This is a genomic window from Microvirga ossetica (assembly GCF_002741015.1).
GTDB classification, from domain to species: Bacteria; Pseudomonadota; Alphaproteobacteria; order Rhizobiales; family Beijerinckiaceae; genus Microvirga; species Microvirga ossetica.
The window spans coordinates 455,209-510,669 of record NZ_CP016619.1 but is presented as its reverse complement, the minus strand read 5'-3'; the positions used below and the strand labels follow the sequence as shown (position 1 = coordinate 510,669).

The 55,461-nt window shown below is 59.9% G+C and carries 57 protein-coding genes and 3 pseudogenes (2 of these 60 cut by a window edge); 32 read left to right on the top strand and 28 right to left on the bottom strand.

Translation table 11 applies throughout. The features are described from left to right. The 5 genes and pseudogenes from BB934_RS40570 to BB934_RS40550 form a co-directional block, all read left to right on the top strand. Positions 1 to 146, top strand: the 3' portion of a protein-coding gene (locus BB934_RS40570; RefSeq protein ID WP_099515281.1) for an ABC transporter ATP-binding protein. It extends 883 nt beyond the left edge of the window; the window shows 146 of its 1,029 coding nt (coding positions 884–1,029); the start codon falls outside the window, past its left edge; the stop codon is at positions 144 to 146. Next, a complete protein-coding gene (locus BB934_RS40565) occupies positions 146 to 1,615 on the top strand; it encodes an ABC transporter substrate-binding protein (protein WP_099515280.1) in 1,470 nt (489 codons plus the stop codon). Before BB934_RS40570 ends, BB934_RS40565 begins: the two co-directional genes overlap by 1 nt. After that, positions 1,612 to 3,057 carry an amidohydrolase family protein gene (locus BB934_RS40560; RefSeq protein ID WP_099515279.1) on the top strand — a complete coding sequence of 482 codons (1,446 nt, stop codon included), beginning with the start codon at positions 1,612 to 1,614 and terminating at the stop codon, positions 3,055 to 3,057. The genes BB934_RS40565 and BB934_RS40560 overlap by 4 nt, the downstream gene beginning before the upstream one ends. 11 nt (positions 3,058 to 3,068) lie before the next feature. Next, positions 3,069 to 3,998: a dihydrodipicolinate synthase family protein gene (locus tag BB934_RS40555; RefSeq protein ID WP_099515278.1), complete on the top strand. Its 930-nt coding sequence runs from the start codon at positions 3,069 to 3,071 to the stop codon at positions 3,996 to 3,998. Between the two features lie 32 nt (positions 3,999 to 4,030). Continuing rightward, positions 4,031 to 4,779 (top strand): annotated as a pseudogene (locus BB934_RS40550) (SDR family oxidoreductase). 518 nt (positions 4,780 to 5,297) lie between these two features. On the opposite strand, the pseudogene BB934_RS40545 reads toward BB934_RS40550, so the two are convergent. Further along, a pseudogene (locus tag BB934_RS40545) lies at positions 5,298 to 6,047 on the bottom strand (LysR substrate-binding domain-containing protein); the annotation flags it as partial. Positions 6,048 to 6,108: 61 nt separating this feature from the next. Between BB934_RS40545 and BB934_RS40540 the strand changes: the two are divergent. Continuing rightward, positions 6,109 to 6,807: an IS6 family transposase gene (locus BB934_RS40540; protein ID WP_099514513.1), complete on the top strand. Its 699-nt coding sequence runs from the start codon at positions 6,109 to 6,111 to the stop codon at positions 6,805 to 6,807. A gap of 29 nt (positions 6,808 to 6,836) precedes the next feature. On the opposite strand, the gene BB934_RS40535 is transcribed toward BB934_RS40540, so the two are convergent. From BB934_RS40535 to BB934_RS40520, 4 genes are all read right to left on the bottom strand, one after another. After that, positions 6,837 to 7,046, bottom strand: a complete 210-nt coding sequence (locus tag BB934_RS40535) for a hypothetical protein (protein ID WP_099515277.1) — start codon at positions 7,044 to 7,046, stop codon at positions 6,837 to 6,839. 89 nt (positions 7,047 to 7,135) lie between these two features. Then, positions 7,136 to 7,582: a CBS domain-containing protein gene (locus tag BB934_RS40530; RefSeq protein ID WP_099515276.1), complete on the bottom strand. Its 447-nt coding sequence runs from the start codon at positions 7,580 to 7,582 to the stop codon at positions 7,136 to 7,138. 404 nt (positions 7,583 to 7,986) lie between these two features. Next, positions 7,987 to 8,163 carry a hypothetical protein gene (locus tag BB934_RS40525; protein WP_175608901.1) on the bottom strand — a complete coding sequence of 59 codons (177 nt, stop codon included), beginning with the start codon at positions 8,161 to 8,163 and terminating at the stop codon, positions 7,987 to 7,989. 248 nt (positions 8,164 to 8,411) lie between these two features. Then, complete coding sequence (locus BB934_RS40520; protein ID WP_157934634.1) at positions 8,412 to 9,398, bottom strand: ABC transporter substrate-binding protein; 987 nt, start codon at positions 9,396 to 9,398, stop codon at positions 8,412 to 8,414. A gap of 1,072 nt (positions 9,399 to 10,470) precedes the next feature. On the opposite strand from BB934_RS40520, the gene BB934_RS40510 reads away from it, so the two are divergent. Next, positions 10,471 to 11,925 (top strand): IS4 family transposase, encoded by a 1,455-nt coding sequence (locus BB934_RS40510; protein ID WP_099508970.1) that lies wholly within the window; start codon positions 10,471 to 10,473, stop codon positions 11,923 to 11,925. A 20-nt stretch (positions 11,926 to 11,945) separates the two neighbouring features. Here the strand turns inward: BB934_RS40510 and BB934_RS40505 are convergent, their stop codons facing one another. Beyond that, positions 11,946 to 12,977, bottom strand: coding sequence for an IS110 family RNA-guided transposase (locus tag BB934_RS40505; protein ID WP_099515274.1), 1,032 nt, complete (start codon positions 12,975 to 12,977; stop codon positions 11,946 to 11,948). 619 nt (positions 12,978 to 13,596) lie between these two features. Here BB934_RS40505 and BB934_RS40495 point away from each other — a divergent pair. Beyond that, on the top strand, positions 13,597 to 14,862 hold the full coding sequence (locus tag BB934_RS40495) for a polyhydroxyalkanoate depolymerase (RefSeq protein WP_099508342.1): 1,266 nt from the start codon (positions 13,597 to 13,599) through the stop codon (positions 14,860 to 14,862). 766 nt (positions 14,863 to 15,628) lie between these two features. Here the strand turns inward: BB934_RS40495 and BB934_RS40490 are convergent. The 3 genes from BB934_RS40490 to BB934_RS40475 all read right to left on the bottom strand — a co-directional run bounded on the left by BB934_RS40490 (position 15,629) and on the right by BB934_RS40475 (position 17,965). Further along, a complete protein-coding gene (locus BB934_RS40490; protein ID WP_099515273.1) occupies positions 15,629 to 15,913 on the bottom strand; it encodes a hypothetical protein in 285 nt (94 codons plus the stop codon). Positions 15,914 to 16,018: 105 nt separating this feature from the next. Next, entirely contained in the window at positions 16,019 to 16,807 is a 789-nt protein-coding gene (locus BB934_RS40485; RefSeq protein ID WP_099515272.1) for a Crp/Fnr family transcriptional regulator, read from the bottom strand. 705 nt (positions 16,808 to 17,512) lie between these two features. Then, positions 17,513 to 17,965: a YybH family protein gene (locus tag BB934_RS40475; protein ID WP_099515270.1), complete on the bottom strand. Its 453-nt coding sequence runs from the start codon at positions 17,963 to 17,965 to the stop codon at positions 17,513 to 17,515. A 155-nt stretch (positions 17,966 to 18,120) separates the two neighbouring features. Between BB934_RS40475 and BB934_RS40470 the strand changes: the two genes are divergently transcribed. From BB934_RS40470 to BB934_RS40445, 5 genes are all read left to right on the top strand, one after another. Further along, positions 18,121 to 18,828 (top strand): sigma-70 family RNA polymerase sigma factor, encoded by a 708-nt coding sequence (locus tag BB934_RS40470; RefSeq protein ID WP_099515269.1) that lies wholly within the window; start codon positions 18,121 to 18,123, stop codon positions 18,826 to 18,828. Positions 18,829 to 18,863: 35 nt separating this feature from the next. Next, a complete protein-coding gene (locus tag BB934_RS40465) occupies positions 18,864 to 19,166 on the top strand; it encodes an SWIB/MDM2 domain-containing protein (protein ID WP_099515268.1) in 303 nt (100 codons plus the stop codon). 568 nt (positions 19,167 to 19,734) lie between these two features. Continuing rightward, complete coding sequence (locus BB934_RS40455; RefSeq protein ID WP_099515266.1) at positions 19,735 to 19,992, top strand: hypothetical protein; 258 nt, start codon at positions 19,735 to 19,737, stop codon at positions 19,990 to 19,992. A gap of 326 nt (positions 19,993 to 20,318) precedes the next feature. Continuing rightward, complete coding sequence (locus tag BB934_RS40450; protein WP_099515265.1) at positions 20,319 to 21,128, top strand: alpha/beta hydrolase; 810 nt, start codon at positions 20,319 to 20,321, stop codon at positions 21,126 to 21,128. 150 nt (positions 21,129 to 21,278) lie between these two features. Beyond that, positions 21,279 to 23,060, top strand: a complete 1,782-nt coding sequence (locus BB934_RS40445) for a Rieske (2Fe-2S) protein (RefSeq protein WP_099515264.1) — start codon at positions 21,279 to 21,281, stop codon at positions 23,058 to 23,060. A 58-nt stretch (positions 23,061 to 23,118) separates the two neighbouring features. Here BB934_RS40445 and BB934_RS40440 read toward each other — a convergent pair whose 3' ends face one another. Further along, positions 23,119 to 23,817 (bottom strand): IS6 family transposase, encoded by a 699-nt coding sequence (locus BB934_RS40440; protein ID WP_099515263.1) that lies wholly within the window; start codon positions 23,815 to 23,817, stop codon positions 23,119 to 23,121. Between the two features lie 30 nt (positions 23,818 to 23,847). Further along, positions 23,848 to 24,054 (bottom strand): helix-turn-helix domain-containing protein, encoded by a 207-nt coding sequence (locus BB934_RS40435; protein ID WP_418294835.1) that lies wholly within the window; start codon positions 24,052 to 24,054, stop codon positions 23,848 to 23,850. 434 nt (positions 24,055 to 24,488) lie between these two features. Between BB934_RS40435 and BB934_RS40430 the strand changes: the two genes are divergently transcribed. Beyond that, positions 24,489 to 25,508, top strand: a complete 1,020-nt coding sequence (locus BB934_RS40430) for a LacI family DNA-binding transcriptional regulator (RefSeq protein ID WP_099515262.1) — start codon at positions 24,489 to 24,491, stop codon at positions 25,506 to 25,508. 10 nt (positions 25,509 to 25,518) lie between these two features. Here the strand turns inward: BB934_RS40430 and BB934_RS40425 are convergent, their stop codons facing one another. From BB934_RS40425 to BB934_RS40415, 3 genes are all read right to left on the bottom strand, one after another. Then, positions 25,519 to 26,325 carry a carbohydrate ABC transporter permease gene (locus tag BB934_RS40425; RefSeq protein WP_157934633.1) on the bottom strand — a complete coding sequence of 269 codons (807 nt, stop codon included), beginning with the start codon at positions 26,323 to 26,325 and terminating at the stop codon, positions 25,519 to 25,521. 62 nt (positions 26,326 to 26,387) lie between these two features. Continuing rightward, a complete protein-coding gene (locus BB934_RS40420; RefSeq protein ID WP_099515260.1) occupies positions 26,388 to 27,320 on the bottom strand; it encodes a carbohydrate ABC transporter permease in 933 nt (310 codons plus the stop codon). Positions 27,321 to 27,416: 96 nt separating this feature from the next. After that, positions 27,417 to 28,715, bottom strand: a complete 1,299-nt coding sequence (locus BB934_RS40415; RefSeq protein WP_157934632.1) for an ABC transporter substrate-binding protein — start codon at positions 28,713 to 28,715, stop codon at positions 27,417 to 27,419. 275 nt (positions 28,716 to 28,990) lie between these two features. On the opposite strand from BB934_RS40415, the gene BB934_RS40410 reads away from it, so the two are divergent. From BB934_RS40410 to BB934_RS40395, 4 genes are all read left to right on the top strand, one after another. Further along, the gene (locus BB934_RS40410; protein WP_099515258.1) at positions 28,991 to 29,998 is read left to right on the top strand and encodes a hypothetical protein; all 1,008 of its coding nucleotides are present in this window, start codon (positions 28,991 to 28,993) and stop codon (positions 29,996 to 29,998) included. A 13-nt stretch (positions 29,999 to 30,011) separates the two neighbouring features. Then, positions 30,012 to 31,073 (top strand): hypothetical protein, encoded by a 1,062-nt coding sequence (locus tag BB934_RS48020; protein ID WP_157934631.1) that lies wholly within the window; start codon positions 30,012 to 30,014, stop codon positions 31,071 to 31,073. 26 nt (positions 31,074 to 31,099) lie between these two features. Next, complete coding sequence (locus BB934_RS40400; RefSeq protein ID WP_099512750.1) at positions 31,100 to 32,155, top strand: ABC transporter ATP-binding protein; 1,056 nt, start codon at positions 31,100 to 31,102, stop codon at positions 32,153 to 32,155. A 150-nt stretch (positions 32,156 to 32,305) separates the two neighbouring features. Next, a complete protein-coding gene (locus BB934_RS40395; RefSeq protein WP_099515256.1) occupies positions 32,306 to 33,319 on the top strand; it encodes a hydroxyacid dehydrogenase in 1,014 nt (337 codons plus the stop codon). Between the two features lie 259 nt (positions 33,320 to 33,578). Here the strand turns inward: BB934_RS40395 and BB934_RS40390 are convergent, their stop codons facing one another. Beyond that, on the bottom strand, positions 33,579 to 33,926 hold the full coding sequence (locus BB934_RS40390; RefSeq protein ID WP_099515255.1) for a hypothetical protein: 348 nt from the start codon (positions 33,924 to 33,926) through the stop codon (positions 33,579 to 33,581). Between the two features lie 45 nt (positions 33,927 to 33,971). Here BB934_RS40390 and BB934_RS48015 point away from each other — a divergent pair, with 45 nt between their 5' ends. The 6 genes from BB934_RS48015 (at position 33,972) to BB934_RS40360 (ending at position 38,792) form a co-directional block, all read left to right on the top strand. After that, on the top strand, positions 33,972 to 34,742 hold the full coding sequence (locus tag BB934_RS48015) for a hypothetical protein (protein ID WP_157934630.1): 771 nt from the start codon (positions 33,972 to 33,974) through the stop codon (positions 34,740 to 34,742). A gap of 613 nt (positions 34,743 to 35,355) precedes the next feature. Then, positions 35,356 to 36,125 (top strand): IS5 family transposase gene (locus BB934_RS40380; protein WP_099515253.1). Its coding sequence is split into 2 segments (ribosomal slippage): positions 35,356 to 35,677 and positions 35,677 to 36,125, totalling 771 coding nucleotides; the frame shifts between segments, so codons are not numbered across the junction. 474 nt (positions 36,126 to 36,599) lie between these two features. After that, the gene (locus BB934_RS40375; protein WP_099515252.1) at positions 36,600 to 36,809 is read left to right on the top strand and encodes a cold-shock protein; all 210 of its coding nucleotides are present in this window, start codon (positions 36,600 to 36,602) and stop codon (positions 36,807 to 36,809) included. Positions 36,810 to 37,059: 250 nt separating this feature from the next. Further along, positions 37,060 to 37,539, top strand: a complete 480-nt coding sequence (locus BB934_RS49875) for a hypothetical protein (RefSeq protein WP_237050774.1) — start codon at positions 37,060 to 37,062, stop codon at positions 37,537 to 37,539. A gap of 47 nt (positions 37,540 to 37,586) precedes the next feature. After that, positions 37,587 to 38,405, top strand: a complete 819-nt coding sequence (locus BB934_RS40365) for a transglutaminase-like domain-containing protein (RefSeq protein ID WP_099515251.1) — start codon at positions 37,587 to 37,589, stop codon at positions 38,403 to 38,405. 183 nt (positions 38,406 to 38,588) lie between these two features. Beyond that, a complete protein-coding gene (locus tag BB934_RS40360; protein WP_099515250.1) occupies positions 38,589 to 38,792 on the top strand; it encodes a hypothetical protein in 204 nt (67 codons plus the stop codon). Between the two features lie 336 nt (positions 38,793 to 39,128). Here BB934_RS40360 and BB934_RS40355 read toward each other — a convergent pair whose 3' ends face one another. Next, a complete protein-coding gene (locus BB934_RS40355; RefSeq protein ID WP_237050773.1) occupies positions 39,129 to 40,127 on the bottom strand; it encodes a PQQ-dependent sugar dehydrogenase in 999 nt (332 codons plus the stop codon). Positions 40,128 to 40,456: 329 nt separating this feature from the next. Here BB934_RS40355 and BB934_RS40350 point away from each other — a divergent pair, with 329 nt between their 5' ends. Further along, the gene (locus BB934_RS40350) at positions 40,457 to 41,278 is read left to right on the top strand and encodes an SHOCT domain-containing protein (RefSeq protein WP_099515654.1); all 822 of its coding nucleotides are present in this window, start codon (positions 40,457 to 40,459) and stop codon (positions 41,276 to 41,278) included. Positions 41,279 to 41,507: 229 nt separating this feature from the next. Here BB934_RS40350 and BB934_RS40345 read toward each other — a convergent pair whose 3' ends face one another. Beyond that, entirely contained in the window at positions 41,508 to 41,756 is a 249-nt protein-coding gene (locus BB934_RS40345; protein ID WP_099515249.1) for a ParB N-terminal domain-containing protein, read from the bottom strand. 156 nt (positions 41,757 to 41,912) lie between these two features. On the opposite strand from BB934_RS40345, the gene BB934_RS40340 reads away from it, so the two are divergent. After that, entirely contained in the window at positions 41,913 to 42,116 is a 204-nt protein-coding gene (locus BB934_RS40340) for a hypothetical protein (protein WP_099515248.1), read from the top strand. 127 nt (positions 42,117 to 42,243) lie between these two features. On the opposite strand, the gene BB934_RS40335 is transcribed toward BB934_RS40340, so the two are convergent. Further along, on the bottom strand, positions 42,244 to 42,513 hold the full coding sequence (locus tag BB934_RS40335; RefSeq protein WP_099515247.1) for a DUF6894 family protein: 270 nt from the start codon (positions 42,511 to 42,513) through the stop codon (positions 42,244 to 42,246). A gap of 423 nt (positions 42,514 to 42,936) precedes the next feature. Here BB934_RS40335 and BB934_RS51325 point away from each other — a divergent pair, with 423 nt between their 5' ends. Further along, positions 42,937 to 43,227 (top strand): hypothetical protein, encoded by a 291-nt coding sequence (locus BB934_RS51325; protein ID WP_418294840.1) that lies wholly within the window; start codon positions 42,937 to 42,939, stop codon positions 43,225 to 43,227. A 153-nt stretch (positions 43,228 to 43,380) separates the two neighbouring features. Here the strand turns inward: BB934_RS51325 and BB934_RS40325 are convergent, their stop codons facing one another. Continuing rightward, positions 43,381 to 44,676: an ISNCY family transposase gene (locus BB934_RS40325; RefSeq protein WP_099515245.1), complete on the bottom strand. Its 1,296-nt coding sequence runs from the start codon at positions 44,674 to 44,676 to the stop codon at positions 43,381 to 43,383. 329 nt (positions 44,677 to 45,005) lie between these two features. Here BB934_RS40325 and BB934_RS40320 point away from each other — a divergent pair, with 329 nt between their 5' ends. Continuing rightward, on the top strand, positions 45,006 to 45,671 hold the full coding sequence (locus BB934_RS40320) for a ParA family protein (RefSeq protein WP_099515244.1): 666 nt from the start codon (positions 45,006 to 45,008) through the stop codon (positions 45,669 to 45,671). A 306-nt stretch (positions 45,672 to 45,977) separates the two neighbouring features. Here BB934_RS40320 and BB934_RS40315 read toward each other — a convergent pair whose 3' ends face one another. Both BB934_RS40315 and BB934_RS48005 read right to left on the bottom strand, forming a co-directional pair. Beyond that, a complete protein-coding gene (locus BB934_RS40315; protein WP_099515243.1) occupies positions 45,978 to 46,415 on the bottom strand; it encodes a hypothetical protein in 438 nt (145 codons plus the stop codon). A gap of 74 nt (positions 46,416 to 46,489) precedes the next feature. Next, positions 46,490 to 46,693: a hypothetical protein gene (locus BB934_RS48005; protein ID WP_157934628.1), complete on the bottom strand. Its 204-nt coding sequence runs from the start codon at positions 46,691 to 46,693 to the stop codon at positions 46,490 to 46,492. A gap of 288 nt (positions 46,694 to 46,981) precedes the next feature. Here BB934_RS48005 and BB934_RS40305 point away from each other — a divergent pair, with 288 nt between their 5' ends. Next, positions 46,982 to 47,176 carry a DUF1127 domain-containing protein gene (locus tag BB934_RS40305; protein ID WP_099515241.1) on the top strand — a complete coding sequence of 65 codons (195 nt, stop codon included), beginning with the start codon at positions 46,982 to 46,984 and terminating at the stop codon, positions 47,174 to 47,176. A 106-nt stretch (positions 47,177 to 47,282) separates the two neighbouring features. Here BB934_RS40305 and BB934_RS40300 read toward each other — a convergent pair whose 3' ends face one another. From BB934_RS40300 to BB934_RS40285, 4 genes are all read right to left on the bottom strand, one after another. After that, positions 47,283 to 48,068 (bottom strand): Crp/Fnr family transcriptional regulator, encoded by a 786-nt coding sequence (locus tag BB934_RS40300; protein ID WP_099515240.1) that lies wholly within the window; start codon positions 48,066 to 48,068, stop codon positions 47,283 to 47,285. Between the two features lie 134 nt (positions 48,069 to 48,202). Continuing rightward, on the bottom strand, positions 48,203 to 48,370 hold the full coding sequence (locus BB934_RS40295; protein WP_237050772.1) for a WGR domain-containing protein: 168 nt from the start codon (positions 48,368 to 48,370) through the stop codon (positions 48,203 to 48,205). 101 nt (positions 48,371 to 48,471) lie between these two features. Next, positions 48,472 to 49,161 carry a CYTH domain-containing protein gene (locus BB934_RS40290; protein ID WP_099515239.1) on the bottom strand — a complete coding sequence of 230 codons (690 nt, stop codon included), beginning with the start codon at positions 49,159 to 49,161 and terminating at the stop codon, positions 48,472 to 48,474. A 694-nt stretch (positions 49,162 to 49,855) separates the two neighbouring features. Further along, entirely contained in the window at positions 49,856 to 50,197 is a 342-nt protein-coding gene (locus BB934_RS40285) for a hypothetical protein (RefSeq protein WP_099515238.1), read from the bottom strand. A 111-nt stretch (positions 50,198 to 50,308) separates the two neighbouring features. Between BB934_RS40285 and BB934_RS40280 the strand changes: the two genes are divergently transcribed. After that, entirely contained in the window at positions 50,309 to 50,578 is a 270-nt protein-coding gene (locus BB934_RS40280) for a hypothetical protein (RefSeq protein ID WP_099515237.1), read from the top strand. 143 nt (positions 50,579 to 50,721) lie between these two features. Beyond that, a complete protein-coding gene (locus BB934_RS40275; RefSeq protein ID WP_173909565.1) occupies positions 50,722 to 50,994 on the top strand; it encodes an SWIB/MDM2 domain-containing protein in 273 nt (90 codons plus the stop codon). A 202-nt stretch (positions 50,995 to 51,196) separates the two neighbouring features. Here BB934_RS40275 and BB934_RS40270 read toward each other — a convergent pair whose 3' ends face one another. The 3 genes from BB934_RS40270 to BB934_RS40260 form a co-directional block, all read right to left on the bottom strand. Then, the gene (locus tag BB934_RS40270; protein ID WP_099515235.1) at positions 51,197 to 51,586 is read right to left on the bottom strand and encodes a cupin domain-containing protein; all 390 of its coding nucleotides are present in this window, start codon (positions 51,584 to 51,586) and stop codon (positions 51,197 to 51,199) included. Between the two features lie 192 nt (positions 51,587 to 51,778). Next, a complete protein-coding gene (locus BB934_RS40265) occupies positions 51,779 to 52,225 on the bottom strand; it encodes a hypothetical protein (protein ID WP_157934627.1) in 447 nt (148 codons plus the stop codon). Between the two features lie 116 nt (positions 52,226 to 52,341). Beyond that, the gene (locus tag BB934_RS40260; protein WP_099515233.1) at positions 52,342 to 55,212 is read right to left on the bottom strand and encodes a DEAD/DEAH box helicase; all 2,871 of its coding nucleotides are present in this window, start codon (positions 55,210 to 55,212) and stop codon (positions 52,342 to 52,344) included. A 207-nt stretch (positions 55,213 to 55,419) separates the two neighbouring features. Here BB934_RS40260 and BB934_RS40255 point away from each other — a divergent pair. Continuing rightward, a pseudogene (locus BB934_RS40255) lies at positions 55,420 to 55,461 on the top strand (SOS response-associated peptidase) (it continues 612 nt past the right edge of the window).

Here is a 55,461-nt window from a genome sequence, read left to right as displayed (position 1 = left end):
TCCCTCATGGCTGCTGTTTCCGCACGCGCTGCCCGCTTGCTTTCGACCGCTGCGCTGCCGAGCGCCCTGCCCTCCAGATGCAGCCAGACGGCAGCTCCGTCGCCTGTCACCTCCACGATCAGATATCCGCAGCTCGGAGCGCATAATGCCCCCCACCGTCACGATACTCCAGCCGCGCCTTCGGCTGGACGATCCACATGACTGCACTGACGCGAACGACGTTCTCGCCGTCTTCGACGCGATTTTCGACGGATTGGTTCGCTATGGCCGTATTGGCGGCTTCGTATCCGGGTTGGCGAATGAGTGGCAAGTCAGTGCCGATGCTCGGCACTGGACTTTCACGCTGCGCGAGGGGCTGACCTTTCACGATGGCAGCCCCTGCGATGCGCAAGCCGTTTGTCTATCCCTGCGCCGCATGGCCCGTCCGGACAAGGGTCATACCCTTGGCGCCCCCGGCGTCTGGCACCAGTACCTCGGCGATGCCGTCATCGAGGCGACCGACCGGTTGACGGTCCAGATCCACCTGTCGAAGCCGATTGCCGACCTGCTCGATATTCTGGTCTACGGATATGTGGTCTCTCCATCGGCGCTCGACCGTTACGAATCCGGCGACACCACACTGCCGGTCGGAACTGGGCCCTATCGCGTGACCGATGTGGTCGAGGGCCAGGAAATCCGGTTGCAGCGCTTTGACGGCTGGCATGGCGTTGCGCCAGCCAATGACTCGATTTGCTTTAAGCTGGAGCCGGATGCCGCAAAGCGCCTTGCCTTGCTGCAATCGGGCAAAGCCCAGGTCGCAAACAGTCTGGACTTTCGAGCCTCCAAGGCTCTGGAGGATGATGGCGGCTTCACGCGGATTGTGTCGCTGGTCCCGGTGGCAATCATTTATCTCTTCAACGCGGCGCGTGGCCCCCTCGCCGACCCCCGCATCCGGAAGGCTCTAAATCTTGCTGTCGACCGGCAGACCCTGATCGCCAACGTCGTCCATGGCGCAGCCCAACCGCTGACGGGCTTCGTGAGCCCTGTTCACTTCGGAAGCATGCTACCGACCGACGCCGGCCCGGATCTTGAGACAGCGCGGCGCCTCATCGTAGAGGCCGGCTACGCGGACGGCCTCGTGATTGAGGTCGATTGCCCGACACGGCTGCCCGATGAAGCCGCGGCTCTAACGGCGGCGGTCGCAGAGCAGCTATCCGCCATCGGCGTATCGCTGAACGTACATCTCCACGAGGATCGCGAGGCTTATGCCCACAGAGTGCGGCTGAGTAAGGTACGCGACATGTGCGTCTTCGACTCAAGCCCGTTGAGCACCTTCCGGGTGCTGGCCGAAAAGATCGATGCCCGCGTGGAGGGCTCCTGGTGGCTCGGTTTTCACAACGGCGAAGTCGAAACGTTGCTCGATGAAGCTCGGCGGACCACCGACGTCGCGGCGCGGGAGGACATCTACCGTCAGGCTTACCAAAAACTTCAGGCCGATCCGGCCTGGTTCTATCTCTACAATCCTCTGCGGGTAACAGGACTGTCTGGATCACGTCCTAACTGGCGGATGCGCTCGGATGGTGTGCTCGACGTTACCGCCCTGCCCGCCTTTGGCCTTCGGGAGTCGCAGTTATGATCCAAGTTGATTTGATTGTTACCGGCGGTACGGTAGTCTCGATGGACGCGGCCCGTCGGATCATCGACCGGGGTACCGTGGTGATCTCCGGCGACCGGATAGTCGCGGTGGGCGACGCTGAAGAAATCGCTGCTCGCTACACCGCGCCTAAAACCATCGATGCATCCGGCAAGGTCGTTATGCCGGGTCTCATCGACGTCCATGCCCATGCTGGCCACGGGCTGATCAAGACCATGGGCATGGAGCAGGCCGGTCATTGGGAAGAGATCTGCAACGCTGCCTACACGACAGGCTCAACCCCAGAATTTTGGTATGCGGAAGCAAGGCTCGCGGCATTGGAGCGCCTGCATTTCGGTGTGACGACCGGCGTGTCGCTACTCGGTGGCGGCGACACCATCATGCGCACGGACGATACAGCCTATGGCCGTGCTCATTGTGAAGGCGTGACGGATATAGGAACACGGTCCGTCGTAGCCGTGGGGCCGACCCGTCCGCCGCATCCCCGCACCTACGGAACCTGGCGCGAGGGACGTCGTTCCGACCGGCCTGTGGGCTTTGAAGATCAGTTCGCGGTCAGCCGCGCCCTGCTTCGTGAGTGGCACGGCGCCGGCCGCATTCGCATTGCTCTTCTCTCTCCCGTGCTCCGCAACGAGCATGAAGAGAAAATGTGCAAGGAGGATTATGCGCTGGCCATCGATCAAACCCAGATCGTACGCGAACTCTCCCGCGAGGCAGGTGTCGTGTTCACCCAGGACGGGCACTGGCGCGGCTCGGTGACACGGGCCCATGCAATGGGCATTCTAGGGCCGGACGCGCTGCTCTCGCATGCCATCGACATCACGCCGGAAGAGGTACGGATCGTTGCTGATACGGGCACGCGTATCGCCCATAATCCAAGCGCCATCGCGTCCATCATGGGGCGCTGCCCTGCGGTCGAGCTGATCGAAGCCGGCGCGGTTGTCGCCATCGGCTCCGACGCCACAGCGCCGGACCGCTCAGGCGACATGTTCCGTCACATGCAGCAATGCATGCACTATCACCGCACGCATTTCCGAGATCCGAAGGTCCTGCCACCGGGCAAGGCATTGGAGATGGTGACCATCGATGCCGCGACCGCTCTGGGTCTCGAGGCTGAGATCGGATCGCTCGAAGCAGGAAAGAAAGCGGATGTCGTCCTGGTCGATATGGCCCGGCCGCATCTTGCGCCCTTCCATATGCCGGCGTTCCATCTGGTCTATTTCGCCAACGGCAACGATGTCGACACTGTCATCATCGACGGCGAGGTGCTTCTGGAAGGCGGCCAGCCGCCGCGCACCAACACCCGTGCCGTGATCGATGAGGCCAATCGTGAGGCCGAAGCGCTGGTAGAGCGTATGGGACTCCGGCCAATGATCGGCCAGCCGGATGGGTTTTTTGGCCAGAGCCGTTATCCGACACCATGAAGGAGGCAGGAATGCCCAGACTGACCGAGGACGCCAAGGGCGTCTATGTGATCGCCCTCACGCCGTTCACCGAGAATGGCGCGCTCGATCTCGAGAGCACGGACCGCATGGTCGATTTCTATCTCGAGCGCGGCGCAACCGGCCTGACCGTGCTCGGCATGATGGGCGAGGCGCAGAAGCTCACCATCGAGGAATCCCAGACCTATGTTCGGCGCATCCTGAAGCGGGTGAACGACCGCGTTCCCGTCGTCGCAGGCGTGTCATCGCCGGGCTTCGCCCAGATGAAGGCCCTGACCGAGATGGTGATGGACGATGGCGCCTCTGGCGTCATGATCGCGCCGCCATCCTCTCTGCGCAACGATCAGCCCATACTCAACTATTACAAACAGGCTGCCGAGTTCATCGGCAAGACACCCTTCGTCCTGCAGGATTTTCCGCTGGCAACGAGCGTCACCATCCCAGTTTCGGTCATCCAGGCCGTCATCGAGCAGATCCCCACATGCGTTTGCCTCAAGCATGAAGACTGGCCTGGGCTTGCGAAGATCACGGCGCTCCGCGCAATGGCCGCGAAGTCTGGCAGTCGGCGCATCTCCATTCTGTGCGGCAACGGCGGCATGTTCCTGCCCGAGGAAATAGGCCGCGGTGCGGATGGCGCCATGACGGGCTTTGCCTATCCTGAGATGATGCGTGACGTCGTACAGCATTACAATGCGGGCGATCCTGAAAGGGCCCAAGACCTGTTCGACGCCTATCTACCGCTCGCTCGCTATGAACAGCAGCCGGGCCTTGGCCTGTCGATCCGCAAATACATCATGGCCAAGCGCGGAGCGATTGCCTCACCCGCTTTACGCAAACCCAGTGGCGTGCTGTCTCGCAACGACATCGCAGAGATCGAACGCTTAATTGCACGCCAGACCAAGCGTTTGGAGGAGCTAAGCTGATTGACCTCGGATTGCAGAACAGAAAAGCGTTGGTGCTCAGAGCAAGCCGTGGGCTCGGTGCGGCCGTTGCTCGGGCACTCGCGCTTGAAGGTGTCGAGGTTCATGCCGCTGCCCGCAACCGGGATGCGATTGTCGAATGGGCCGCAACCTTGCCGCAATCGGCAGGGCGGGTCATTCCGCACGCGATCGACATGTCGGAAATCGGCAGCGTCGACACGGCCATAGCAGCGCTCCTGGAAACGGGAGGCGTCGACATTCTCGTCAACAACACGGGAGCCCGGCACCGGCACCCGCACTCGAAGCCAGGCGCAGCGATTGGCTTCGCCAGTTCGAGACAATAGCTGCCAACATCTTTCATCTGACCGGCGCCCTGCTGCCGCCGATGCAGCTGCGAGGCTCGGGCCGGGTGATCTCCATTGCTTCATCAGGCGTCGAGCAACCGATCCCGCGCCTAGCCCTATCCAACGGTATCCGCTCGGCACTCATCGGATGGTCAAAGACGCTTGCGACGGAAGTCGCCAAGAACGGCGTCACGGTCAACGTGGTTCTGCCGGGACGGATTCATACCAAGCGTTCCGATGACCTCGATGCGAGCGCCGCTCAACGAGCCGGTCGCGATGTCTCCGAGATTGTCGCGGAATCTGCTGCGTCGATCACCATGGGCCGCTACGGCCGCCCGGAGGAATTTGCCGACGCAGTCGTCTTCCTGGCATCCGCACGCGCATCCTATGTGACTGGGACGAAACTTCGCGTCGATGGTGGTGCCACTAGGTCGATTTGAACGGCTCCACCAAGCGGCATAATCCGAAGTGTCCGGACAGTCGGTGCCTCAAAACCCGCCCGGTGGAGTTGCCGCATAGGCTGGGAGTTCGCGCCAAGACGTTTCCACTTCCCTTCTCACCCATATTTGCGTCGAGAGGTCGGGAAGCGTCGAGACAAACGAGGCCCGCTTTCGGTCAGAGGTGATCCATAAGGGTGACCCTTTGAACGGCAATTTATCGTCACATTGCAGAAGTCAGCTCTACTTCCGCGTCGTGCCACAAGCGGCCCTTCCGGATCGTAGACGGATGATGGCTTCCCTACGGCCGGGAGTTGGCCTTGCACGTTTGGGAGCATCCGCACGGCGGGGAACCATCGTGGACATGTGTCACGTCTCACCGACACATCACGCCGACACGTGCCGGGTCAGTATGACCAACCCTGTTGGAATGTACTAACTGGCAGGGTTATGCGCGGTCCTCGCAGACCATCCGGCTCCAACGGGCTGAAAGAGCCGTGCATTTCGATTTGGCTCCTGCGCTAGGTCGCGTCCTTCCACGTGCCCAGGAGCATCTCGAGAAAACGCTCGGCAGCGGGCGCCAGGCGGCCGCCACGCCGGCGCACCACACCGATCGTGCGTGACACTTCCGGGTTCCGGATCGGTCGCGTGACGATGATGGGATGATCTCCCTGGGGTGTTGCGAGCTTCGGCAGGACCGAGATGCCGAGCCCAGCCTCCACGAGACCCAGGGATGTCGACAGGTGGGTCACCTCATAGGACCAACTCAGGCTTACACCGGCTCGCACGAGTGCTGCATCCAGCATGATGCGGTTGCCGCTGGTCCGGCTCACGGCCACAAGCGGCTGGCCCTCGAGATCCGACCACGCGACAACGTCCCGTTGGGCCAGCGGGTGGTCCCGTCGGCAAGCCAGGACAAAGGGATCCTCGATCAGGGGCTCGAACGACAGCTCCGGATCAGACGAGCCGAGAAGGTTGATGCCGAACTCGACCTCGCCACGTGCCACGCTCTCCAAGCCCTCGTTCGCGGACAGGTCCAGGATCCTGAAGCGGATGTTCGGGTACTGCTCGTTGAACCGTGCGATGACAGACGGCAGGAAGTAAAACGCCGCCGTCGGCACACAAGCGAGCGAGATCAAACCCCGCCGTTGTCTGCCGACATCCCGCATCGCGAACAGCGACGAGTCGAACTCGTCGAGCATCCGTCGGACAAGCGGTAGGAACTCCCGTCCGACGGTCGTCAAGGCCACGCGCCGGGTCGTGCGCTCCAGCGGCACTGTTGCATTAACCTTGGCGGTATAGCGAGGAGCGGTTCATCAAGGATCCGCTCCCGTGTCTCTGTTCAAGCGCCGTCGCTTCCCGGTTGAGATCATCCTGCTGTGCGTACGCTGGTACTGCAAGTACGGGATCAGCTATCGTGATCTGGCTGAAATGATGTCCGAGCGCGGTGTCAGCGTCAGTCCAAGCACGATCTTTCGTTGGGTCCAACGCTATGCCCCGGAGATCGAGAAGCGGGTGCGACCATACCAGGGACATCGTTCAGGCTCATGGCGGGTGGATGAGACCTATGTAAGAGTGGGCGGACGCTGGCGGTACTTGTTTCGAGCGGTCGATAAACATGGTCGGCTGATTGCCTCCATGCTGTCCGGCCGGCGTGATACCGGAGCGGCTTATCGCTTCCTGCGCAAAGCCCAGCGGGCGGTGAGCGACTATCCTCCTTCATCCATCACGACCGACAAACTGGCGTCGTATCCCAAGGCAATCCTGCGCCTGCAGGACGAAGGGCTTCTGCCGAACGATGTGGTACACCGCACCTCGAAATATCTGAATAACATCCTTGAAGCGGATCATGGCGCGCTCAAGCGCGTGATCCGTCCGACGCGCGGCTTCCAGAGCATGAAAACCGCCGGCGCAACGTTGAAAGGTTTTGAGGTGATGCGGATGGTCCGCCGAGGTCACTGCATGCTGAGGCATGCGGGCGTGACAGGCGAAGTTCGTCTGGTGAACCAGTTGTTCGGTCTCGCCGCATGAGGAAGGCGCACCGGTAGGCTCATGATGACTTATTGCAGTTTATGCAACAGAGCCAACCCGGCCAGGGCGTTCAGAAGGCCTGGAGAAGGCAAGCTGGCGAAGAGCCGGATGGGCGCAGGATCGGAGGTGGCCACCAACATCATCTGACCCGGGCACCCGAGCTTCACGAACAGGCTTTCAAACTCGTCCTGGACCTCGGTCCATTCGGCCGGGACGATGATCCTGCGCGCCCAGATCATCGGGCGCCTCCCGATCCAGCCGTCTCGGCTGAAGAGAACTCAATTGGGACGGGGAATCATCACAGGCGGTCCCCTCCCCACATTCCGATTTAGATCCGTGATCCGCCAGTCTGGCTGTGCTGGCCACCCGGCTGCGAGATACCGGCCATTGCGGCGCCGACCTTGGCCGCTTTGTCAGCCATCGCCAGGTCGCCGAGCGAGACGATGCCGACCAGGCGCTTGTCGCGGTTGAGCACCGGCAGGCGCCGCACCTTGATGCTGGCCATGTTGCGCTCGACCTTGGCGGTATCGTCGTCTTCAAAGCAGTACAGGACCTCGTCCGTCATCGCCTCGCGGATGGATGTGTCCGGGCCCCTGCCCTGGGCCACCGCCCGAATGGCGATGTCGCGGTCGGTGATCATGCCGACCAGACGATCGCCCTCGCGCACCGGCAGGATACCGGCATCCAGCTCGGCCATCATTCGGGCTGCATCCCGGAGGGTTTGGGTTGGCTCGATCAAGCGCACATCCTGTGTCATGACTTCACTGACTTTCATGGGTTCCTCCTTTAAGGCGCCCCATCAGTTGCGTGTTTGTCATCTCTCGCCTCTCCTCGAGCGAGACCTTGCGTGGCCCGCGTTGAGCCACGCGCAGGCGCTACGGCCTTCGTCTTTCAAGATATCACAGATGGGCCGAACGGTGGGAAAGTGCGGTAGGATTTTGGGGCGAAGGAGTCCTGGTTCACGGTCGTGATCGAAACAACCCTTCCGCTTCCAGCGGCGACGGCCCCGCATCATCCACTCCGGACCACATGATGGACGGAGCTGGGTCAATTGCGGGCAGGATCATGGTGGAGTTCCCCGTCCCCGCCATCAGCTCGGTGCCGGGACCGGACGGCGGTTCGTTCATCCCGCCATCAGGAGAGAGCGACCACTCTGGATCAGAGGCCTGTTGTAGCGCGTCAGCATGCCCTCAAGGGGACCCTGGCCGGGAGGCTGGAAGCTGACCCGTTCACAATCTTGAACTCCAGCATCTCCACATGAGCGCGCATCTGGTTGAGAAAGCGCAGGCGCTCGACGATGCGGTGGTTGAGATCGATCAGCCCGGCCTCGGTCAGTTGGTCAATGTCAATCGTCATAACGGTACCATCGACGAGAGCCGGGCTGGGGCCATCAAGCGAACGTGTGGCCAGCGCTTGTGCTCGTCAAGAGTGTGAAACGGCACCAAAGATCGTCCCCTCACGAGGGTGGCGCAGCCCCTTGGGCTATATCCACACAGAATGGAAATTCTCTGGGGTCACGATTGGCGACGATGCTGATTTACAGTAACGTGAAATTCTCCGGATCCAGCCTGCCGTGCGAGCTCTGGCGCAACCTTGGATGCCTTTCACTCGATCAGCACGTCAGCCTGCACCAGCACCGTTGAAGGCACCGTGATCCCAAGGCTCTTCGCTGTCTTCAAATTGATCGCGAAGGTGAAGCGGGTCGGATTCTCAAACGGTAAGTCGGCCGGACTTGCGCCCCGGAGAATACGGTCCACCAACGCCGCCCCACGCTCGGCACTTCCGCTTTGGTCCGGTCCGTACGACATCAGCCCGCCGTCACGGACAAGAGCCTCGAACTCATAGATGGCAGGCAGGCGGTGAGCGGCCGAGAACTCGAACACTCGGCGCCGGTTCAGAAGGGTGAGCGAGTCACTGACCATGAGGATGCCGTCGGGCAACCGATCGATCATGGCGGCAAACGCTGCCGAAAAATCGTTCGGCTCACGCACGCCGAGGGCCTGTACGCTGAGGTTGAGCGCCCTTGCCGCCTGCTCGGACTCCCGGACCCGGAGCGTCATGCCCAAGTCATTGGCGTTCCACAGCATTGCCACCTGCTTCAAGGTTGGGATCAGGTCTTTCAGAAGTTCCAAGCGTTTCGGCGAGAGCTGGACGGACACATCCGATATGCCGGTGATTTTGCCTCCGGGCCGGGCGAGGCTCGCGATCAGGCCTGTTGCAACCGGATCGCCCGTTCCGCCGAGAACCACCGTCGGAAGGGCGCCGATCTGCTTGGCCGCGAGGGCCGGCGGATAGCCCTGCACGACCATCACGTCGACCCTGTTCGCGATGAGATCGTGAATTAACCCGGGGATGCGCTCGAGATGCCCCTCGGCAGCTCGGGTCTCGATGATCAGATTGCGCCCGAGGATATAGCCATGCTGGGCGAGGCCGAGGACCAGGGCTGGACCATAGACGCTCTCGGTCATGGGTGTGCCAGGACTGAGCGTGCCGACGCGAAACATTCGGGATGATGTTTGTCCCCTTGGGCCTGAAGAACCCATCGTGAGGGCGAGCGAACCCAAGCAGCGGATAAAGTCGCGACGCTTCATGCGAACCTCCCAAGCAGGCAGGTGATCCATTGAGCGCACTGGAACAGTCAATCATGAAACAGGTCCTGCGCCTAGCAGCGCCACGATAAGGCAACGCTCGCGGCGTGTTGCAGCACACCACCATCGTACCGGAGGCACCATTGCAGCAATGCGCTACGAGCGGGCCTCTCGGGGAGCATAAGGATATGTGGGTCAGCCAGTGACCAGGCCGCTTCTGGAGCCGACGAGTGAGGCACGATTGCCCGTCTCTCGGTGAGAAACGCTTCTAGGGGTGCATCGCCGTGCCCCACGAAACCTCATGCTCTCCGACTCCGACCGAACGCGACCAACATCTCCAAAGCATCGCGAAGCATGGCCGTATGGGCTGGCTGAAGAGATCCGGGTACACGCGTCGGGCTCTGGTAGAGACCGCCATCAGCCGGCTTAAACGAGTGATCGGAGATGCGCGGCGCTCGCGAACAGATGGGCGTCGCGCGACCGAAGTCGCCATCGCCATTTCTGCCCTGAACCGCATGCTTGAGCTTGGGCGCCCGGAGCCTGTTCGAGTTGCCTGAGATCGGGCAAGGATAGGTTAAATCCATGCCCCGGTCGATCCGTGCAACATGTGTGGACGCCCCAGGTGACGCAAGAGAAATCTTTAGGTTCGGTGTAGTGCGCCGGCGAGTGCTTACATGTGTGCGGCCTCGTCTGCGGCCATTCACATGCCGCGGGCCCGGATGGAAGTCCGCGGATCAAGTCCAACTCACGGTCACGTGCTCAAGGCACGCTGTTGCACTCTGGTTTTCCTGATCCCGTCTCATCGACCGTTGCGCCATCTCTCCCCTTCGACTTTCCTACGCCTCCAACAGCCCCACGGACGCGACTTTCAATTACCCACATTTCTGACTTAGCAGCAGTGCTTGCCTGACCAGCACCAAGCGTGATTCCTTGGTGAGCATCTCCTCATCTGTGAGAGGTGTCCCATGGACAGGGCTCTGTCTCGGCTTTCCCGTGATCTCGCTGATCTCTGCGCGCCGGGCATACGCCGGACGGCCTCCTATTCGCTCCCACGAGGCGGCGCGGGAGCTGGGCCATGACAAAGACGTCTCTTCCGACGCATCCTCTGGGAGAGGCAGCCAATGTTATTTCCTGGGTCGATCAGGAACTCGCTGGGTGCCGCTTTCGGGACAATCGTCTCGGCCAGCGCCTGCGCAAGCTCCTGACCCACATGGCCGGTGCCATTGGCGGCAGCCTTCCGCTGGCCTGCCAGGATTGGGCTAACACCAAAGCGGCCTACCGCTTCCTGTCCAATCCCAAAGTTTCCGACCATGAGATCCTTCAGGGCCATTTCCAAGCCACCCGAACCCGCTTTGCCGCCTTCGGTGGCCCTATCTTGGTCATTCAGGACACAACCGAACTGTCCTACGAAAGAGCACAGCCTGAACGGATTGGTGCGACCCGCCGGGTCAACAGCGGCCGGGACAAGGAAGGTCGCTCCAGGATGCACACGGTCTGCGGGCTGCTCATGCACTCTTGCCTGGCTGTGACCGCGGATGGGCTGCCGCTGGGGCTTTCGGCAATCAAGTTTTGGACGAGGCCTCAGTTCAAGGGCGCCCGGACGCTCAAACGCAAGATCAACCCGACCCGGGTGCCCATCGATCAGAAGGAGAGTATCCGCTGGCTGGAGTGCATGAGGCAGTCCGTGGCGCTGTTCGGTGCTCCTGAGCGCTGCATCCATATCGGCGACCGGGAGAACGACATCGACGAGTTCTTCTGCACGGCTCAGGCTCTGAGCACGCACTTCCTGGTCCGAACCTGCGTGGATCGGTTGGCGGGCGATGGCCAGCACACCATCGCGGACGAGATGGCAGAGGTGAAGGTCAAAGGACGGCATCAGGTCGAAGTTCGCAGCCCGAAAGGCGATGTGAGCCTTGCCACCGTAGAGCTCAAATACCGCCGGATCCACATCCTGCCTCCGATCGGCAAGCAGAAGCGCTATCCAGCCCTGAGCCTGACGGTGATCCACGCACAGGAGCGTCATCCACCCAAAGACCGGGCGCGGATCGACTGGAAGCTGATCACGGATCTGCCGGTACGATCCCGCGCGGACGCGATCCAGATGCTCGACTGGTACGCCATGCGCTGGAAGGTCGAGCTGTTCCACAAGATCCTCAAGTCCGGGTGCCGAGCGGAGGAGACCAAGCTGAGAACGGCCGAGCGCCTGGTGAACCTGCTCAGCATCTACTGCATCCTGAGCTGGCGGATCTTCTGGATGACGATGCTCAATCGTGTTGTTCCGGACGTGCCGCCGCGGCTGGCCTTGACGGACTTGGAAATGGACCTGCTCGACGAGCTGGTGCGAGACAAGGGCCAGGTGCTGCTGCGGAGCAAGACGCTCGCCTACTATTTAACTAAGATCGCCCGCATGGGCGGCTACCTTGCCCGTGGCCATGATCCTCCGCCAGGAAACACCGTCATGTGGAGAGGACTATCCCGCCTGATGGATATCGAACTCGGCGCTAGGATTGGGGCGCAAATCTATGGGTAATTGAAAGCGGACGCGAGCGCTTACACGCTCACGGCCGGAGCTCGGTAGTCCCCACCTTTGGCCATCAAGGCCCAGACCATGCGGGCCATCTTGTTGGCCAATGCTACCCGCACCAGCATCGGCGGCTTGCGGGCCAGCATGCGAGACAGCCACGATCCGGCTGGTGCGCCATGACGGGCCGCCCAGCGCAGGACAGCACTCGCCCCGATGATCAGCAGGCGACGTAGAGTTCGCTCGCCCATCTTCGAGGTGGCCCCCAGCTTCTGCTTGCCGCCGGTCGAATGCTGCAAAGGAGTTAAGCCGATCCAGGCGGCAAAATCTCGTCCACGCTTGAACGTCTCGGCCGGCGGCGCCAAGGCCGTCAAGGCTGTTGCAGTGATCGGACCCACTCCAGGGATCGTCATCAAACGGCGTGCGGTTACATCCTCCTTGGCCCTCTGGGCAATCTCGCGATCAAGCAAGGAAATCCTGCCATCCAGCCTGTGCAGCATCTCGATTAGCACCGACAGGATGGCACGAGCGATCTCCGGCACCGGCTCAGCCGGGTCCTCTACGGCCCGCACAAGGGAAGAGACATGGGCCGGTCCTTGGGCCACCACGATCCCGAACTCGGCCAGATGACCTCGCAAAGCATTGATGATCTGGGTCCGCTGCCGCACCAGGAGATCCCGCGCCCGGAACACGAGAGCGGCGGCTTGGGCCTGCTCGCTTTTGGGCGCCACGAAGCGCATGGTCGGGCGCTGGGCCGCTTCACAGATCGCTTGCGCATCGGCGGCATCGTTCTTCTGGCGCTTGACGAAGGGCTTCACGTAAGCCGGTGGGATCAGCCGCACGGCATGACCGAGCTTGCCGATCTCGCGCGCCCAGTGATGGGCGCTGCCGCAGGCCTCCATAGCCACGGTACCGGGCGGCTGAGTCGCAAAGAATGATAGCACCTGAGCCCGCCGCAACTTCTTGCGGATCAGGACTGCCCCAGATGCATCGGCTCCATGAGCCTGGAACACATGCTTCGCCGAAGTCGCTCGAAGCGGCGGCGTATCTTGCCGTAGCACTCGCAGTGCTGCTCCTTCGAGGCCAGTCCGGTCTGTCACGGTGATGCCTCCTCGGCTTTGCTGAATCAGCCCTCTCTTGTGGAGCGCTCCCATGACAGTGCTGACGATGGAGCGCTGCACCCCAATGACCAGCGCCAGAAATTTGTGTAAGGGGGCCGCTCCCAGCCGGTCATGGCTGCTGAGAATTCAGCGGCAACACCGCGAGGGGTGTGAGATGCTGAAACATCACTGGCCGTGTCTCAGAACCTTCTGATCCCACTGGACCTTCGGCCTCAGTCGCCATCGACTGCCCTACATGTTGTCGAGGGTCGGCATCCCGCGATGCTCGATGGTCTCTTGGGCCATGGGGAGGATCAAATTGATAACTCGGTCGTATCTGAAGTAGAGGGCAGACCGAATAGGCGGTTCACCGCCGACAGCAAGTAGTTTGAGAAGCAGGACACTACCATACGCGTTGTCCCAAAGGTGCATTCCACTTTTGGGTTCGAAATATTAACCATTGTTCGGATAGATTGGCTGGAGACTGAGCCGAACCATCGTGCATTCACGTCAGTGCCGGGGCGGTAATCGGCGGCTCAGAATAGCGGTGGGGCGCAGACGGACCGCAAGGAACGTTCGCATGTGGTACCTGTTGCATGAAGCGTCGCAGTTTATGTTCTCCCCCGCTCGGATGATCGCCGATCTCACAAGGCTCACCTGCACTCATTCTCTCAACCCAGTGACCTACACTCCAGGCGGTCGCGCTCTGGTGGCTTCTTGTGAGTTGTTCGAGCGGGCCACTCGCTCTTATCCTAAACCCACCTTCAACCTTCCTGCGTCGGAACGAGTTGTGTGGCAGCAGCCCTTCTGCCGGGTGATCGCCTTCGGGCCACCATCGAGCAAGCCCAAAGTGTTGATTGTCGCTCCGATGTCAGGCCACAACGCCACGCTGCTGCGCGGCACAGTGGCGGCGTTCCTCGACAGCGATCAGGTGTTCATCACCGACTGGAATGATGCCAAGCAGGTGTCTTTGTCCGAGGGCCAGTTCGATCTCTCGGATTACGTGGACTACTGCATCAGCATGTTCGCGACGCTGGGACCAGACCTGCACGTGATGGCGGTGTGCCAACCCGCTGTGCCAGTCCTGGCAGCGATAGCTCTTATGGAGGCTGAAGAGCATCCACAGGTGCCCCACTCGGTCACACTCCTGGGTGGACCTATCGACACCCGGAAGACCCCTACCGCAGTCAATAGCTTCGCCCAGACACGCGACATCCCTTGGTTCAAGCGTCACTGCATCCACCCTGTGCCAGACCGGTTCCGGGGCCGGGGACGGCTGGTCTATCCAGGGTTCATGCAACTCTGCGGATTCATGGCGATGAACCCGGACCGCCATTTCTCAGCCCATTGGGAGATGTTCAATCACCTCGTCGAAGGCGACGGTGACTCGGCGGAAAAGCACCGCGAGTTCTATGATGAGTATCTGGCCGTCATGGACTTGTCTGCCGAATATTACCTCCAGACGCTGGAGACAGTGTTCATCGACCATCTGCTGCCCAGAGGGCTGATGCGGCACCGGGGCCGACCGGTGGACCTGAAGGCGATCCACCGCTGTGCTGTCATGACCATCGAGGGGGAGAAGGACGACATCACCGGACGCGGCCAGACGGTTGCAGCGCTCGATCTTTCGTCGAACCTGTCGCCTGGGAAGAAGGAGCACCATCTTCAAGCGGGGGTCGGGCATTATGGCGTCTTCAACGGCTCTCGCTTCCGTTTGGAGATCGCTCCGCGCATCAAAGCGTTCATGACACGGCATGCGGCAAGCAGGCCACTTAGTTCTTGCAGATCGCCCACGCGCGTCTGTTCAAAGTCCAGAGAGGTTCAAGCGACGATCTCCAGCCTGTAGCGGCATTCATCCCATCAATGAGCCGCGTGAACTGGTCGTTCAAAGCCTCACGGATTTGAGCAAATGTCTTCCAACGTCATGATCCTGACCATCGAGCAATGGAGATTAGCAAGGCGCTGCACATATGGCTCCCGGTCCCGTTGACGGCGCTCCTCAAGCTGAGCAGCAACTGTGTCCGTCCATGAGAAAACCCTGGTGCCATTCAAAGCAAACCAGGGTTCTTTTCGACCCATCCCTGTCGGTACACGCAGCAATGGCTATGTCGTTGTGCAGGGTAATTTCGATTCTGGCTCTCCTTTTCCGGCGAGCTACAAGAGAAACGCCAGAGCAACCGTCAATGTTCCACTCAGGGATTTGCTTACGGGAAGAGCAGAACCTCATCGCCGGGAATATGGTGGAAGCCAAGTAGGCGCGATCACCCTGGGTTTCCACGATCCGGCATGGATTCGCCCGTTGGTCTCCTGGACGGGGATAAATGATTGCTGCACCGGATCAAACATCGTTGACCGAGCCACGATGGACGGCTTTCGGCGATCTCTCCCTCCGAGGGCGGGAGACTGAAAGGGGGTACTACCGATCCTGAGATAATCCAGGGCCGCAATCGCCGTACGGGCTTGTCATGGTAGCAGTCTGTTACCAGTCGCGTGAGCGGTCCCTGCATGCGCCCTGGATACCAAGACGAGCCATCCCTCTTGGCAAGCTCCTCGGCAACCACTTCGATTTCCTCATCGGTCATGGTGCGTGGCCCTGCGACGGATGGAGCAGCCTACTGCGAGAATTGGCGGATACGCTCTTGCAGGATGGCAAGTTGCTGAAGGTAAGGCTCGCGCCGCTGGTGATGGTGCTGCTTGAGCTTCTCCAGCAGGCGTATCTTGAGGTTCATATCCATCGCGCGGCAATTGATGTTGTCGCGCTCGCGCTCGTGTTCAAAGTCGATGTCGGCTAAAGTCCCCAGGAGCGTCTGGAGCAACGGTTGAAGCTCAGGAGAATACATCCTCGGCTGAGTCACCGGCTGGGCAGATCGTGCGGAGTAAGGTTTGCCGTCGGCCATCGTTTTCCTCCCTGTCTCTTGACGTACAGCGCAGGGACGATGCGGTGAAAGACATGATTCGTCTGTTCGCAATCTAACAGAACGGGCAACTTTTATTGATCTATGTTAAGTGTCGCTCCCATTGATCTGCCTTATTCCTGACACGATTGAGCCAACATCTTCATCGACTGGAGGACAGGTGTGCGGCAGCAGACGCTCGTAGCTGCGGCGGATTTTGCCGTAGCACTCGCAGGCCACTTCTTCGAGACCAGCCCGATCCGTGATGACAATGCCGCCCCTGCGCTGGCGGATCAGGCCCGCGTTCTGGAGCGTGCGAAGCACGATACTGACGCTCGGACGCTGCGTCCCCAGCATCTCGGCCAAGAACTCGTGCGTGAGCGGCAGCGTGTCCTGCTCGACTCGATCATGCGTGCTGAGGAGCCAGCGGCAGCAGCGGGCCTCCACATTGTGAACCGCATTGCAAGTCACGATCTGGAAGGTCTGTGCCAGCAATGCCTCGGTGAAGCGGTACAGCAGCAGGCGCATGCGTGGGCTGGCATTGACCACCTCGCGCACCCACTCAATCTCGATCTGCGAAGCCGTGCCGGGAATTTGCACGATGTAGCGTCCGAAGGACTCACGGGTGAACAGGGCGCTGATCAGACCGAACACCCCCTCGCGCCCGAACACTGCCACCTCGACCGACCTGCCATCTTCCAGCACGTTGACCAGCGACACCACAACATCATGCGGGAAGTAGGTATAGCGGATGGGTTCACCCGCCTCATAGAGCACCTGCTTTCTGTGCAGATTCACAAATTCCAGGTGCGGTTCGAGGTAGGCAAAGTCCTTGGACTCCAGCGCTGCCAGGAGGCGGTTAGCCCGATGCGTCGCTGTGTTGGACAAATGTGCCATGGCTCACCGCCTCAGCCTTATAGCCGTTCCAGCCGCCAACCTGTGGTCACGGAAGCATGCGTGAGTAAAGTTAGCTGCTCTGGGACGGCTCGGTTTGCTGCTCACCAGCCCCCAGTACGGCGGCACCTTCCAGTGGTCGTGCAGGTCCTGCTCGCGCCCGCGGTCCCGCCAGTCCTTTTCATCCCCAGAGACCATGGGAGCCCTGGTCAGTTCCTCTGGCGTGATGTCAGTGCGGAAGCCGCCAAGCTGGGTGTCGTACTTGAGCTTTTCCCATGGAATTGAGTACTCCTGGCAGCCGATCCCCAGGAAACCGCCAAAGCTCATTCTGCTGCCTGGGTCATGACAAACCCTCCTGCGCAGAATGGGCCATAGAACCAACCCAACTCAGATCGGGCAAGTTCCGCCGAGCCTCGCTTCGTGCTCGTTCGAGAGGGTGAACTCAGCTTCCCATGGCGGTCCGCCTTGTGCCGCTTCGGTGCAGGCGCAGAGTCAGGCTTCGCAGTGACAATCTAAGGACCCCGCCGCCATTCCCACCAGATGCGGCCCGTGCCGATATCGGTGACACAGCAGGGCACTGAGTTGGAGGTTTTCTCAGGCATACACAGTCCTCCGTGTTCGTGCATGGTCGATCAGTCGTCAGGCGTTCGGTCGAGTGCCGGGATGCTCCGAAGCACCAAGCTCCTCCGGTTGGCTGCGCTGTCTCCGCTACAAAGCAGGCGGATGCTCCCGCTTGGTGAAGGAGCGTGAGGGGGTGCCTGGGAACAGGGACACGTGCGTGTGCTGGGCGATCCACTCCTCGCCCGCAGCCTGCCGCCCGAGCACCACCGTCGCTCGTCCGGGCCGATCAAACGCTTTGCCATCCTCGCTGTAGCCGGTGGACTCGAACACCGCCATGCCGACCGCCGTGAGGCGGTCGGCTGAGACGATGGTCCGCAGATCATCAAGTCGCCAGCGGAACTGGTCGATATGACCCCAGACGTGACGCCACTGCTCTTGTTCGGTCGCCTCGCGCCCAACAGTGAAGGCTGCGAAGGTCCCAAAGGTGACGATGTCGTCGGCGACGAGTGGGCGGGAACCGACGAAATCCACCGCCTGGATGCAGAGTTGGAGCTTCTGGAACCAGCGGCGGATCAAGGCGACATCATCTTGTTCAGCCATGACAGGCTCCAAAAGCTGAGGCTAGGTGACAGAATGGTGCGCTTGCGTCGATAGGCGGTCAAGCCGCCTGCCGACTTCAGGTTCGCACCCGAAAGGGCTGGTTGAACGGCAACCGTAGGTGTATGGTAAAGCGGTAGCCAAGGTGAAGCGACGCCATGACCACCGCCGCCCGCCAACACAGCCATCCCGCGCTCAAGGAGACAGACCGCAGCCGGTCGGCACGGCGCAAGCTGGCGCGGCTCCATCACATCCATCCGCCCTCACATGCGCAGCATCTTGCCCTTGTTGAGGAGGTCCGCGCGGGCCGTCGCTCAAAATACATGCGCGACCGCCTTCCCGCCTGTCTCCCCCACCTGCGAGCCTTTGCGCTGTCTCTGACCCGCGATCCGGTCCGGAGTGATGACCTCGTGCAGAGTACCCTCCTGCGGGCTTGGGCAAACCTGGATCACTTCCAGCACGACACCAATCTGGAGGCGTGGCTGTTCACCATCCTGCGCAACAGCTTCTACTCAGAGCATCGTAAGTACAGACGGGAGGTCGAGGACCCGGACAGCAGCTTCGCCCAACGCCTGATGGTGCAACCCGAGCAGGAATTCAGGATGTTTCTGGACGACGTTCAACGGGCTTTGGTGCGCTTGCCGCTGGAGCAGCGCGAGGCTCTCCTTCTGGTGACTGAGCACGGCGAGACCTATGCGGATGTGGCGGCTCGCTGCGGTGTCGCGGAAGGCACGATCAAGAGCCGGGTGAACCGGGCTCGCACCCAGCTTGCCGCGATGTTGCAGATGGAGAACCGGCACGATCTCGGACCGGATCGGCTGATGCAAGCCGCCCTCCAGCACTCGAACGCCGTAGCTTCCATGTGAAGCCATCCTTGGTTCCACCCGGAGTGGAGGAGCACATGCCGACTTCAGAACCTAAGAAACCGGCGAAAGCAGCCAAGGGTGCGACCCAGGAGCGGACTTCGGCTTTTCTCAAGCCGCTCCAGCCCTCGCAGGAATTGGCGGCCATTGTCGGCTCGGCACCCCTGCCGCGCCCGGAGGTGGTGAGCAAGGTCTGGGAGTACATCAAGACGCACAAGCTCCAGAACCCGCAGAACAAGCGCGAGATCATGGCGGACGAGAAGCTTCAGGCGGTCTTCGGCGGCAAGAACAAGGTGAGCATGTTTGAGATGAACAAGCACCTTGCCCAGCATCTCAAGTGAATTCTCTGAGCCGTGAGCAATGCAAGCCTGCAAGAGGGGAACTACGTCGCAGCTTAATGGCTGAGCCGTTCTCTCAAGGCGGCGGCGTGGAGACGCTCGCGGAGCGCAGCTTGGCGCAGGTAATGGGCTGCGCAGCGAAGACGTGCAGCCCGTTCCACTCGCTTCTGATCAAGCAAGCGCTCGACCTTACGCTCCAGCCTCGCAACAGCACGCTCGCGACAGTCAGCCCAGTGCTCAAGAGCCTGCGCCTGCTGAGAGAGTTCTGGCTGTTGGCAGAGTTCGATCATCTGCACACACCAAATGGTGCCTTCGGACGAGAGGCAATCTCGCAGGACATTACGTCTGAACAGAGGCCATTGAGACTTTTGTCTCGTGAATGGGGTTGCAGCAGGAGGTCCAGATTTTAGCGAGGCTGTTTACATGGGTGAAGAAAAGTGGGAACGTCGCCGTCCCATGGTGGCCAAGCATCTCGGCGGCTATGAGCCCTTGTCGGGGCTCCAATAACTTTCGGCTATCATGGGTTCAGTCCGAGCGCGAGTACCGGTGAGGTTTCGAGGCGAGGTGTCCCATGACGCAGAAATTCCAGGTTGGACAGACGGTTTTCCCAGCCCACCCCAGGGGAGCCAATCCCGGCTCTTACGTGATCGTCCAGGTGCTGCCTAAGACTTCGCACGAGCGCCAATACAGGATCAAATCGCTCTCAAGTGCATCTGAGTGCGTCGTCGGCGAGACGCAAATCAAGAGAATGAATGCAGAAGCAATTCGTCATGGGGAGATTCCGCCCAAGTATGAGAGTGAGCGGGCGGCTCATCTCGTCTGGTGTTAGGATGCCTAGCCGGGAGTAGCTTAAGCGCCCCACACATCCTCATGCTCTCCCATCCTGCGGGAGACCTGCCGAGCGAAACCTTCCGACAGCTTTTCGCCCTATGATCCGCGTTCGAGCAGTTCAGGCAGGATCTGGGCAATTTGCTGGCCCGTACGCAAGAGCTGGCGGTGCAACGCACCGTCAAGGCTGCGGGGAGGTGACTCTGTTCGGTGAGCATTTTTTCGGCGCAGTGGCTCCGGTTCGCCGTCCAAAAATGCGGCACACCAAACAAAAGAGAGCTTCCACACACATGGAATCTCTCTAGCCCAAATCGCAGGTCAACACGCATGTGGCTTCTTTATCTCGCCCTCGGCATTGCCCTTGTCTATGCGGGTCTGGTCTCGCTCGCGACCTTGTTTCAGACCAAGCTGCTGTTTCCAGTGCAGATGGCAGCGGCCAACCGGCCAATCCTGCCGCGTTCAGCCGAGCGGCTCAAGCTGACAACGCCGGATGGCGACCAACTCATCGGCGTGCGGCTCGGCAGCCTGTCCGATCCAAAGCCTCTCCTGCTCGGCTTTGGCGGCAATGCCTGGAATGCGGATGCTGTGGCACTTTATCTGCATGGCCTCTTTCCCGACCATGAGGTGATCGCCTTTCATTACCGGGGCTATCCACCGAGCCGCGGCGAACCGAGTACGAAGGCTTTGTTCGCCGACTCTCTGACGATCTTCGATTACGTGCAGAAAGAGCGCACGCACAAGGTCATTGCCATAGGCTTCAGTATCGGCAGCGGCGTGGCCGCTTATGTAGCACGCCACCGCCCTGTGACTGGCTTGATCCTGATCACGCCCTTCGACTCCTTGAAGGCTCTGGCGCGAGAGCACTTTCCATGGGCGCCCACGGGACTGCTCCTGCGCCATCATATGCCGATTGTCGACCTCGTGCAGGGCCAGCAGACACCTACCGCCTTGATTGCGGCAGGCCGCGACACGATCGTGCCGGCACGGCGGAGTGAACCGCTGCGAAGTGCGGTCCCGAATCTCATTGTGTCCCGCATCATCGCTGATGCGGGACATAACGATCTCTACAGCAATCCTGCCTTCGCAGCCGCCATGCATGAAGCGGTGGCACGGTTCGAGGTGGTCGCGCCGCAGTAATCCCCTCACCTCTCGGAGAGTGGGACGAGCTCCATCTCGGGCGCCATCCAGACATGACGACGCCCTAACGAAGGGGCTGCTGATCTGGTATAGTCCACAGTGGGAGCCCACCACGCCCACAAGGCGAGCGACTGCTGGACGGAGGCCGCGATGGACACGCTGACCTCGGAGTTTGTGCGAGCCTGCAGCCTTGACGAACTGAAGGCCAAGGGCCGGCTCGTCGTGCACGGCCGGCATCCGCCGATCCTGCTCGTTTACGATCAAGGACGTGTCTTCGCGCTCGACAACCGGTGCCCGCACATGGGCTTCCCGCTGGAGCGCGGCAGCGTCGCAGACGGGATCCTGACCTGTCACTGGCACCACGCCCGGTTCGATCTCGCCAGCGGCTGCACCTTCGATCTCTGGGCCGATGACGTGCCGACCTGCCCGGTCGAGGTCCGCGAGCCTGGTGAGGTATGGGTGAGGCCGGCCTTCGGCCATGCCGACCGAGCCGGAGATTGGCGCCGGCGCTTGCAGGAGGGCTTGGCCCACAACCTCGACCTGGTCATCGCCAAGGCCGTGCAGGGCCAGCTCGCGTCTGGCGTGCCGGTTCCCGAGATCATCCAGCAGGTCGCGCTCTTCGGGCTCCAGAACCGGGACGGCTGGGGCATCGGCCTGACCATCCTCACGAGCTTTGGCGATCTGCTGCCGGTGCTGCCGGAGGAGGAAACCTACCTCGCCCTGTTCCATGGCGCCCGCCGGGTAGCCGCGGACTGTGCGGGTCAGCCGCCGCGGCGGGAGCGGGCTCCACTCGCCAGTCAGCCCGATCTGGCCGTGCTCAAGCGGTGGCTGCGGCATTGGACTCGGGTGCGTCACCGGGAGGCGGCGGAACGCACCCTGCTCACGGCGATTGCCGCTGGAGCTGCGCCTGCGGCCCTGGCTGATCTTCTGGTCGCGGCCGCGACGGATCGCGTCTATGCCGATGGCGGGCATTTGCTCGACTTCATCAACAAGGCTTGCGAATGCCTGGACCTGATCGGATGGGAGCACGCGGCAGCGGTCCTGCCGAGCGTGGTTGGTCAGCTGGTGTCGGCGCAGGGAGCCGAGGAAGCGACAGCCTGGCGCCACCCGATCGATCTGATCAGCCTGTGCGAGGAGACCACGAAGGAGCTTCAGGGCCTGCCCGCGGGAGTGGCCAGCGGAGAAGCCTGGTCAGAGCATGCGGCCTTGGCCGAGGCCCTCCTTGGCGACGACCCCAACGCAATCCTGGAGGCCCTCAAGGCGGCTGTGCGGGCTGGAGCCTCGCCTGTGGATCTGTCGCGCTCTTTGGCGTATGCGGCGGCGCGCCGGGTGGCGCAGTTCGGGACGGCCAACGAGCACTCCGACTGGGAGACAGCGCATCACGTCTTCACCTACAGCAATGCCGTTCACCAGATCCTGAAGCGGATTGCGGCAGGTAGCGCTTTGCCAAACGATGCTGGTGAGGACACCCGAGGCATTCTCCATGGCGCCATGGCGGTCTATCTGTCCCGTTACCTGAATGTGCCGCCCGCACGGCTGCCGGATGAGGGCGATCCTCGACTGAACGACCTTCCTCAATCCTCCCACGATATCCGCGCGGCCTTGCTCGACGCCTTCGACCGGCAGCGGCAGGTGGATGCGGTGGGCTGCCTCGTGGCGCGGCATCTTGCACTGGGGCACCCGCCCGATGACTTGATTGCGACGCTCGCACACGCGCTGCTTCGGGAGGATGTGGGGTTCCATGCCTGCCAGATGCTGGAGGCCGGGGTGCGCCAGTTCGGAGGATGGGCCAAGACCCGCCAGGGCGGCCACATCCTGATGGCGGTCGGCCGTTACCTAGCGGCGCATTCGCCGACCGAGCGGGCTGCCTTTCAGACCGCCGATATTGCGCGCCGACTCCTGCACGGAAGCGAACTGCATCAGTTGCCTTAGATGAGGCTTCGTTGCAGTAACTTGGAAAGGGCATGACGCACCCGCCCGCACGCATTCTTCAGGCGGTGAGGCCGAAGAGCTTGTTGATGAGACGGATTTCGCCTGTCACTCCTGGCTGTGTCAGGGCGCAGTGGCCACGACGGATCATCCGCATCACCTCGAAGCCCTTGATCGTCGCACGCGCCGTTTTCATGCTCTGGAAGCCGCGGGTCGGCCGGACCACACGCTTGAGCGCTCCATGATCCGCCTCGATGATGTTGTTCAAGTACTTCGACGTCCGATGCATGACCTCTTTGGGCAGCAGCCCTTCGTACTTCAGGCGCCGGATGGCTTTGGGATAAGACGCCAGCTTGTCAGTCGTGATCGACTCAGGAGGACAGTCGCTCATCGTCTTCACGGCTTTGCGCAAGAAGCGGTAAGCCGCTTGGGTGTTCCGTCGGTCGGAGAGCATGAAGTCGATAAGCTGGCCGTGCTTGTCGACTGCCCGAAACAAGTACCTCCACTTGCCGCCGACCCGCACATAGGTCTCATCGACTCGCCATGAGCCAGACCGGTGCCCCTGGTATCGGCGAACCCTCTTCTCGATCTCCGGCGCGTAGCGCTGGACCCAGCGAAAGAGAGTGGATGGGTCGACGGCGACGCCGCGCTCTTGCATCATCTCGGCCAAATCGCGATAGCTGATGCCGTACTTGCAGTACCAGCGCACGCACAGCAGGATGATCTCGACCGGAAAGCGACGGCGCTTGAACAGGGACAACAGAACGGCTCCTTGACTGACCGCCCTTCATTAAAATGCCAAGGTTAATGCAACGGAGCGCGGTCCGCTGGCCAATCCCGCCAGGCCCTGCTCGGCGAAGCGGCGGCAGATATCGAATACACCTGTCCGGGTCAGGCCCACCTGCGCAGCAATGGCATCACAGGTCAGGCCGCTCTCGCGCAGACCAACCACCTGTCGCCGACGCTCCTCTTGCGCTGCTGCTGGCAGCTTGCGCATGTCGACATGTTTCATTCCGCCAAACGGGATCGACTGGCCTTAGATTTCAAGATCACCCAGGCTGGATCAATAACTCGATGCCACTTAATATCACCCGGGCACTGTCAGCACGTTTGAAGCCGAGCATCGGACGTAGGAGTGGGCGCAACTTTATAGCCATCGAGTTTTCATGAGGTAAGCGCCGAAACGTTATAGGCAGCTGACGCACATCAGCTGGCGAAGTATGATGATCGGCCGTTGTCGTTATCGCTCGCGGTACTGCTACCGCGTATCCCCTCAAAACTGGCGGCCGTCGGGAATCCGCGCTGGTTCACAATTTCGCGTCCCAGTTACCCGAGTGCACAATATTCTTCAGCAACTGCATAATGCCCCTTTGACAACTTTGCGCAAATTGCGAAATAAGATTTCCAGCAGAAGGTCTTATAGGTACCGCTTTGAAACCCCGTAAGAATCAGCTCGAGCTCGCACGCAAACTTGGCGTTTCCGTCAGTACGGTTTCCCGCGCGCTCTCCGACTCTCCCGGTATCGGTGAGGACCTTCGGCGTCAGATCCAGAAGTTGGCGAACGAGGTTGGCTACCAGCCTCGCGGATCAAGGAACCGTAGTTTACAGACCGCTAGCCGGAAGGCAGTTGCGTTAGTTACGCTCGACCGTGTGACAGGCGGTCTTGCGAGCTTCTACGACGGCGTAATTGATGGCATGCTGCTTGAGGCACGCCGTTCTTTGATTGATATCGATGTACGCCTCATTGAGGAGAGAACGTTCGATCTGAGGCAATTTCGCAGTCAGGTTGACCCTAGCGCAGCTGGGATGTTCTTTGTTGGTATTGACCCGCCGGAAGACGTCCGTGAAGCCTTAGTCTCGGAACGAATACCAGCGGTGCTGGTGAACGGAGTAGATCCTTTAATGCGCTTCGACTCTGTCGCCCCGTCCAACTTTTTCGGCGCTTACCAAGCCGCGAAGATCCTCTTGGATGCAGGGCATCGCTCTCTGCTCTATGTCACCTCGAAGCTACGCTGGACAACACAACAGCGGCTTCGCGGATTTTGTGCTGCCGTCACGGAAATCCCAGATGCAAAGGCCGAGGTTTGCGAGTTGGCAGCGCCAACACGTGAAGAAGCGGAGAAGGCAGTTGATCGCCTCGTCACAGGTCAGCAAGCTTGGACGGGCGTCTTCTGCATGAACGACCTTTATGCAATTGGCGTCGTTCAGGCGCTCCAGGGTCGTGGCCTACGGGTTCCCGACGATGTGTCGGTGCTTGGCTTCGACGATCTGCCGTTCGCCTCTATGATGTCTCCGCGCTTATCGACGATGCGAGTTGAGCGTGAGTCCATTGGGCGTCAGGGCGTTGAATTAATGACCCGTCGCTTAGCAAATCCAGGCGCCGCCGCCGTGCATGTCGATGTGGCTGTGGCCCCAGTGTCCGGCGGGACGGTTCGCTCCGTAAGTGGATGAATGTAACGGTTTAGCCCTTGACCGCTCCAGCCATGAAACTGCCCATCACCCGTTGTTGCGTCAGAATGAAGACGATCACCACAGGCAGGACCGTAATGGTCGACAAGGCCATGGTTGCCTGGAAGTTGATCCCATACTCTGTATTGAGTGAGATCAAAGCAACCGGCAGCGTATAAGTGTCGGGTCCGGTCGAAAGGACCATCACCGGGAACCACTGCTTCCAATTCAAAAGGAATGCGACAAGCGTTGCGGTCAAGATCACTGGCTTAGCGATCGGCACAATGATCAGCGTCAAGATCTGCCATTCCGAAGCGCCGTCGATACGGGCTGCTTCGATCATCTCCTGTGGCACCGAGCGGAAGAACTGCACAAATATGAAGAAAATCAGCGGCACAAGGCTCATGACTAGGATGATCCCGAGGGTGCTGCCAAGCAGGTTTAGTTTGTAGCTGACGAAGTACAGCGGTATGACCAGCAGCATGTGTGGGTACATGATCGTGAGCATGAAACCGTATCGAACACTTGTGAAGAGAGGCAGCCGCGGGTTCCGGTATAGTGCGTAAGCTCCCAGGCCGGTTGTGCAGACGCCAATGGCGGTTGCTAATACAGTAATCACGACAGAGTTGATTGCGAAGCTCGATAAGGCTGTCCCGCCGATGGATGCGATTGTTTGGAATGCGGTCAGGTCGAGATGTTCCGGAATGAGGCGCAGGGGGGCCGAGAGGATCGCCTCCTGACTGCGGAAAGCGCTAACAAGCATCCAGTAGAACGGATAAATAAATATGAGTGCGACGGCGGTTGCAACTGCGTAAAGCACTACAGATTCCAAGCACGCTCTGATAGCCGAACGTCTGGCTTGGTCCGTTACGACAGTTCCGCTCATCTCTGATCACCCTTTTCCATATACCAGTACGACGCGGCGACGAGGGCAAAGACAATAACAAAGAGAATTGTCGCGATTGCCGTTGCTTCGCCATATTGCGCACTGTTGAATTTAGAATAAGCATAGTAGGAAACGAAGTTTGTTGAAAAATTCGGCCCCCCTTTCGTAATCACAAAGATGACTGTAAATGTCTTCAGGAATTCGATAAGCGCGTATACAGTGTTAATTGTGATGGCAGGCCTGAGTTGCGGCAGTGTCACATGGAAAAAGCGCTGCCACCGGCCTGCGCCATCAAGTTGAGCACTCTCGTCGAGTGATGTGTCAAGCAGTTGCAGGTTGGTCAGAAAAATAAGGGTGTAGAGGCCTACATGGTGCCACGCCTCCACCAGAACGAGGGTGACAAATGCACTTCCAGGCTGAGTAATTCCAGCGAAGGGCGGGAGCCCTAAAGCGAGAAGCGCTTGGTTTACCACACCAAAATTCTGATTGAACATCCATTTCCAGACGATGAAGCTTGCGACATCCGGCGTGATGACTGGCAGAAATATCGCCAGTTTGAAAAAGGTACGACCGCGAGACAGTCTTGGGTGCGCCAGCAGGATCGCAAGCCCAATCGCCATTGAGACGTTGAGGATTACAGACAGAAACGTGTAGGCTAGCGTGCGCCACAGCGAAGAATGGAAGGCCGATTCTGCGAGTACTGCCCGAAAGTTGTCGAGACCGACGTAAACCGGGCTGTCGCCTAAAGCCGTATAGGAATCGGTAAATGCAACGCGGATGCTCTCGGCAATTGGCCATATGCCGAAGAGCGCTGTAAGCACCGCGAAGGGCGCCAGGAAGACGTAGAGCGTCGCATGTTCCCAGGTCCTCTGGCTCACTCGGGGCGGCGAGAAGGCTGAGGAGCGGTTGATAGTGGCCGAAGAGGACATCGGGCTCTCTGAAACTAATGCGACGAGGATTGGCCTCGCCGCGAGAATGCCGCACAAGAAATCGCGAGAACGGGGCGGGTCGAGCCCGCCCTACCCTCACCCCTTGCTCTTTAGGCTGGCCTGCTCCTCACGGAGTTTGTCGGCTGTGGTCTTGACCCAAGCGTTCAGGTCTTTCGGTGGGTTATTAATCGCCTCAATGAGGTGCTTATAATAACTCTCCTGCAGTTTCAGGTACCAAGGGAAAGCTGAGCTCAGGAAGTCATCGGTCTGTAGCTTGACATCCGCAGCAAGGAACGGCTTCAGGCCGGGCGTCACGGCAGCTGTATCCAAATCGCTTCTGACAACGCCACCCATATTGTTGAGGGAAATCTGCTGGGCTTGTTTCGAGACAATGAACTTGACGAACTGCTTTGCCGCATCCTTATTCTTTGCATTCTCCGGAACAGCCATTCCTCGTACTGAGCCCACGACCAACGCGCCCGGACTGTTTGTGAAGCTTGGATACGCGACAACGACGTAGTCACCGGCGGGTGGCTGTTTGTCCCACTTCCCAACATTCCAGTTTCCGACACGGAACATGCCAACACGCCCACCTTCGATGAGCTGATACATGTCCGTGAAGGTATGGTTCACAGTTTCCGGGGAGACGAGCTTGTATTCAGTAAAGAGCTTTATGTACTCCGTGACCGCCTTGGAGACGTCGGGCTGGTCGATGACGATATCGCCCTTCTCATTTACAAGCGGATGGGGCAGGCCGTTGCCGTAGACAAGGAGGCTGATGCCTCCACCGGTAATGGAAGGCGCGTCGCCAGCCTGCATGGCGATGCCGAACGTGTCTCTCTTGCCGTTTCCGTCTGGATCTTGGTCCTGAAATTTCTTGCCAATCCGAAGTACGTCGTCCCATGTCTTAGGGGGCTGGTCGCCTACTTTCTCGAGCCAGCTCTTTCGTACTCCGAGCCCGGTCATGGTGCGCTGAAACGGGATCTGCACGACGCGATTCTTGAAGGTCGAGGCAGTCCAGTCACCCTCAGTAAGAAAGCTTTTATCGGCTGCGGGCAGCTGATCCACCTCTGGCTTAAGGTCGGACAGCTTGCCGGTGCTCTGCTGAATGGAGACAATCCTGGTATTGTCGTTAAAAAGGATATCGGGGGCTGTATTGGTGTTAAGCGCTGCAATTGAGCGGCTGAACCACTGCTCCGTCGGCATCGAAAGCGATTTTACTGTTACGCCAGGGTGGTCCTTCTTATAGAGTTCGGCCATCTGCTCGATCATGCGCAGACCGTCTTCTCCCTTGTCATGCCAAATCATAATCTCCTGAGCATTTGACGCTCCGGTCGCTAGCAGGGTCACGGCGGCTACACTGCTGATAAAGTTAAGCAATCGACTTTGGATCATTCTCACCTCCCATTGGCATGCCATTGCGTGATCTGAGCGATCATCTCTTGAGGCTTATCTGAGTCCGCAACAGGATCTTTTAACGCAAATCCGCTGTCAACGAAAATTTGCGCAAATCCCATTGTGCTGCGTTCGTGTTGAGACAAACAAGCCATCCCGAGACTGAGTATCTGAACGGCGCCAAGGATTGAGGCCTATAGGGCGCAATTTGGAATTTGCGTTGCAATTTGCGCCAAATGCCTCTTTTATGACCGGGAGGGAAGTAGGGGTCATCAATGACAATAGATCTACGTGGCTACATCGAAGCGGCTCGAAATATCGTTGCGAACCATGCTCTGTCGCCAGGAACGTACCGCCGCTGGAATTGGCAGGGCCAAGACGGGACTAGAGACCTTGGTATCAACCCTTATGGGTGTGCTGACGCAGCCAACATCCTCTACACGATTGGTTATTTCCCTAGCGGATTGGAAGAGCGCGTTGATTGGATCTCAGCGTTGCAATCGCTCCAGAACCCTGAGACTGGGTTGTTCGAGGAGTCGACCCATCACACCATCCACACCACGGCCCACTGTATCGCAGCCCTTGAATTGTTCGATGCAAAGCCTCTTCACAAGCTCACTAGTCTTAGGATTTACACTGACCCAGAAGAACTACGGCACTTCCTCTCAGATCTTGAATGGCGGGGGAACCCCTGGCGGGAATCTCATCGAGGGGCCGGCCTCTTCGCTGCAATGGTTATTGCCGACGAGGTCGACTTGGCGTGGCAGGACGCATATTTCAGTTGGCTTTGGCAGAACACGGATCCAGAGACTGGACTGCTGGCAGGAAAAAACCTCCCTCGGGTCACCCATAGCGGAACGACAACGATGGTACCCCACATGGCGGGCACGTTTCACTACCTCTTCAACATGCAATGGGCCCGACGGCCGAGCCGTTATCCGGAGCGCTTGATCGATGTCTGCCTCGCTATGTACCAGGAGCGGCAGTTCCCCCTAGGACAGAGCATCGGATTTGCCGAGATCGACTGGTTCTATTGCATGAACCGCAGCCTACGGCAGTGCAATCACCGCTTCGAAGAAAGCCGCGCAGCGATTGAGGCACTCGGACAAGAGCTCGCCGAATATGTCTTGAATTTGAATCCGAAGACCGATGATGGACTGAACGATCTGCACGCTCTCTTTGGTAATCTCTGTGCCTTCGCCGAGCTGCAGCAGGCACTCCCCGGTCTCGTCGTGACCGACAGACCGATGAAGCTGGTTCTTGATCGGAGACCTTTCATTTAAGGAAATCTGCATCATGTCTGTTGCAGCAAAGACCTTCGACCTCCGGCCAGTTCGTGAGGCGGTTATGGGCACCCTCCACGATCTGGAAGATCGCGCAGGACCTTTCGGTTGTTATCGCTCCGGCCGGAAGCGACGGCCTGATCTCTATTCATCACTCGACGCTGCCCTCATTAGAGTCATCATGGGTGAAGACTTCGGATCGTCTCTAACAGTGGCGGCGCGGAAGTCATGGGTTGACCACGTTAATTCGTACGCCCGCCGGTATTACGATCAATCAGGTGATGGATCGTACGAAGATACCTATGGTCATGCGCCTCTTCACGCGAATGGGATGGTGATCGGAGCACTAGGGTCACTCGGCGGACAGCAGCTGTATCCAGTCAGCCTTTACAAGGCGTTCGACACGCCTGAGAAGGTCGGGCCATGGCTTGATAGCCTCGACTGGAGCAATCAATGGCGATCCTCTCATCTCTTCTGGGGAGGCCTGCATTGCTTCAGCTTCAGCCGCGCCTGCACTCCTGAATGGCGGACAGCTGTATTTGCTTGGCTGGACAGCTCCATCGACGAGACAACCGGGTGGTGGCGCCGAGGAGTACCACATGCGGACCGGCATCAGCCGCTTGGCGGGAGCGTTCATATCCTCCCGATGTACGAGCATCACGGTCACAGCTTCCCCTATCCGGAGCGGGTAATTGATAGCGTCCTCTCTCTTCAACTTCCGAACGGACGCTGGCTACAGAGATCAGGTCCTCACGTGATGCACTACTTGGAGCTCGACGCGTTGTATGCACTTAAGTTGATGCGCACGCTCGCTCCTGCCTACCGGGGACCCGATATAGAGAGAGCCCTTGACGCATATGTCGACCTGGCCCTTGAAGATTGGGCAGACCATCATGAGTCACTGCTCAGTCAGCACCCACATGTCATCTTAGCTGCTGTGGGAACTTTCGGGCTCTTGCAGCAGCATCGGCCGGAACAATTTCCGGATAGCAGGGCCTGGAGCGATATCTTTACAGATCGCCGGCTTTACATGACGTCGGCTGTAGAACAGTTAGCGAGCGACAAACAAAACTAATAAAAAAATATTTGTGGAGTGGAAATATGGCCTCAGTTGAGATCCGCAACATTCGCAAGAACTTCGGAACCGTCCCGGTCATTCACGGTGTCTCCATCGAGATCCAGGACGGCGAGTTCGTGATCCTGGTCGGGCCGTCCGGCTGCGGCAAATCCACCCTCCTGCGCATGATCGCGGGACTGGAAAGCGTGTCCGGCGGCGAGCTTCGCATCGGCCCGAAGGTCGTGAACGACGTTCCGCCCAAGGAGCGCGACATCGCGATGGTGTTCCAGAACTATGCGCTCTACCCGCATATGACGGTCGCCGACAACATGGCCTTCTCGCTCAAGCTGAAGCGGGCGCCCAAGACCGAGATCAAGTCCCGCGTCGACCGCGCCGCCGAGATCCTCGGCCTGGGCAAGCTTCTCGACCGCTATCCGCGCCAGCTTTCGGGCGGCCAGCGCCAGCGCGTCGCCATGGGACGCGCCATCGTGCGCGATCCGCAGGTCTTCCTCTTCGACGAGCCGCTCTCCAACCTCGATGCCAAGCTGCGGGTCGCCATGCGCACGGAGATCAAGGCCCTGCACCAGCGGCTGAAGACCACCACCATCTACGTCACCCACGACCAGATCGAGGCCATGACCATGGCCGACAAGATCGTCGTGATGCACGATGGCGTGGTCGAGCAGGTCGGCGCGCCGCTCGAACTCTACGACCGGCCGGCCAACCTCTTCGTCGCCGGCTTCATCGGATCGCCAGCCATGAACTTCCTCAAGGGGCATCTGCAGGGCGGGCGCTTCGTGACCGATACCGGGCTGACCCTGCCGGTCGCCAATCCGCCTGCCGCCTCGGACGGGCAGCCGATCATCTACGGCATCCGGCCGGAGCATTTCATCCTCGACGACGTCGACGGCGTTCCGGCCGAGGTCGCCGTGGTCGAGCCGACCGGGTCGGAGACGCAGGTCTTCGCCAAGTTCGGTGGCACGGATATCGTCGGCGTGTTCCGCGAGCGCGTCGATGCTCAGCCGGGCCATCACATCCGTATCACGCCCGACCCGAAGCTGGTGCACCTCTTCGACGAGCAGACCGGCAAGCGCCTTTAGGGTCAGAGTATCAGAGTTCGCATGCGAGTGTGCACTACGGTAACCAATTCTACTGTTCGGAAGACCGTGGCGATAACTCACGCAGGCTTTAACTAAGGTAGTCTGTACTCTTAGCCTACTCGTCAGCGCTTTCACTTGGAGAACATTGCTTTGACCAAGCCAATTCAGGCTGCATTTACAATGGATCCAGATAGTACAGAGGGCGTTTTTACGCCCGATCTGCTATGCCGCCTAGCGCAATCCTGCAATATCATTGATGAGAAGCCTCTTGAGTCCTTGTCTAACGATCGTGCAGTTAACGTGCTGCGTCTGACAGATATTCTGATCACCGGATGGGGGTGCCCAGCCATTGACCGTGAAGTACTAGCAATCGCACCGCGTTTAAAGCTCATCGCACATGCAGCCGGTACCGTGAAGGGCTTCCTGTCCCCTGAGGTTTTCGACAGAGGGATCACAGTTACTCATGCTGCTGAAGCAAATGCCGTTCCGGTTGCGGAGTTCACGCTTGCGGCCATTCTCTTCACAAACAAGCAAGTGTTTCGCTTCCGAGACATATATTGTTCGGATCGGAGCCGCGCCCGAACGGTGCCATTAACCTGCCAACCAATTGGGAATTTCAGGCGGACGATCGGCATCATTGGAGCCTCGAGGATCGGCCGTCGTGTCATCCAGTTGCTGAAGCCATTCGACTTCAACGTCCTTTTGTATGATCCGGTTGTCCACCCTTGGGAGGCAGCAGAACTCGGTGTGGAGAGCGTCTCCCTTGAAAACTTGATGCGATTATCCGACGTGGTCTCCGTCCATGCTCCTGCCTTGCCGTCGACGATTGGTATGATTGACTGCAATCGCCTTTCACTCATGAGAGAAGGCACTACGCTTATCAACACGGCTAGAGGCATTATCGTTGATGAGATGGATCTTATCGACGAGCTGTGCACAGGTCGTATTAACGCGATAATCGATGTTACTGATCCGGAGGTGCCTGAACCGACATCACCCCTCTACAATCTGCCAAATGTATTCCTTACACCCCATATTGCCGGCGCAATCGGTGGGGAGCGTGAGAGGCTCGGGGAGTTCATCGTTGAGGAAATTGAGCGGTATATTGCTGGCCGCCCTCTAGTCTCCGCTATTAGCCCAGTCACGCTGGAAAGAATGGCCTGACAATGCTCGACGGCGAAGGAAAGGGACACTCGCACTTTGCGCCTACACAGCGAATCGCGCTGAACAAGTATTTTGACAAGAAGTTGGCAACCTGATCCGTGGCAAGCTCCTCTCACAGGAAAATCTCATACTGCTACTTTGTCTGGCTGGATGAGAACAGCTTCTGCCTGAACGATATCGGGTTAGAGCAGATATGGCTTCCCATTCCATTCCTCTTAAGGAAGATCGGGCGCTGGAATGATCCCAGGGACATATTTGATCATCGATCCCGGCACTTTGGGCATGGGCAACCGATCATATCTTGCGCCACGTCATCCCCATTGTCATCGAAGGCGGAAGCCTGGATCACGTAGCCTTCCGCTTCCACCCAGGCGATCATGAACAAGGGTGTCAGCGGGTAGCCGGAGCGGTCGAACATGGCAACACGGTCCTTATGCAAGGTGAAAGCGATCTTTCTGATCCGCGGCAGATCCGCCACGACGTTGTTCTTGGGATAGCGCGAAATGAAATCGACCGGCTCACGCAGATACTCCGTGTCGCCATAGGTCCAGTCGAATTTCGCGTTGTTCAGCAGCAGCTGCATCAGGGCGAAGCGCTCCGGCGTCATGCCGCCTGCTCCATCTGGTCGATGTTGCACTGGTAGATAGTAAAGGTGACCGCGATGATCGACGGGTTCTTCGATACCTACTGCGGTCAGGCTATGCGGTCGAACCTAGGGCACATACCAGAACGGCCACTCGGCGGTCTCATATTCGACCCCTTCTGCCCCAGCATCGGTCCCGTTGATGTCCTGCAGTTGCTTCAACTGCACATCGGATATGACCAGCGTCAAGCGCGAGGCCCAGTGGGGCATGTTGATAGAGGGACGCGACTTCTCGCTGTCCAGATCAGCGACGTTGCTACTGGGCATGGTGCCGCCGATCATGCGCCTGATGGGGCCGAAAATTTCGTTGCCATTGATTTTGACAAGAAGTCTTCAACGGATGCCGTGGCATGGTGCGCCTCTTCAGGAGGTCGCGATGCGCACCAATCGAGATCTGCGAGGGTCTTTGGCGAGCAGCTACCACAGAAGATAGGTGGCAGAGATGCCGATGACGATGAAGTGGCCTGCGGTCACAAGGAGGCAGTCCCTGATATCATCTTCGTTGTCGTCAGGTTCCATCTACAGGACTTCCTTCCAATGACAGCGCCAGATACACCGAAGCCGCTGATGAAAGCCTCGGTGCATCTGCTGAACATCTACATCAGTGATCTCACCAGCATATGTCAGGAAAGTTTCTCTTTGGTTTCTCCGCTGATTACGCAAGCAAATGGCGAGCAGCCATGTGCTGGTGGCCTTGTTGCAATCGACTGGCCGCGTTGCGCATCGGGCTCAGAGACCCACAGATCTCTTTGGTGCCCAGCCGGGCGGAGTTTCTCTTAAACGGCTGTTAACCATATCCCAGCGACCATGCTCTGGCTGGTCTGCTGATGCGGGTCAGATCAGCCCTCTCCTCTAAAGAAGGCAGGACTCGGATGTCCCGTTTCGGGCTGCTTTGGGACAGGAGTGCAAGAACTGCCTCAGGGCGCGAACAGGGTCATGACCATGATGGATCTAGGGAATGCAGTGCGATGGCTTGAAGGAAGCTTCAACCATCGGCAATCTGTCTGGACGTCTCCTGTGATCCTCCCTTGGTCTGCATCGATGGCGTTCCTGCTGACTCTCGCAGTCGCCTTACCGGTTATGAGACGGCGCAGACAGGCTGCTGCCCTTGAATGGCGCAGGACATTAGCAGCTCGCGCCAGAGCCTGATTTTGCTCATAGCTGTTTATGAAACTGAGTCGGTTGAAAGGTCAGCGCCGCTTCTCAGCCACTTCCCTCGCCTCTCGTGCCTTGACCCGTCGGGAAGGTGCGGAAGGGTCATAGCCAGAGCGTTTTAGAAACGCCTCCAACGTCTGCTCTCTGGCAAGGATTTGCCGCAGTTCTTCTACGGCCTGTTATGACTTGAACCCTTTGCACCTGGAGGCGTTTTGCTCGTCCTGTCTGAGGAGGAGCCATGCTAACGGAAGCACAATGGGCCATGCTGGAGCCACTGGTGGAGCAATGCCGTCCCAAGGGCAAGACACCGCCACAGGATCTGCGTCGGACGTTCGAGGCCATTCTCTGGCGCCATGAGAACGGCGCCAAGTGGCGCGCCGTGCCGGCTGAATTGGGGCCGTGGTGGCGCGCCGCTCAGACCTTCATCCGCTGGGCCCGTCTGGGTGTCTGGGAGCGCCTGCTCAACCTGGTACAGAAGTGCGGCATCCAGCTCGGGATGACCTTCCTCGACGGCACCAGCGTGCGCGCGCATCAGAAGGCCGCCGGGGCTCGTCGAAAAGGGGCTCTCAAGCTCAACGAGACCATCGTGAAGCGCTTGGTCGGTCTCGTGGCGGCTATGGCACCAAGGCTTGCGTGATCGCCGACGGGCTCGGACGCGCCATCGCGTTTCGCCTTGCACCCGGTCAGGCGCACGAGCTGCCTGACGCCATTCCGCTGCTTCACAGTTTGCCGAGTGTGCCCAGCTGGGTGGTGGCCGATCGCGGTTATTCAAGCCACAGCTTCCGCGAGCACATCTGGAGCATCGGTGCGAAGCCGGCGATCCCGGCTAAGTCCAATGAGGCGCCGGTGGCCTGTCCGGACTGGATCTATAACAACCGCAATGTCGTCGAGCGGCTCTGGGCCAGGCTCAAAGAGTGGCGAGCCGTTGCAACCCGCTACGAGAAGACCGCACGATCCTTCATGGGCGTGCTCTGCCTCGCCGCAGCAATCGACTGGCTCAAGCGCTAACAGGCCGTAAAGCAGGATGCAGGGAATGATTGATGTCGGGCTTCGTCTTGCTCATGCGCGATGCCTTTTGCTGGAGGCGCAAGCTCTACTGCGAAGATAAGGCGAATTGGTTCGTCACGACGGCAAACAAACTCTCTCCAAAACCCTAACAAATTCTTCAACTTCTTTGTTGTCGTTCTCCGTTATCAGGACGGAGAGGATCGACCTCTGTGCGCATGAGACATCCGTCTGCGAAAGCGACGCGGAACAGGTATGTGACAAAACGCCTGCAACCGGCGCCGTGGTAGAGTCTTTGCATGGGAGGATTCCATGTTGCAATCGGCGCCAGAGCAGTCGAAGCCGCGGTGGCCTCATGCTGGGCGCATGATGCAGGATTTAAGTTACGATCCAGCAGTGACCAAGCGCTTGACCTCTTGACCAGACGCGGCAGGATGACTTGGCGGAAGCGCAACTGACGGACTTGAGGAATATTCAATGGCGACTGGTACTGTGAAGTGGTATAACGAGACGAAGGGATATGGCTTCATTCAACCCGACCCTGGGGGCAAGGATGTGTTTGTCCATGCCTCAGCCCTGGAGCGGGCCGGCATGCGCGGCCTCGTGGAAGGCCAGAAGATCTCCTATGAGGTGGAGGCCGACCGCCGTACCGGCAAAGAGTCGGCAACCAACCTCCAGAAAGCCTGATTGAGACAATCGGATCGGCAGCTCGGGACTGACCTATAAGCCGCTTCTGACGGGGCGGCTTATTTTTCGGACAGGCCAGACAATGGAGTGCCGGGAAAGCTATAGACCCGGCCTCATTTTCCTGCGGCTGCCCTGCCTCCCCAAAAAGCTTTTCATCGTACCACTCGGCCAAGTCGGCGGCGAAATCCTCCTCCTGATCCAGGCGGACCAGGAAAGTCGAGGCCCAGAAGTAGTGGAACGGGATGTCGGAGTGAACGTCGTCGAGCGTGGCGTCGACCTCCGGACGGGCGAAAAGCTGGCGGCTGATCAGACCGTCTTCCATGTCCAGGACGACTCCGTAGCCGCAAGCGGCTGGGGTGTCGCCGATCCGCCCGATACAAAGAAGCTGAGAGCGAACGGGAACACAGCGCGGTTGCAGGCCTTAGTAGTGAGACCGACAGCTCATCCCGTTTCCTGGGCCGTGCACGGACCGGAGGCACGCTTGGATATCACCGTGACCCCAACCGATGACGGCAAAGGTTGGAGCCTGACGGACCTGCTCGGCCGTCCGATGGGCCGGATCATCGAAGCACCCACTGAGCAGTTCACAATCCTCCCAGATGGCCATGCTCTGGAGACCATGGCCGGCATCGACCATAGACCGTTCGCTTCCCTTGACGCCGCCTTGGCGGCCATCGAGAGGCACACCCGGGGCGTCTGCCGGCATCGTCCGGGCGAGGATCACCCATGATTGGAAGTAGCCCAAATCTCGCTCTGCTCCGTGGATGAGGAGACACCATGCGGATCCGTGTCGGCTGCGAGATGACGTACGAGCTCGGGCAAGTCACGCCCATGATCGCAATGCTCAATGTGCACTCGTCGCGAGTGTCCGACCTGGAGCGGCCAGACTACCTTGTCACCATGCCATCAGTGCCCGTGGAGGGATACCGGGACAGCTTCGGGAACTGGTGCAACCGTCTCGTTGCCCCGGCCGGTGCGATCACCCTCAAAACCGAAACCGTGGTCCGCGACAGCGGTCGTTGGGATTCAACAGATCCAGGTGCTGAGCAGACCCAAATCCAGAACCTTCCCGCAGAGACTCTGCTCTACCTGTTGGGCAGCCGCTACTGCGAGACCGACCGTCTCTCCAACGTCGCCTGGAGCCTCTTTGGATCAGCTCCGTTGGGCTGGCCCCGCGTGCAGGCGATCTGCGACTACGTGCACGATCATATCACCTTCGGCTACGAGCACTCGCGCGCGACACGTACGGCATTCGAGGCGTTTGAGGAAGAGCACGGCGTGTGCCGTGATTATGCTCATCTGGCGCTCACGTTCTGCCGATGCCTCAACATCCCGGCGCGCTATTGTACTGGTTACATCAGCGACATCGGCCTGCCGCCGCCGCATGCGCCTCAGGACTTTGCCGCCTGGATCGAGGTCTTTCTGGGTGGGCGGTGGCACACGTTCGATCCCCGCAACAATGATCCTCGCATCGGCCGGATCCTGATCGCCCGCGGCCGCGATGCTGCCGACGTGCCGCTGACCCTCACCTTTGGTCCCAGCACTCTGGTGGATTTTCGTGTGACCACCGAGGAAGTGATGGGATCAGATTTCTGAGCTCCTGGTGTTCGCACAATGTGGTCGGCGCCTGGGCCAGTTCAGTCGAGCGATTAAGCCCGTGGTGCTGGATCAAGCAGGCAAGGGCTGTTTTGGGCTATTGCCCAGCCGGTGTGGCCTGACGAGGACTGGCTGGAATGGAACTGTGCTGGTAAGCTGCGGCAGCAGAATGTGAGATCCAGCATGACCCCCGAAGTCGAGCTGATCCGAGCCTTGGCGGAAGATCTGGCGCTTGAGATCTTGGTCTCGTACACGCCAGAGAATTTTCAGCAGGCAGACTTCACCAGCTTGGGGAAAGCGGCTGTCTATCTGACCCAACATGATGAGGGACCTGGTCCTGCACTTGAGGAACTCATCAAGAAAATGCAGCACGCCCAGGGGACATGAAACGCAGTCAGATCAGAGAGCCTGAGACATTGTGCGGCATCCTGCAGCGTGTTGTCTTGAATGCCGTTCGGTCACGCGGTTGATCAGGCTCAGGATCGGCCTTCGACACCAGTCCTAGCACCGCTGCCCCAAAGATCCTTAAGCTCCTCATCTGGCAGAAGACAGGTAAGACGTTAGGACTCACCTCATCCCAGAGAGCGAATTCCGTTGAAGACCTTTTCCGACAAGAAGTCTGTGGCGGCGGGACATCTCCGAATGCTATCGATGCTTCCGTCGTATTCCGCGTTCTTGTGGTTGGCTCAGCGACTTACGCGCCAGATCCGGTCGCCCGCGTCATCAGAGACGACAATCGATCCATCCGGCAAGTTCCTTGACGTCAACCGGACGTCCAACACCGCTCAGGAAGCTCTGCCCGTTGCCGGAGCGGCTGCTGCCCACACGCAGCCGCACGACCTGGTACCCGACCGGGATGGTGCGGTTCCAGCTCCCATGTTCGGCAATCAGCGCCTCGCCTTGTAACTCGGGAAACATGGCGCCGCGATAGAAATGAATCCCGAGCGTGGCGACATGGGCCTGGAACTCATACGCGGGTGGGGTTTGTGGTGCGGGCGGAACCGCCGCCTCAAAGCCGCGCAACCGCACCCGACCGCCGAAATACGGAAAGCCATAGAAGGCGCCGGGCTGCAGTTCGTTGAGTTCGTCAGGCGGTGTGTCGTCGCCCATCCGGTCGGCGCCATTGTCGGTGAAATACATGATGCCGCCGTTCCAGTCGAAGCCGACCGAGTTGCGGATGCCCCAGGCCATGCGCCGGAGGTCCCCGCCGTTTGGGCTGATGCTGATGATCGTCCCCTGCAGACCCTCGGGCTGGCAAATGTTGCACGGTGAGCCGATCGAAATGTACAGCCGACCGTCTGGCCCGGCTTGAATGTAGCGCAAGCCGTGGTGGGCTTGGTTCGGCAGCCTGATCGGCAAGTCGGCTCGGTTGGCCAGTCTGCCGCCAGGCACGGGTGTGAAAGTCGAGACGCGGTCGCGCGAAGCAACATAGAGTCTGTTCCCCAAGCAAGCGACGCCGTTGGGCGCGACGAGCCCGGACGCGGCCCACACGGCCGGCCCACCTGCCAGAGGGACGCCATAGACCGCGTTGCCTTTGGTGCCGATGTAAAGCGCATCACCGCAGACGGCCATGGCGCGGGCGGCCGGCACACGGGCGAACGCCGCAACGCGGGCTCCTGGTGCGGAGTGGGCGATTTGGCCAAGGCACGGCGACGGGACCAGACCGGCGGTGGCAAGGCCGACAAGAGCTAAGGACCGGAACGGCTTGCCGAGGTGCATCATTCCCGCGACCGGATCGAACAGCTCATTTACGCGCCGACCGCTGAGGTTGGAAACTCACGAGTTCGCGGGGGCTGGCGAGATCAGGGGGCGAGACAAGTAAGGCCTGTTGATGGGAACAAGGCCCAGGCCGAGCCGAGGCCTGCGATGAGGTGTCAAAGTGCAACCCGCGCTATGCCGCCTGGATCCGCCGGTCAGGAGGATCCCACGCCTGCCGATAGACGCCTGAGCCAGCCCCCAATGCAGGCTGGTGAGCCCCTTCAGGTGCCGGTATGTTCACTGGGAGCCGTGTGCTCATCTTTGCCGCCACCCAACCTCGGGCACGTCCTGTGATGCATGAACTCACCCCTGAAGGTCAGCAGATTGTCACGGACGCCGCCCAGCGGCATAGGGTCAGTGTCGATGCTGTTCTAACCTTGCTTCGTGCGCTGGTGGTGGGTCACGGCACCATGGCGCAGTTCAACCATCCTGAGCTCGGCGGGATGGGTCAGTGGACGCAGGGTGGCATGACAATGGTGGGCAGCCTGTTCGACCATGGCCTGAAGGCCCGCGTGGATGCCCTTTGCACCGAGCTGGCCGCACTCCTGCGCCAGCAGCCATCCATTATGGCGGCGACCAGCTCGCAGGCACACCCGCAGCCGAGCGCGCCGGGTGTGAGCCTGTTCGTGGCAGGAGCAGCCTCCCCGTCGGGGATGTGGTGGCCACCGGAGCTGGGCCAACCATCGTCTGCCGGATCTCAGGACGACCTGCGCTACGCGATCTTCCCGGCAGCGCACCGGCTTGCGATCGAGCGGAGCGGGCAGATCACCCTCTACGACACTCGGGATCACCTTATTGCTGGAGTGTCCCAGCAACAGGGTGCGGACCAATCTCTGCGGTTCGTGAGCCAGCACGGTCTCGTTCGGCTTCATGACCTGCCGGTGGTGGAAGCGGGGCGCCGCTCATCCACCCCTGACACAACCCGGGGAGGATTAGCATCCGAGCCCGAGCGTGTGGCTTCGATGACGGCCGGCGCCGCGCCGCTGAAGTCGTCCCAATTTTCCTCAGAGGACATCTTTGCCACGCTCGAGCGCCTTGCCGAGCTGCACAAGAACGGTGTGCTGACGGATGAGGAGTTTGCCGCCAAGAAAGCGGAACTGCTGGCCCGGATCTGAAGGGCGAAGGCCAGTTCACCGTAACGTTCAGCCGCTCATTTGCCAGACTGCAACGAGGGAGGACCAGGGATTCTGATTCTGTCGCCATGGGCAATGGCGGGACCGCAGGAGGATATCCTCATCACCGATCCCGGCAGCCTGTCTTGCGCTTCGCTCGGACAAGGGCTCCAGCGCCGCCCCGTCCGCGTCGCGGGGGAATATTCCTCAAGCCTCTCCGGCCTCCTGCGGATCAACGCTGACGGGCCTGAACGAAGTAGGCAGCGATCGTCGCCTCGCCGAGAGCCTTGCAGGCTTCCAGCCGATGCAAGCCTTCGACCAGAACAAACCGCGTGCCATCGGGTCGCACGAGAATGGGCGCCTGCTGCCCCTTCTCCATGATGCTCTCGGCAAGGGCTGCAACCTTGTGCGGATCAAGCGTTTGCCGCCGCCGCACCGGCACATAGACATCTGCGATGGCAAGCGTCTGCCTCTTCATCATCCCGGCGGCTCCGGTTGCTGGTCAGAGTGATCCAAGCTTAGGCGCCGCGGATCGGCTTGCCCAGGAACATGCGGTCCCACACGGCGTTGCCTGAGAAGGCCAGCTTGGCAGGAGGGTGGCGTCGCTGTGCTGGGCCTCCTCACACGGAGACATCTCATGAGCAAACTCACAGCCTCGATGGGCTTTCTCTTCCTGGCTGTTTCGTCGGCCTGGGCGCAGACCCCTGCCCCGTCCCCCGCGCCCGGCGCTCCTCCCGCTGCAACTGTCCGAGGGATCGCAGACTACTGGTGGATCATCCTGCTGGTGATCATTGTCGCCGCCGCGATCTGGTATTTCTCCCGCAGCCGCAGGGGCGTGTAACCGGGTATCCGGCAGGAACGGACCCAGGGCGTCAGGCGTTGATCAGCAGCCCTTTTGATGCTCCTGTCCCATCGACACGAACCCGGCTCTGCGCCGGGTTCCTTTTGACATCGGCTGACTTGCGCCACTAGGCGCTCCAGGGATGCGGTCCCTGAGGCCGTGAGACGTGCCAGTCGATTTCCATCGAAGCTCTGATGGTGCAGACCCGCTGGCTGCGCTCGTCCCGCACCTCAATGACAACATTGCTGGTCTCGCCCCTTGCGAGCCGGCCTTGGCCGATCTCAGTGGCCGCGCGGACTGCTGCTTGCACGGCAGCGTCCGGGCTGTCGAACTCGGAGCCCTCATCGTCGCGCACGAACTGTGCGCCATCCAAGATGTCAAAATAGTAGCGGGCCACGGCAGTCTCCTCTTGGCCAGCACCGATGCATCAGACGTGGGTTGATTGCGGACAGTCCGCGCCCCGGCTGAGGGTGCTGTCTGAAACCCTCAGCCAGGACATCAGTGGAGAGGAAGCTCTCCGACACCTCCAGTGCCATTCACCACTGACACCAGAGTCTCTGTTCGGGCAGAGACACCACGCGCTCGGTGCACAGATCCTGTCTCGGTGAGGGTAAACAATTCGTGGATGCCCAGATCGCAAGGTGCTCCTCCGGCTGCATCCGCCATAGGCAGTGAAACCAATCCCCTTTGCCGGTTAGGCTGACTTGTCTTGCCGGAGGTCGACGTGAGCATTGCCTACGTCATCACCCACCCTGAGGTTGTCGTTGAGGCAACGACACCGGTCCCACAGTGGCATCTCTCGGATAAGGGTGTCCACCGCATGCGGGCTTTCGCCTCCCAGGCGGATCTGGGCAACCTCTCGGCCGTGTGGGCGAGCACCGAAACCAAAGCCATTGAAGCGGTTGGTATCCTGGCTGGCCGCTTCGGCCTTCCTGTTCACGTTCATCGTGGGCTGCATGAGAATGACCGCCGGGCGACCGGGTTTCTGCCGCCTCCGGAGTTTGACCGGATGGCGGATGCCTTCGACCGACGACGTTGCGCTGGCAGAGATGTTGGACGGCTGAGCCAGCCAGCAGGTCAACTTCCGAATGACCCAGCGTCTGGTTCCTGATAGATGCAAGCCAAAATGTCAGCCTTGAGCCTCCCCATCCTGCGAACAGCGACATTTCAACTTGGTTGGCACACGCGAATGTCAGAACTCGTTAGACAAGTCTCTGATTGTCCTCATTAGAGATGTCACCTCCGGGGAGTGACTGCTGAGAGCTCAACCCACCTTGAACAGGCTCTTGCCTTGGCCGCGCCGCCGCGGGGCGCTGTTGCTCCGGCTCATGTCGAGCTCCTTCTGCCGCTCGGCAATGTAGGCCAGAACCGGACCCAGCCGCTTGTTCTCGACGACCGCCGCCTGATCCACCTGCTGGCGTCGGTCAAAGGGCCTGTAGGGCAGCTCCAGGCCCTTGTGCTTGATGGCAAAGCGCCCATCCGGATAGTCGTAGACGGTCACCCGCTGGCGGGCGAGGGACAGCGTGATCGCGTTCGGCTCGAGAATGAACAGCACCTGGTCGTACTGCAGGGTCAGATTGCGCGAGACCGTCCGCTCCTCCCGCCAGGCGAACACGTCATCCAGCTCATCGTCCTCGCTGAGCGGGCGATGCAGGTCCTTGTCGCTGTAGGGCGCCTTGGCAAAGCGGCGGTTGAAGTCCGCCATGAATGCCGGCAGGAAGGCATTGCCCGCCTCAAGGGTCGAGATCCCAGCCAGTCGCATCTCCTTGACCAGGCGGTCCTGCAAGGTGCCGTTGGCGCGCTCGACGCGGCCTTTGGCTTGCGGAGCATTGGCGCAGATGATGTCGATGTTGAGCTGATGCAGCGCCCGCCCGAACTGGGTCATGCCGTCACCGCCCACCGCTCCTTTGCCGTTGACGCGGAAGACGGCATGCTTGTCGGAGTAGAACGCCACCGGCTTGCCGTAGGCCTCCAGGTACTCCCGGGTCGATCGGAAATAATCAAAGGTCGACTCGGTCTCGACGAACTTCAGGTGCATCAGCCGGCTGGTGGCATCGTCAATGTAGACCAGAAGCGTGCAGGGTGGGCCGCGATCCTCGAACCAGTAGTGCTCGGAGCCGTCGATCTGGACGAGTTCGCCGACGCAGTCGCGCCGATAGCGCGGCTGGTGCACCCCTTTGAGCTTCTGCCGGCGCTCCTGCCAGAGACCCGCCGCGATCATCCAGCGCCGGATCGTCTCGACACCCAGAGCGATGCCGTGCCGCTCGGCGAGCTTCTCGCAGGCGAGCGTCGGGCCGAAATCGGCATAGTTGGCTGTGATCAGCGCCAGCACCTCGGTCCGCAGCGCCGCCGGGTAGGAGCGGTTGCTGGGCTTGCCGCGCCGGCGCGACACCAAGGCCGTGGGACCACCGGTCTGATAGGCCTTGAGTAATCGGAACACTTGGCGCCGTGTGATCCGCAGCAGTTGGGCAGCTTCGCGCACCGTAATTCGCTCCGCCACGACGTCCCGCAGAATGTGAACCCGATCGATCTCCGGCCGGCTCATCCCGATCACCGTCATCAGACCCAATCTCCCCAGCACCATCACCCAGGGAGAGTGACATTTGTAACGGGGAGAGGAGTGACCTTTCTAACGGGGTTCTACACGCGAATGTCAGGGTGAGCGCGGTTATGGAATGAGATCGTCAATCCGCTGCCGTGAGCAATACTCTGTTAACCATATTCGCGCGACTATGCATAGCCTGATCGAGCTGGGATACCGGGCAGGTCTTTCCACGACAGAAAGCGGGGCGAGTACATGCACCTCGTTTGCTGCCGGAAAGTTTTGAAACGAAGTTGCGGCCTCGTAAGCACGATCACCATTGATTTGCCCAGATTGGGAGAACTGGCATGAATGTCTTGGTTTTTGCTTCCCGCAAGGGCGGTTCCGGAAAGAGCACCCTTGCCGCGCATTTGGGGAGCTATATGGCCGAGCATTCTCGGCCGACACTGCTGATTGACGCGGACCCGCAGGGATCCCTGGCCCTTTGGCATGAGGTTCGCGGCGCATCGGACCTTCCGCTCGATGTCGGCACCAAGCATCTTTCGGCCACGTTGGCGAAGGCGAGGCGCGACGGGGTTGAATGGGTCTTGATCGACACGCCGCCCAATGCCGAAGCCCCAGTAGCTGAGGCGATCTGGCACGCCGATCTTGTCGTGATTCCCATGCGTCCGGGGCTGTTCGATGTCGACGCCGTTCAGGCAACGATCCAGGTCTGCCGTAAACTCAAGAAGCCTTATGCGGTGGTGATCAACGCCGCGCCGGCCAAGAATGGCTCGGATGACCCGATGGTGACGGACGCCCGAGGGGCGATGCAGGCGCTCGATGTTCCGACATGGGCCGGTCAGATTACCCATCGCCCTGAGTTGTCGCTCTCCCTCGCCCACGGTGCCGGCATTAACGAGTTCAGCTCCAGGTCGTCCGGATCGGAGGAGATCGGCAACCTTTGGCAGGCGCTGACAAGGAGCTTTGAGGCCATTGAGGCTATGACGGGCCAACACGCTCAGTCCGCCTGAACGTACTTGGCCGATGCTTGGCTCCCAGTCCGTTGTCGTTGCCCGCGTGACCTGGACGGCATTGAGATGACCCGCCGGATGCACAAGTAACAGGCAACTTATGTCTGCAATGAGCGAATACCGTTGGCCGAGTAGTTTGCCTGCTTGCTACATGAGAGTGACACGACAAACCTACTGTTATTTCGTCCTCGATCCTGCTCTGCGACAAAATTGGAGAAATGGCTGATCAAACGTTTTGACAAGAAGTTTGTAACAGTTGAATGGGCTTGTCGCTGCGGGGCTGAATTGGACTCAATTCCCGATCATTCAGCGCCCGGATCCTGTCTGCGGCTTTCCAGGCAGTGACTGGAAAGACGACGTGCTTGGATGCGATCCTTCTTTGAGAACGAAGTAGGTATTGATCAGCGCCACGATCCTTCGGCCCAGCGCCTGATCCTCTTCGTCGTTCGCTGTGTTGAGGATCTCGAGCCGGATTTCAAAATCAGGGTCGCAAATGAGAATAGCCGGATCCTGCTCGTCGGATCCTCGGCACTCTAGGAACCAACCCTCATCCGGGAGCGGGTCTTCCGGACGAAGATCCTCATTAAGGCTCTCGACAATGTATCTGGCGAGATGATCGTTGATCCGCGTGCCATCGTCGTCGCCAAAGATGAGCCGAGGCTCGCCTTGAGGATCCTTGATGACATGCCGTCGCTCGTTTCCGGGACGGGCGATAAAGAGGGTCCACTGTGACGATGGGTTCATAGGCTACTCTTTGACCGACGATGAGTAGAAATGCACTACGCCGCCTCCATGGCAAACACCGATCCGCCTTCGGGTCAATCTCCGATCATTTCAGACGAGACGTCGAGTACGCGTGCGACCCGGAGTTCCTCGGCCTCTGGTCGCTGAGTATCGTATTCGCGACGGCAAAGCCCTTCGACACGCCGCGCTTGATGCGAGACCTGGTGTCGTTGGCCCAGGCCCTTGAGGAAGCCAAGGACCTGCATATTCATTCTGTGCAATTCCTTCTGCTCGATCACATAAAATCTCATTCTTGCGAGAGGTTCGAGCAGGTCAATGCGGCTCTCAGAGTGAGCGATCCAGAGGAGAGGACGCGTTGTGGTCGACCCTTCCAGACGCTAGTATTCTTAGCCGTTGATATGCTTTGACGGCAAATCTTTAGGGAATAATTTGCCTAGTCATGCAATTTATGCATGTCTCCTCTACAGGATCTGCCCTTCTTTTGTGCAGCGCACAGGCATATTTGCTGCATCGCACGGCAGACACGCTGGCCATCTCTAACAAGCCGGTAAATTCAGGAGCTACCCATGTTCGTTTCCTTCATTCTCGCTAAGGTGCAAGCCTACTTCCGGTATCGCGAGACCGTCCGTGAGCTGTCGCTGCTATCGGATCGCGAGCTGACTGATCTCGGCATCGGGCGTTTCCAGATCGACAGCGTTGCTCGTCAGAGCGCTGCCTCGATGCTGCTCGTCGATGAGCCCACCAGTTCAACAACCTTGTAGACGGGATCGGACATCTCAGGTTCCCCTCTCCTGTTCAAGCTCACAGGTAGGGCAGACAACCCCGCCTGCGAGGCGTCCCAGCTCTCAACGCGGCGTAACAGGCCGATCAGGAACACCGACGCGGCTGGCGTGAATCCGCGGTCGAGGTGTTCCGGTAGGTGTAAGGGAGCAGCCGCTCGAAGCTGCGGCGCACCGTGCCGTAGCACTCGCAAGAAGCTCTCTCCAGGCCGGTACGATCCATTACGGTGATTACACCCCGGCCTTGTCTGATGAAACCTGCTTCTTGAAGTGCTCGCGTGATGCTGCTCACTGTGGAGCGCTGTACGCCCAGCATATTCGCCAGGAACTCGTGCGTGAGCGGCACGGTGTCCCGGTCGAGCCGGTCATGCATGCTCAGGATCCAACGGCAGCAGCGCTCCTCGACGCTGTGGACTGCGTTGCAGGCCACGTTCTGCAGCACCCGGGCCATCATCGCTTCAGTGAAATGCAGCACCAGCTGGCGCACCTTTGGGCGGATGCTGATGACCTCATGCAGGCGCTCCAGCTCGATCTGGGAGGCGGTACCGGCTGCTTGAACGATGCAGCGACCGAAGGACTGGCGGGCTGTCATGGAGCTGACGAGGCCCAGCGCTCCTTCCCGGCCGTAGACTGCCATCTCGGCCGAGCGACCGTCCTTCAGCACGGCCACCAGGGATACCACGGTGTCATGAGGAAAGGTGGCATGGCGCAGAGGATCGCCGGTCTCGTACAGCACCTGATCCTGCCGCAGACTGATCCCGTGCAGGTGCGGCTCCAGCGCTGCAAAGTCGTCCGGCTCCAGCGCCGCGAGCAGACGGTTGGCCCGATGGTTGATGCGTGGAGCTGAAATGGTGGCATAGACGTGAGGTTTCATGCCCCAAGCTAAGCTCAGGATGACCTTGAACGGAAGGGAGAAAACAGGCGCAGCTGGTAAAGACAGGCTCAGACGCTCGGCTGTCAATCTCAACCCATTCGAGCCAATGCATTCTCAGGGTCTCGAAGTTACCATCAGAGGTCTGCGTAGCCCTTCCGCCGCTGGGCGTCTGCCCAGCCTTCCAGCGCCTGCGCGGCTTTGGCCTCATCGGAGAAGATCTCAACCTTCTCCTGACCTTTTGACCCCACGAAACCCCAGTTGCGCACGAGGCGGATCGTACCGAACAGGTCGCGTTCGACCATCAGGCTGAAGAAGCGGGCCTTGCCCTGCTACGGGTCACGCCGATAAAGCACAAGGTGATGCCGTATGGGGGAGCGGGCATCGGGCATGCTGAAAGCGGCTCTTACACGGGTTTGCCCTTCCGAAGCGCCTTCTCCATCTCGCGCATCATGGCCGCCTCGATCTCGTCGAGGTTCGCCTTGACGGTCTCTTCCCTGGTCTGCGCCTTGGCTCGGGTCACCGGCACCTGTTTGGCCTTGGGCCGGTTGCTAGACACCCGCACTTGGGCGAGGAAGCGGCCGTCCAGAGTATCAATCAGGCTGTTGAGTGCCGCATTGGAAAGCGGGATCTCCGGCTCATCGTCGAGCCCTCTCAGGGCGATGGACTGATGGGTGTACCGAGGATCAGCCGTCACCTCGGGGCCGAACCACTCCAGCGGACGAAACCCCCTCGCCTCTCGGTCAGAAGCGAATTCCACGGTGACGAGATGCAGGGCACGGGGCCGGACGATCTCGTCAACCAGGGCGTGACCCTCGCCGATCGGCAGCACTGTCCGGATGGAGTCGACCTTCCCGGCGCAGACGTCGAGCAGCGCATGGGCATGGCTCACCGGGATTTCGGTCTGATCCTCGATCTCTCCGTGAGGTCCGACCGTCTTGAGGATCAGCCAGCCCGTCTCCTCTTCGAGGCAAACCCAGGAGGAACGGTCCTGCTGTTCCGGGAAGAAGCCCTCGAGGTGGGGCAGCCCGCCCCTTTCGCGCCGGATCAGGCGGACGAAGGATGGGGTGAGGAGGAAGCGGCGGCGAACGGTCATGAAACCCAAGGAATGTAAGGGATCGAGAAGCCTTTCATTCGTATTTGGCAGATAAAGGGGAGACAACCCTGAACCCGGCATTATGGTTTCCGCTCAGCCGCAGGGCTTGAGCCCCAGATCTCTGGTTCTTGACGATCTGCCGCTTGGATCTGGTGTCTCGATTGCAGAGAAATAGGAGATCAGCGCACGCTCGCCAGACTCTTCATTTAGCGCCGAACCGTGGAGTGAGATGTGCTTGCGCGCAGGAGCGAGAGCGAAAGATGCGAAGACGCCTTGGAAGACATGCTGTCTTGACAGCTCGGCCAAGGCAGAGAAGCCATAGCCAAGGTGCAGGCTCTTCACCAATTGAGAGACAGTCCTTCATACATGACAACGCCCTGACAGAGTTAGCCGTATGAGCTCGCTGTCAGGGCGCTTTTGTGATGCCGGTTGCAACACCACGCCTCCACAATGAACCACGAACGCGTGAAGTGCAATTGAACGCTGTGTACAAGTCCGAAGCGCTCTGGCTGGAGGGTGAGCACCAGACCCTACCAGAGCGCGCGATGTGTTCCGGCATTGCGCCTTCCACTTAGATCGACCCACGACGAGACGATGTGTGACGACGCACACCATCTGGCCCTGGCTTCGTGGGAACAGGCTATTGTCGTGGTAGTGCGCCGCGAGTGAAAAAGCATTGCCACTGGAAGCACGGTCAGACGTCGCTTGCAGTCGCAACTTTTTCGATTTTCAGCTTCTTCGGGGCCGCTGAGAGAATGAACTTGGTGAGGACCTTATAGACGGATTGTGGTCCGCACTCATTCTTCCCGGCAGCGCATTGTTCGAAGAAGCTGACGTACTCGTCGCACTCGACTGAGCGCTGTTGCTTCGGAGCTTTGGCGCACCGTGTATACGCCTGTCGCAAGACCGGCGGCGGGTCGAAGGATTCAAAGACCTCTTGGGCTGGGGTTCGAGAGATCTTCTCATGGGCCAAAATGAGAGTGGCGGGTCCCAAGAGGATGGCGACCGCTATGAAGCCGGGGTGGATCTTCCGCATCGGCTTACCTCGGACCTTAATGGTTAAGACGAAGTTAACCAATATCCCCTGACATTGAAGAACGTAACGGCATAGCATAATCAACGATGTCGAGCCTAAGGAAGCGAACAGATGGAAAAGCGCCCGGAGCAAGAGGACGAACAACCAGAGACCAATGGGAAAGCCAGCACGCCGCAGCTGGACCGGTTGGAAAAGTTGGCTAACGCGGCTGCCAGCGCTGCCCAGGCCAAGCAGTGGCGCGCACGCAAGAATGGCATCAGTCAACAAGAAGAGTCGTCGGAAGTCCGCAACCTCAGCAGCGATGCAGAAGCCAGAGCTCGGGCAGAGGAAGTGATGCGGCAGATGATGTCAAAGCCCCAAAGCAAACGGCGCGGACGATAAAGACCCGGTGCTTTCATTTGTAGCAATCATCCCCACATACGCACCGTCAGAGCGGGATTAAGGAAGTGTTCAGCTCTTGCTGGCCATGGTCCTGCCCCTTTGCCCCTGCCGATGGCAGTGGGGCGTAGTTTAGGAGTATTACAATGACCGAAGCCAAAGCAGCCAAGAAGCCAAACCCCGCCCTGGCGAAGCCGCTGCAGCCTTCGCATGAACTGGCGGCCGTTGTCGGATCGACTCCGCTGCCGCGGACTGAGGTGGTGAGCAAGGTCTGGGAGTACATCAAGGCCAACAACCTGCAGAATCCCGCGAACAAGCGAGAGATTCTGGCGGATGAGAAGCTTCGGGCCGTATTCAGCGGCAAGGACAAGGTCAGCATGTTTGAGATGAACAAGCACTTCGCTCAGCATCTTTCCTAACGGGATAAATGCACGGTCCAAGCTTAGTTAACGTGCACGAGTTGTTAAGCTTGACCGTATCAACATGCAGGTACCGGGCGCGTTGCGTATCTGCCCGAATAACCTCCATAGCCCCAATGCTTGGAGCTAGCCCTGGCTGAGAGCCCTTACCCTCTTGGCTAGGGCTTTTTCGTCAGCGGTGCCCGCAGCGTCCCCAGACCGACTATGCGGGCGGCAAATCGAGGCCGTTCGGTAGCGAGATCCAGATGACAGTTTGCGCCTCTGCGGAATGGCGTGACAGATGGCCCTTGCCGTGTGTGTCCTCCACTAACACGAAGCTACCCGCCTGGACGTGGCGCACCTCTCCGTCACTTGTCTCGTATTCCACCGAACCATCCAGCCTGATCGTCAGCACCGGCTTTGGGACCGTATGCCAGGCAACCTCGCGCATGCCCGCAGGGATGTGGGTGATGCGGACGCGGGACGCCGGATAGCTGGCCGAAACCTCGAACGGCACGGCATTGGGGTGCACCGACCTCTTCGTCGTCGGCAATTCGACTTCGTCGAAATACGACTCGCCATCCGGGGTGGCATAGATGCGCAGGCACTTCATTGCGGCTGGCTCCTCCTGGTTCGCCATTCTTTGCCGTTAGCGAACGAGATCCGGCCCCCAAACACATTGGCGATGACTGGGAACGCGGTAGCATGCATAACGATGCTCGCCACCATCAAGGCGCCTATCAATCGAGATCTCGGTTGCAGCGGCAATTCTCTCGCAGGAGCCATTCTTGTAACTGCGTTCAAGTTAGTCGACCAGGGCCGCTTTGTCGTTCGCCAGACCCAAGTAGGTTTGCAAATCCTTCAAATCCTTGCAGACGATGAAGCTGTATTGACTGGGAAGCGAGTGGTGCCTACCCAGAGGTTCAGGTTCGTCAGCCGCCACAAGGGCCCAGAGGCCCTTACGCTTCTGTGGCCCATAGTCGTCCCAGGCAGCCGAACAGGCATTTGGTCGGGCAGCCGCCACAAACTTGGACATCTCCTGCATTGTGATATCGGTCAGAAGCTTCTTCGACTCCGGGCTAACGACATCCCAGAGCGAGGAACCCGGATAGATCGACGTGATCGGATTGTACCGGAGCTTGTAGCCGCAGCGCTCTACCGCAAGTCTCAAATAGATGCCAAGTCGAGCCGTTTCGAGCTCACTGGCAGAGAGAGTTCTGTTGGTTTGGGCGGATGCAGCCCCTGCCATCATGGAGCAGCACAATAGCGCAAGTGCGACGCGCCTGCGGAAGCGGTCTCCAATCTTGCCATGCGTGTATCTCGTTGCGGCCAATGGATTCTCTATCACCATTCGAAGCATAGAGGCTGTTACGAAGCCAGGGAGGACAGTTTCTGGGAGCGCAAGTATGCATCCCGGTTCTTCTTGAATGTTGCAGCCTTCTGCAGATCCTTCAGGATCTTCTTCTGCGCCGGAACTTGCCGCTGGGCATACCTGGCACAGAGCCGGGGCAGGGAGAATGGAACCGCTATGTCGGGATGGTTCTTCTGAATAGCATCTTGGATCAGCTCAACCTGCTCTCCGGGAAGTGGCATCCCACCTTCCTCGCCAAGGAGCAGCAACAGGTTCATCACGGCAGAAGGCATCGCTCTGACGAGTTCCTTTCCGGGCTTTGCAGCGGCGATCTCAAGATACTCGGTCCTTGCAAGTGTGATCGTCAGCGTCTGGTCTTTGCTCAGAGGACCATCGGCAAGGTCGGTGAGGTATTCCCGGAAACGTTGCTCCCGTGCCCGGGCCGCATCGTCATGGCGGCCAAAGCCCGCTTTTTGCCGGATCCATTGCTCGCTTGGACCCTTAGGGCCAACTGCAACGATGGAGGACTTGATCAGGCCCTCGGCAAGGCTCGGGCGGAGTTGCTCTTCCTTCTCCGGGTTGTCGATGATGAAGAAGCGCACATTGGTGTTTGCCACGATGGCCTTGATCTCGGGCAAGACGCTCGGGTCGAAGGTCGTGACGGAGAAAGCCGACGGCTTTCCTCCAAACGCATACGGGTAGAGGTCAGCGAACCGCTGGCGCAGCCGGCAATAGGCGGCGAGGAGATCACGCCTCTGCGGGGTGAGCTGGTTCGGCCGATCCAGAACCACCGAGCGAAGGTCGGGCCGTAGGCTGTGGGCTCCCGTTGCCCGCTCGACCAGCCGGACGGCAGCGACGTTGAGCAGCCTGGCAAGAAGTCCTGCCTTGTCCTTGAGGAGATCGATGGCGGCCAATATCTGGGTGGCATTGGCCGGAGCCGCGAACCCTGTGAGCCACGGGAGGGCGAGAGGCCGCGCCTGCTGCAGGCTTGTGAGGAACTTGCGCTGCTTGTCCGTCGGGCTGGCGCTCTCATAATCGCCATCGTGGCGGATGCCGACGAAGGCCACGTATTTGCGGGCGACGTCCTGGGTCTTGCAGAGGAAGGCCTGCTGCGCCCCTGTCCGTTCGTCGTGGGTGGCGACCAGCCAGCGCGGGAGATCCAACGCCGCCTCCTCGTCGTAGAGACCGAACTCTTTGAGATCGCAGAACAGCGCCACGCGGCTGGAGAACTTCTTCGTCTCGGAATCGTACCGCCGCATTCCGGTCGTCATAAGGCCGGCCGCAAAGGGCTTCGGCACCGGGAGGGCGTCCTCATCGCCGATCTCCATGGTGGGGTCGAGCGGATCGTCGTACTGCTCGCCGTCTCCTTCGCCCATCCGGAGCCGAATCTGACGCTGGCGCTCCTCGATCTGCTCACGAAGCCTGGGGTCCTTGTCGAACCATGCCTCGAACTGTTCCCGGATCGGGGCAGCCAGCCCACGGACCTGGCGCCGGCAGCGCTCTGGGTCGTTCCGGCGCATGGCGTCGATGTCGCTGAAGATGCGCAGGATGGAATTGCCGACATCGACAAAGACCTGGTGGGTCTTGCCGCTGGCTTTGTGAGCCCGTTCCCCTCGTCCGCTGATCTGCTTCACCGGGCCGATGGACCGCTCCTGACAGGCCAGGATGTTGAGGTCTGTCTGGGGAACATCGGTACCGACGCCCAGAGCATTCACGTTGCCCAGAATGTTGAAGCTGCCGGCACGGGCTGCATCGAGAAGATCGTCGCGCTTGATCTTGCGACCGACGGGCTCGCCCTCCTCGGCGCCGTTGCGCCAAACGCGGATCTCGCCGGCCACGACAAAGGCCACGCGGGGCTTCTCCCCTTCCCTTCTGTACCCGGGAGGGAGGCTTTCTTGGGCTAGAAAGCCGGAGAGCTCCTTGGCGAACTCGACGCTGTCACAGTGGATCATCGCCAGGGTGGCGCCGGCCGCGCGCTTTGCCCAGATCCGGGCAACGGCAGCCACGATGAGGGCGGCAATCGCCTTATCACCCTCACTGGCTCCCTCTTTGAAGAAACGGGAGAACGCCTGCTGGGAGGCTTGGTCGACCGACTTGTTCTCGGCCAGCAGCGCAAGGAAAGCGCTCTCAATGAGCCGGACGGCATCGGTGCCGAGATGGGCTTCAAACTCTCCCGTGGCGATGTCGAACCTGGTGGGAACGGTCCGGCCCGTCGCCAGGACCTCGTCATAGGTGGCAACGTCGATCAGGTCGTGCTCGATGCTGGCGCCAAAGGCGTCCAGAGGATCCTTGCCGTCGGTCCGAAACGGTGTGGCGGTCAGGACAATCCCGGAGCCGCCGGCGTGAGCGATGCGGGAGAGAACTCTGGCGAGTTCTTCGGCCGCTGCCTTGTGGCCCTCGTCGATGAGGACTACCCCTCCCCTTTTGCCGAAGCGGTCGAGCGAGCGCAGGAATTCCTCGTCATCGAGCTTGTTGACGAGGGACATGTTCGTGGCGGGGATTACATCCGCGTCGAGCGAGTTCCGAACCATCGGCTGCTCACCAATGATCTCGTTCTTGGCGACGTAGAATGCAGTCTGAGCCCCTTTGACCGCGGGAACACTTTGGAATTGGGCATAGTTCTGGCGCAGAAGGCTGACGTCGGGATGGAGGACAAGGATCGGCTTGCCTAGGTCGATCGAGTCCTCGGCAGCCCCGGCCGCAAGTAGGCTCTTGCCACTTCCAGTGGGCGCAAGCACCGCGCCCGAGCGTCCGCGCCGAATAGCCTCTCGAACCGATGCGGCGATCCTGGCCTGATAGGGCTCGGCCTGCTTGTCACCGATGCGCCGCGTAAGGTCCGTGGCGGTGGATTGAAGCAGAATTTCCGGAAGATTCGAATGAGGCGGCATCGGTTAATGGATTGAGGAATGATTGGGATTGCGAACGAGGAGACGGGCCAAACTTGCGCCATGATTCGCAAATCAAAGCGCTGCCTGCCGATTGCGAGGAATATACCCTGATAGGTTGCGTGAAGCATCCAACATTGTCAGGCTTGGGGGTGACACAATCGCTCGTTTGGGATGAAACTCGGAATGCCGAGACGTAGGGTTCCACCCGTGTCCAATCTCTATAGTTCCTACGCGACACAGGCTGCGATG

Excerpts from the sequence above, each read along its gene's own strand:
- BB934_RS40275 (WP_173909565.1), top strand. The coding sequence starts at position 50,722 with ATGACCGAAGCCAAAGCAGCCAAGAAGCCAAACCCCGCCCTGGCGAAG.
- BB934_RS40465 (WP_099515268.1), top strand. The coding sequence starts at position 18,864 with ATGCCGACTTCAGAACCTAAGAAACCGGCGAAAGCAGCCAAGGGTGCG.
- BB934_RS40510 (WP_099508970.1), top strand. The coding sequence starts at position 10,471 with ATGACAAAGACGTCTCTTCCGACGCATCCTCTGGGAGAGGCAGCCAAT.
- BB934_RS40265 (WP_157934627.1), bottom strand. The coding sequence starts at position 52,225 with ATGATGGCAGGGGCTGCATCCGCCCAAACCAACAGAACTCTCTCTGCC.
- BB934_RS40355 (WP_237050773.1), bottom strand. The coding sequence starts at position 40,127 with ATGATGCACCTCGGCAAGCCGTTCCGGTCCTTAGCTCTTGTCGGCCTT.
- BB934_RS40565 (WP_099515280.1), top strand. The coding sequence starts at position 146 with ATGCCCCCCACCGTCACGATACTCCAGCCGCGCCTTCGGCTGGACGAT.
- BB934_RS40435 (WP_418294835.1), bottom strand. The coding sequence starts at position 24,054 with ATGCGCAAGCTGCCAGCAGCAGCGCAAGAGGAGCGTCGGCGACAGGTG.
- BB934_RS40410 (WP_099515258.1), top strand. The coding sequence starts at position 28,991 with ATGACAATAGATCTACGTGGCTACATCGAAGCGGCTCGAAATATCGTT.
- BB934_RS40280 (WP_099515237.1), top strand. The coding sequence starts at position 50,309 with ATGGAAAAGCGCCCGGAGCAAGAGGACGAACAACCAGAGACCAATGGG.
- BB934_RS40560 (WP_099515279.1), top strand. The coding sequence starts at position 1,612 with ATGATCCAAGTTGATTTGATTGTTACCGGCGGTACGGTAGTCTCGATG.
- BB934_RS40325 (WP_099515245.1), bottom strand. The coding sequence starts at position 44,676 with ATGACGGTGATCGGGATGAGCCGGCCGGAGATCGATCGGGTTCACATT.
- BB934_RS40290 (WP_099515239.1), bottom strand. The coding sequence starts at position 49,161 with ATGACCGTTCGCCGCCGCTTCCTCCTCACCCCATCCTTCGTCCGCCTG.
- BB934_RS40420 (WP_099515260.1), bottom strand. The coding sequence starts at position 27,320 with ATGTCCTCTTCGGCCACTATCAACCGCTCCTCAGCCTTCTCGCCGCCC.
- BB934_RS40315 (WP_099515243.1), bottom strand. The coding sequence starts at position 46,415 with ATGAACCCATCGTCACAGTGGACCCTCTTTATCGCCCGTCCCGGAAAC.
- BB934_RS40365 (WP_099515251.1), top strand. The coding sequence starts at position 37,587 with ATGCGGATCCGTGTCGGCTGCGAGATGACGTACGAGCTCGGGCAAGTC.
- BB934_RS40525 (WP_175608901.1), bottom strand. The coding sequence starts at position 8,163 with ATGACGATTGACATTGACCAACTGACCGAGGCCGGGCTGATCGATCTC.
- BB934_RS40520 (WP_157934634.1), bottom strand. The coding sequence starts at position 9,398 with ATGAAGCGTCGCGACTTTATCCGCTGCTTGGGTTCGCTCGCCCTCACG.
- BB934_RS40535 (WP_099515277.1), bottom strand. The coding sequence starts at position 7,046 with ATGATCTGGGCGCGCAGGATCATCGTCCCGGCCGAATGGACCGAGGTC.
- BB934_RS40360 (WP_099515250.1), top strand. The coding sequence starts at position 38,589 with ATGACCCCCGAAGTCGAGCTGATCCGAGCCTTGGCGGAAGATCTGGCG.
- BB934_RS40340 (WP_099515248.1), top strand. The coding sequence starts at position 41,913 with ATGAGCAAACTCACAGCCTCGATGGGCTTTCTCTTCCTGGCTGTTTCG.
- BB934_RS40490 (WP_099515273.1), bottom strand. The coding sequence starts at position 15,913 with ATGGCCGACGGCAAACCTTACTCCGCACGATCTGCCCAGCCGGTGACT.
- BB934_RS40285 (WP_099515238.1), bottom strand. The coding sequence starts at position 50,197 with ATGCGGAAGATCCACCCCGGCTTCATAGCGGTCGCCATCCTCTTGGGA.
- BB934_RS40400 (WP_099512750.1), top strand. The coding sequence starts at position 31,100 with ATGGCCTCAGTTGAGATCCGCAACATTCGCAAGAACTTCGGAACCGTC.
- BB934_RS40305 (WP_099515241.1), top strand. The coding sequence starts at position 46,982 with ATGTTCGTTTCCTTCATTCTCGCTAAGGTGCAAGCCTACTTCCGGTAT.
- BB934_RS40530 (WP_099515276.1), bottom strand. The coding sequence starts at position 7,582 with ATGAAAGTCAGTGAAGTCATGACACAGGATGTGCGCTTGATCGAGCCA.
- BB934_RS40320 (WP_099515244.1), top strand. The coding sequence starts at position 45,006 with ATGAATGTCTTGGTTTTTGCTTCCCGCAAGGGCGGTTCCGGAAAGAGC.
- BB934_RS51325 (WP_418294840.1), top strand. The coding sequence starts at position 42,937 with ATGCGGGCTTTCGCCTCCCAGGCGGATCTGGGCAACCTCTCGGCCGTG.
- BB934_RS40375 (WP_099515252.1), top strand. The coding sequence starts at position 36,600 with ATGGCGACTGGTACTGTGAAGTGGTATAACGAGACGAAGGGATATGGC.
- BB934_RS40555 (WP_099515278.1), top strand. The coding sequence starts at position 3,069 with ATGCCCAGACTGACCGAGGACGCCAAGGGCGTCTATGTGATCGCCCTC.
- BB934_RS40450 (WP_099515265.1), top strand. The coding sequence starts at position 20,319 with ATGTGGCTTCTTTATCTCGCCCTCGGCATTGCCCTTGTCTATGCGGGT.
- BB934_RS40295 (WP_237050772.1), bottom strand. The coding sequence starts at position 48,370 with ATGGTCGAACGCGACCTGTTCGGTACGATCCGCCTCGTGCGCAACTGG.
- BB934_RS40485 (WP_099515272.1), bottom strand. The coding sequence starts at position 16,807 with ATGGCACATTTGTCCAACACAGCGACGCATCGGGCTAACCGCCTCCTG.
- BB934_RS40350 (WP_099515654.1), top strand. The coding sequence starts at position 40,457 with ATGCATGAACTCACCCCTGAAGGTCAGCAGATTGTCACGGACGCCGCC.
- BB934_RS40495 (WP_099508342.1), top strand. The coding sequence starts at position 13,597 with ATGTGGTACCTGTTGCATGAAGCGTCGCAGTTTATGTTCTCCCCCGCT.
- BB934_RS40270 (WP_099515235.1), bottom strand. The coding sequence starts at position 51,586 with ATGAAGTGCCTGCGCATCTATGCCACCCCGGATGGCGAGTCGTATTTC.
- BB934_RS40300 (WP_099515240.1), bottom strand. The coding sequence starts at position 48,068 with ATGAAACCTCACGTCTATGCCACCATTTCAGCTCCACGCATCAACCAT.
- BB934_RS40470 (WP_099515269.1), top strand. The coding sequence starts at position 18,121 with ATGACCACCGCCGCCCGCCAACACAGCCATCCCGCGCTCAAGGAGACA.
- BB934_RS40455 (WP_099515266.1), top strand. The coding sequence starts at position 19,735 with ATGACGCAGAAATTCCAGGTTGGACAGACGGTTTTCCCAGCCCACCCC.
- BB934_RS40475 (WP_099515270.1), bottom strand. The coding sequence starts at position 17,965 with ATGGCTGAACAAGATGATGTCGCCTTGATCCGCCGCTGGTTCCAGAAG.
- BB934_RS40445 (WP_099515264.1), top strand. The coding sequence starts at position 21,279 with ATGGACACGCTGACCTCGGAGTTTGTGCGAGCCTGCAGCCTTGACGAA.
- BB934_RS40260 (WP_099515233.1), bottom strand. The coding sequence starts at position 55,212 with ATGCCGCCTCATTCGAATCTTCCGGAAATTCTGCTTCAATCCACCGCC.
- BB934_RS48020 (WP_157934631.1), top strand. The coding sequence starts at position 30,012 with ATGTCTGTTGCAGCAAAGACCTTCGACCTCCGGCCAGTTCGTGAGGCG.
- BB934_RS40415 (WP_157934632.1), bottom strand. The coding sequence starts at position 28,715 with ATGATCCAAAGTCGATTGCTTAACTTTATCAGCAGTGTAGCCGCCGTG.
- BB934_RS40345 (WP_099515249.1), bottom strand. The coding sequence starts at position 41,756 with ATGATGAAGAGGCAGACGCTTGCCATCGCAGATGTCTATGTGCCGGTG.
- BB934_RS40390 (WP_099515255.1), bottom strand. The coding sequence starts at position 33,926 with ATGACGCCGGAGCGCTTCGCCCTGATGCAGCTGCTGCTGAACAACGCG.